We start from the raw sequence: 57,671 nt of genomic DNA, 5'->3' as shown, positions 1-57,671 counted from the left end.
CCATGAAGTCGTTTACCGACAGCAACATGCAGTCCACAGGAATGCCCTTTATGTGAAAGTGCACTCCTTCGATGTTTTTGGAAAGAGGCTTGTCAAAAATCACCGTCAGGTCGTAGTCGCCCGCTTTGCTCATGTCGCTGTAGCTTCTGCCACCGTATTCCACGATACCCACCATGTTTTCGTTTCGCTTGAGATGTGTGATGAATGCTTCAATGCTGTCAAATGCGTTCTTATCGATCATGATGATTACCTTCCTTTTATGTATTCAACCATCGTATCAAATGGAGCGATGGATATCAAATGATTTAGAGATGAATTTTCCAACAATTAGTATATTTATCCCTACAGTAGTTTGCTATACTTAACAGGGAAAGAGGTGGCACATGATTGTAATAAGCGATAAGCTAAGGCTTGTAAGGCCTACTGAGGATAGATATTTTGAAGCGCTTGCCTGGTACGGCGACCGCTACGTGCTTGACCATTCGGAAGGACTGGGATCTGAACCGTACGGCATGGATACCATCACTGCCATGTACGGGTATCTAAAGGAAAAAGGGGAACTGTTTTTTATCGAAGTGTTCGAAAACGGAACATGGACCGCGATCGGCGATGTGACGCTTAGTGAATCTACCATGCCGATTGTGATCGGTGTGTCCAAATACAGAGGTGTCGGTATCGCAAGCAAAGTAATAAAGGCGCTGCTTCAGCATGCGAAGCGGTCCGGTTATGAAAGGATCGAGCTCAAAGAGATCTACCGATACAATCAGCCGTCGATCAGCTTGTTTCAATCTTGCGGATTTAGGGCTTTTGAATCGAGTGATGAGACCGTCAGGATGTCGATCGACTTGAAAGACGTGAAAACCAATACGGAATGCTGGTTTGTCAGGCATGGCAAATCGGTGTATGTCAAAGGGGACGACCGCAACATGCCCCTTGATGAAAAGCATCTTGGTGATGTGGAACGGATCACCGAGTATTTTTCTGAAATTGAAATAGACCACGTGATTGCGAGCACCTTTAGGCGGGCGGTGGATACGGTTAGTGGCATTGCAAATGAAAAGCGGCTCGCCGTAGAAGAAATCGAGGACCTTAGGGAACGTGAAGTCGGTGAGTATGTCGAGGACTTCAAGGCCTTTGTTCAAAGGCAGTGGTCGGATTTCGAGTATGCGTCGACGGGTGGAGAATCGATCAATCAGGTGAAGGGACGGGGAGTGGAAGCCTTTGAAAAAGTCTTGAGCCGGCACGATGGAAAAAGGATCGTGATCGGGACTCACGGGACCATCCTCACTGCGCTTCTCAACCATTATGACCCGGGTGTAGGATATGAGTTCTGGTCACAACTAGAGATGCCGGACATGGTAAGGGTTGAGTTTTGTGAATCGTCTATTGCGAGTATCGATATAGGGGTATGGAAAGGAGCTTCTCGAAGGGGACAGGAGTCAGGGTCTTGAGATGATGAAGGTCGGGCTGGGTTGAGCAATGTGCTGATTAGAAGTGTGCTGAGGTGACAGGGTGGAGATAACGATTAACAATCTATTTTTAGGTGTGGCTGTCATCGTCTTAATGACGGTGATTTTCACAAAGTACTGGATGAGACTGATGAACGGACTTGGAAAACTACTGGGGATCCAGTGGATTCTAAAAAAACTATTTAAACTGCCGAACAAGAAAGACTAAGGAGCTGTCATGCATAATTTTCATAAGTCGATAACAGAAATGATCTTTATCAGCGATGAACTAGGACCTGCTGATGTGATACTTGTCGCTGGTGGGAGCAGGCCTGAACTTGCTTCGAAGGCCGCCGAGCTATACCATAGGGGGCTTTCCGAGTATGTTCTCGTGTCGGGTGGAGAGAACAGGAAGCTGAAAACCCATGCGACCGAATGTGACTATTTGACGGAGCTGCTCCTAAAGATGGATGTTCCTGAAACCGCGATCCTAAAAGAGGACAAGGCGGCTCACACCTTTGACAACGCCGTGTTCAGCCATGAGCTGCTCAAAGAAAAAGGCGTTGACCTGAAAAAAGCGATTCTCGTATGCAAGACTTTTCATGCCAAAAGGTGCAAACTGACCTATGAACTCAACTCGGGTCCGGATACGATCTTCATGGTCGCACCCGTTGTCGATGAAAGGAAGCTGACAGCAGAGAACTGGTATTTAAAAAAGGAACACGCGGCACTTGTGTTCGACGAAATTGAAAAGATTAGCAAGTATTTTAGGGATAAGCCGGTGTGACCAGAAAGGTGATGAGAGAAATGTTTGCCTTGCTTTTTAAGCGAAGCGCCTTGAAATATGCGGTAGGCGTGGTGGGATCAAATGTAGGATGAGATGCCACTTAGGTAAATGAAGATTTGCAAATGAATCCCCTTGGTGTGGTTTTCAAAATTGCCTTGCTCTTTCAGCCTTGATTGGAATAAGGACTTAAAACAGCTTTCAGGGAGGGTAGACATAAAGCCTATCCGTAGAGGACATAAGCTAGATCGTATAGGACAGAAATTTCTATGCATTTCATCTTTGAGTTTAAAAGGGCTGGCACAAGGCGCAGCGACTACGCGAGTATTTTTTGTGCGGGTATGTGGAGAGGGAACTAGGACGTAGTGGTAACAGGGAGGATTTATGGTTAAGGCGATTATTTTTGACTTATTTGAGACACTGGTGACGGAAGCGAACGTGAAGAAAATGAGCGGTGTTCAGATTGCTGAAAAACTTAAGTTGTCTGTGGGCGACTATTACGCCGAGGTAGGCAAGTACAGGGAGTGCAGGTACCGCGGAGCGTATCCGGATTTTCGAGAGGTGTTACGTGAAATCACGGACAAACTAGGCGTGCCCGTGGATGAAGCGGTGATCGAGGAGCTGAATGCGGATAGGATCAGCGGCAAGTCGGCCTGTTTCAAAGAGGTGCCTGGTAAGAGCATAGCCCTTTTGAAGTCGATTCGGTCAAAGGGAATAAAAACCGTACTGATCAGCAATGCGTCAGTGGAGGAAATCGATGGCTTCCATGCATCGGACCTTCCCGGTTATTTTGACGAGGTGCTCTTTTCATGTGATGTCGGTCTTATCAAACCTGAAAAGGAAATCTATCTGGAGGCCGCAGGGCGAATCGGAGTGTCTGCTAAGGAATGCATCTTCATCGGCGATGGAGGAAGCGACGAGTTAAACGGAGCTGCCAAGGTAGGGATGCTCCCTATACGGGCCGACTGGTTTACAAAAGCATATGGTCAATTGAAGCCGACTATCTATAGGACTTATTCGCAAGTGGAAGATCTGGTGAAGGAAATCGAGTCCGATAGTTTGGATGTTTAATTCTAGGTAATAAGTAGAGAGAAAGGTTTGCCTTGCAGTTGAAGCGAAGCGCCTTAAAATAGGGATTAGACGTGGTGGGATCTAGTGCGTGATAACATGCTAGTTGAGTAAATAAAGATTTGCTAATGAACCCCCTTAGTGTGGTTTTCAAAATTGCATTTCCCCTTTGTGTTGGAGAGGGCTGGCACAAGGCGCAGCTACTACGCGAGTTTTTGTATTCCAACTACGTGTAAAAAGCAACTTGCTATGTTATAAAGGCCTGGGAATTTTGGACATTGAGATCGTCTACGGCTAGTGAATCAGAAGAATCGCCAGCATGATCAAATAAGTATTAAGAGTGGCGAAATAAAATGTTCGATAGCTGCTTTGTTGCGGTATAATGGTGATAGACCGAACCAATTGAAGGGAGAACAGGATGACAGCAAGAGAATTTTTAAAGAAACTTCCAACGAGACTTGGCATGGGGTGTATGAGATTTCCTATGATGGCTGATGCAAAAGGTCAGACGGACGTGGATATCGCGGAAGCTATCAAGATGATCAGACACAGTATCGATGAAGGTGCTGTCTATGTGGATACCGCATACCCGTATCATGGTGGTGTGAGCGAAAACATCGTGGCAAAAGCGCTAAAGGACGGCTACCGTGAAAAAGCGGTTTTAGCAGACAAGCTTCCGAGCTGGTTGGTGAAGGAACCTGCTGATCTTGAAAAATATCTGAACGAGCAGCTTGAAAAACTTGAAACGGATCATATCGATTTTTATTTGTTACACGCACTGTCTGTCGACCACTGGGCCAACTACGACAAAGAAGCCTTGGTCGATTTCATCAAAAAGATCAAAGCTGACGGCCGTGTCAAGTATATCGGGTTCTCGTATCATGACGAGTTGCCTTTATTTAAGGAAATTGTCGATTTTTATGATTGGGACTTTGTTCAAATCCAGTACAACTATCTGGATATCGAGTATCAGGCCGGGCTTGAAGGGCTTGAATACCTGGATGAAAAGGGTATCGCCGTAGTCATCATGGAACCGCTTAGGGGTGGAAGCCTGTCGGGTGTCATGTCTGAAGATGTGCAAATGATGATCAGGAAACACTCACCAGAAAGCAGCAACACACGATTCGCATTCGACTATCTGCTTGCCGACAGCAGAGTGGATATGGTACTTAGTGGAATGTCCACAATGGAGCAACTCGATGAGAACTTAGCGACTTTTAAACGGAATGTGGCTCCTCATACTGAAGAAGATATAGTACACTATAGACAGGTAAGAAAAGCGATCAACGATAAGGTGAAGGTGCCTTGCACGGCGTGCGACTACTGCATGCCTTGTCCGCACGGGGTGAAAATACCACAGGCGTTCAGAGTGTTCAATCAAGGGCATATGTTCAACAAGGTTGAGGAAATGGGTAGGGAATACCTGAAGCATGCGCCGCTTGAAACACGTGCGTCAAAATGCATCGCGTGTGGAGAATGCGAACCGAAATGCCCTCAGCATATCGAAATCATCAAAGAACTTGCAGAGGTAGCAAGGGTGTTCGAAGGATAGGTTTACGAAAAGGAGAAAAATTATGTTTGCACATGAATCGGATAGAGAAGCGAAAGTCATCAACAGCGATACGGTTAAAAATGCTGCGATGAAAGTGCTCGTCGGTGCTGAAGAGGGTTGGGACAACCATGTGATGCGCATCATCGAGCTTGATGAAGAGGGCTATAGCCCGGAGCACAGCCATCCATGGCCGCATATCAACTACATGATCGAAGGCGAAGGCGTACTTATGATGGATGGAACTGATAATCCTGTGAAAGCTGGAAGTTTTGCTTATGTTCCTGCCGGAATGCACCACCAGTTTAAAAACGCTGGTAAGGGAAAATTCAGGTTCATCTGCATCGTCCCTTCAGAGGGGCATAAATAAGTGTGAATACCACTCAAGCGGACGAAGTCATTCGTCCGTTTTTATTTTTTTGAAAACCAGTTTAATGGCTCAATGATATACAAAATATGTTAAACTTAGTTATAAGATAGGTGTCAATACACAGGAGGAAGCTATGGGTAACTTTTACACACATGCGGAAATTTACGATAAAATCAGGTATCCGGGGATGCAAGATAGGTTGAAAGGCTTTTATAAGGACATCTTTGCAGGTAAAAACATATCTACCGTGCACGATGTCAGTTTTGGAACGGGTAATCTGACAGCCTGTCTTGACGAGCTTCAGATAAAAGTATCCGGATCGGATTTGAGCCTTGAGATGCTCGAGCGGGCAAAAGAAAAATATGGTAGTAAATATCCCCTCTATCAGGCGGATTTTAGATTGGTCAGCAAAACGGTGGCAGAAAAATTCGACTGCGTGATGTGCACGGGCAACTCGCTCGGGCATGTGCCCAATGATGATATCGCAAAGGTTGTATCCGAAATGGACGCCCTTGTTTCAGGAGACGGATATATTTTTATCGACTCAAGAAACTGGGATAAGATCAGACGTGACAGGCAGCGGTTTTACACCTATGCTCCTCTCTTTGTCGGCGAAGAGAGGATCAACCTTGTTCAGGTCTGGGACCACGACATCGAGACGATCACCTTCAACTTCTTGTTCACCTATGAGAAGGAGAATAAGATCACAGGGAAAGACATATTGCATGAGACCTATTTTCCGTTCGAAAGACAATTGCTTGAAAAGGAATTAGAGGCATGTGGATATTCGGTGATGGAATCCGGAGCCCAAATGAACATGCCTGTTGAAATAGAAGCGGCAGACTGGTACTACATTTTAGCGAAAAAAGGAAAGGTGTGACATGATCAAAAGAGTCTTAGCTGTTATCGGCATTGTCATCACACTAAGTGCATTTGCATGGCTGGTGGTTCAGGTGGCGACGCCGGATGCCGGTGCCGTAGGAATCATCGGTGGGGCGGACGGTCCAACCGCATTCTTCGTGGCATCACGAGTCAACTGGGTTGAAATAGGATTCCTTGTCGGTGCTGGTGCGCTGATCATCCATCTGATAGTCAAAAACAACAGGCAAAAAAAGAATAATAAAGAAGAAAATTAGGCATATTCTTCTTTATCCACCACTAGATTTACCATTAATTATCCATTAAATCCATTTAGTTCACTTTGTGAAAACTAAATGGATTTTTTGCATTTAAGTTTACGGTTAACACGCATAACAATCGATCATAATTGAATAATTAGGGCATGTTAGGGTAATACATGTCTAAGGGAGGTGAACTCGGTGAAGCAAAAGATTTTTGGCGTTTATATCACATTGATCGCTCTATTTACAATCATGCTTTTCATGGGGTTCGGATTCCTTGAAACCGCGATGTACGATACGTCGTCCAACGCATTGTTTATTCATGATTTCGAATACAATGGAGTTTTAAGTGATTTTTCAGAACGTAAGATAGATCCCAAAGACAGCGGTATATTCAACTACGAAAGAAGAATCACTGAAGCGGAGCTTGAGAATATCAGCGGAGATCTGATGCTACTGATCACACGGCTGAGAGGGAACTGGCATAAGATCTACTGGAACGGTACTCTAATCGCCGAGATCGGCTCCAGCGAACTGGTGAGCAACAATATCTGGCATGATAGCTATAAGTTCGCTATCGATAGAAAGCTGATCGATAAGGTAAACACCTTATCGTTTACCACGTATTCGGAGTATAAGATCGGATTTAGCACAGTTCCCATTATTATTGCAGGGGAATCAAATGCAAATAAGCTGTATGCCGCCCTTAAAATGGTGCATTCAAACTTTTATAGCGTAGTCATCAGTTCGATGGTGGCGCTGTCGAGTATGCAGCTGCTGTTATTTGGTATGACCAAGGCATATGATAAAAGATATAGCCTATTGCCGCTTAGTATTTTAGCGGTAGCCATCTATCTGCTTGATTACGTCGTTTTTCCATATGCTCCTTTGTCACCACTTCTATTTAAAAAGATAATCATCTTGGCCTTGTATATGTCCACAATGATCATGGGGCTTGCCCTATCCAGAATTTACGAGAAAAAGATACTGCTTTGGGCGAGCGGGGCACTCCTGGGTGCGGGTTTTCTTCTTTGTCTTATCTCGTCGAATAGTGTTATGTTATCCGATGGCTATAATATCATCAACCTCTTTCTTCTTGTGAATGTCCTTTTATGGTTTGTCACTTCGCTTAGGAGTTATATAAGGAAAACCAATCCTGAAGATGTCATGATAGCTATAGCTTCATTGCTGCTTCTTATTCCAGGAACCTATGACACGTTCATTCTGCTTTTGGATTTCGGCGAGAAGCTGAGGATGACCGTGTTCGGTGTGACATTTTATGCTGCGGCGGTTCTATTGATCGCAATGATCAACTATATCGATTATCAGAAAAAGATATATCTTGCAAGTGAAGAGCTGGCGACTGAAAAGGAACGAATGGCTGTGGCTTTGAACACGGATGAGTTGACCGGACTTTCGAACCATCGGAAATTTTTCGAGAAATTTCAAAATGAGATATTGAGTGATGGACACCACACGGAGATCCTTTTTATCGATATTGATCAGTTTAGAGCGGTCAACAACGCTTTCGGGCATACCGTCGGTGATGAGATTCTGAAAAGGATTGCTGAAATCATTGTCGAACATGCTGAATCGAGGGACCATGTGTTCCGATTCGGTGGAGAAGAGTTTGTAATGATGTGCAATATACTGTATTATCAAAACCCTAAGGAAGTTGCAGAAAAAATTAGGCAGGCAGTGATAAAAGATAAGCTATTGACTGATATGTGCAGCTTTTTCACCCTAACGGTTTCGATAGGGATAGCAGGTTATCCGATGGATTCTGTGGCACCGAAGATGGTAGTGAGAAAAGCGGAAAAAGCCAACGAATACGCAAAAGCCAGTGGAAGAAACCGGATATGCGTCTACGAAAGAAGCATAGAGGATAAGCTTGAATCGGCTGCGAACCAGCAACTTAAGAAGACGCTCTTGTCGGACTTTGTATTCACGCTTGCCGCTGCGATTGATATGAAAGACATCTATACCGGCAGGCATTCGGAAGAGGTCACCAGATATGCGATGATGATCGCAGATGAGATGCGCTTGAGCGACGATATGAAGTATGCCTTGAAGTTAGGAAGCATGTTGCATGATTTAGGAAAAATAGCCATACCTGATACGATCATTAAAAAAAAGGACCAGCTTAGTGAAGAAGAGTATGAAAAAATCAAGGAACATACCATCATAGGCTACAATCTGATTAAGGAACTGGTCGATGACAATCTGGTGGTCACTTGTGTCAGAAACCACCATGAGCGTGTGGATGGTAAAGGATACCCAGACGGTCAAAAAGGGGATGAGATACCGCTCCTCGCGCGTATCGTTTGCATTGCAGACGCCTATCATGCTATGATTTCAACAAGACCTTACAGAAAAGAACTGAGCCAAAAGATGGCATTGGAGCAGCTAGAGCTGTTTAGCAACAGGCAGTTTGATGCTCAGATTGTCGAAGTGTTTGTAAAAGTGATTACCGGAAACAACAACTAATCGTAAGGGAGGTGGTAGTCTGAGCGGATTACGTAGAATTTTAATATTAGGTGCAGCAGTGCTTGTGATTATGGGAATGTTCGGAACTGCCGCTTTTTTTGAACTTAGACGTTCTGAATCGAGCAACAGCGAGTTAATCACCAATGATCTTGTAACTTTACAGTCTTATATCGACAACACAGTCGTTCAGCGGATAAGGCAGATGGACGGTTTGAGTGCTTATTTGAAGTTTGTCAGAAGTACTGAACGTGAGATTCTCGATCCTTTTGTAGGGCAGCTGATCATGATAGACGATCCGATTATAAAGAATATTGCGGTAATCGAGGGGTCTACCATCAGGTATCAATATCCTCTAAATGGCAATGAGGCTTCTATCGGTGTGGATTTAACTGAAGTTGATGCTCAAAGGGGATCGATTCTAAAAGCGATGGAGACCTTGGCTCCAACTATCAACGGACCTATCAATCTTGTTCAAGGTGGTCGAGGTCTAGTGGTGAGAGTTCCCATCGCGCTTGAAGAGGGCAACCCGGATAGCTTTTGGGGGATGATCAGCCTGGTCATCGACTATGAGGAGCTGATCGATCAGCTGATTCCCATCGAGCTGTTAGAACGCTACAAACTAAAAATTGAGCTGATCGACAGGGCAGGTGTTGTTGAAGAGCTGGTATTTAGCACCGATGAGGTTGTCAACGCAGAAATGACCAGGGATGTGCCGGTTTACGGAAACTTCTGGAGGATATCAGCGGAAAGAGACGATCCCAATAAGTTTTCAGTTGCGATCTACTGGCTGATATCTCTAGGCGCGTTGATGGTGTTTGTGGTGACGTGGCTTATCAACAAATGGATGACTTATGACCATATCCTGAATGTCGAAGTTGCGGAGCGTACAAATGAACTTAAGGAGACGAATGAAATATTGGAGCAGTATGTCGCCGAGTTCGAAGAAAAGCAGGCAGAACTAACGATTGTAAATCAACAGCTGGAGGATTCCATCGAGGAGCTTGAAGCGACTCAGGAGCAACTGGTGCTGACCGAGAAGTTGGCTGCGCTTGGAGATCTTGTGGCAAGTCTTGCTCATGAGATCAACACTCCGCTCGGTGTCTGTGTGACACTCTATTCCTTTATTGAAGACAATATCAATAAGCTCTCAAAAAACTTGAGCAGTAAGAAACATGAACTCTTGATTGAGGAAGTTAAGGGTTTTGTCGAGGAAAACAATGAGGCGCTTCATCTGATGGGCGTGAACCTGAAAAGATCCTCAGAGCTGGTCTCGAGTTTCAAGATGGTTGCGATGGACCAGTACCTGGATGAGTACCGAATTATCAATCTGTCTGAATATGTTGAAGAAATCATCAACAGCATCAGACCGAAATATAAGAAAATCGATACGATGCTCACCCTGGACATCGACCCGGCAATCCGGCTATATACCTATCCGGGTGCTATTTCACAAATCGTGACCAATCTGATTACCAATTCTGTGATCCATGGCTTTGATGGAAACCAAGATGGTGAGATGTCCTTTACAGCCACCTATGTCGATGAGCGGCATGTCAGGATTGATTATCAGGATAATGGAAAAGGCATCGACGATGAGGTTCGCGAGAAAATATTCACTCCATTTTTCACCACTAAGAAGAACAAAGGAAGTACAGGACTTGGAATGCACATCTTATATAATGCCGCAGTCCAGACCCTTGAAGGAAAGGTGAATCTTTTGAGATCTTCCGAAGGTTTCAGGATTCAAATCGTCATACCTACAACTATAAATGATTCAAAAAATGCCTCCCTGTGATATAGGGAGGCATTTCTTATTTCTATTGATTAAGTGTGCTTATCAGTCGTGCACACCTTCATGATTGAAGCGAACATTGAATTTTACACGCCATTCGTCGAAAGTGGCATATACGACAGGTACAAGAACCAAAGTCAGCAAGGTCGATAAGAGGAGACCTGAAATTACAGCGGTTGCAAGCGGCGCTTGAGATTCGGCTCCCTCGCCGATTCCAAGGGCAAGCGGCATTAAGCCAAGAACCGTAGTAAGTGTCGTCATCAGAATCGGACGCAATCTGATCGGTCCGGCTTCTTCTATCGCCTGATCTCTCGATTCGCCAGCCATTCTTCTTGTGTTGATGTAATCCACCAACACAATGGCGTTGTTTACAACGATACCTGCAAGCATGATCATACCGATAAACGAAGGTGTACTTAGTGTGCGTCCTGTGATAAAGAGCCCAAAAAGCGCGCCTGAGAAGGATAGCGGCACTGTGAGTATGATGGTGAATGGATGGATGAGCGACTCGAACTGTGATGCAAGAACCATATAGACGATGATGATTGCAAGAATCAGAGCAAGCAACAGGTCTTTGAAAGCATCGATCATCTCTTCGTTTTCACCGCCGATTGTCACATAGTAATTGTCAGGTAGCTCGTACGTTTCAAGTACGGCCTCGATATCGGTCACGATCGATCCAAGATCTCGATTCAGAATTTGAGATGTGACAGAAACGAAGCGTGACTGGTTGTCCCTGTTGATTGAAGTCGGGCCTTCCTTGACTTCGATGATGGCGATCTCTGAAAGTGGAACCGTATAGCCGTATGGAGTATTGATCGGAAGACTTCCGAATCCTGTGATACTCTCTTTGTAAAGCGGGTCGCCAACAATCGTCACGTCGATCTCATCGCCATCAAGCTTGAGCGTGGTGGCTGTTTGACCGGCGATAGCTGTTTTGACAGCGTTGGCGATACCGGACGCGTTTAGGCCGTGATAGGCGGCCTTGTTCCTTGTCACATGTACTAGAATCTCCTCGATGCCTTCTCCGGTGCTGACTTCGACCTCTCTTGTTCCGTCGACTGTCTGGACTAAAGCCTTGATGTCTTCTCCGATAGAGGCGAGTACTTCTAAGTTGGTGCCCTTTATATTGATATTGACCGGAGCCTGGGACATGCCGCCGAATCCCATCGAAATGACATTGACCTTCGCATCGACTCCTGGAAGTGTGCGCAAGAACTTGCGTGTCTGATCGGCGAGGTCGGTGGTAGTCATCATGCGCTCTGTGAGCGGAATCAGTTTGATTCTGACGCTTGCCGTGTTTGTCGCGTTGGTTTGTAGAAACGCGTTGCCATCGGACCCTACCGTGCTGTAGACCGATTCGATATCGGGTTGTTCTTTAAGGTACTTCTCGATGGTAGTGACTACGGTGTTGGTCTCTTCAAGGTCGGATCCCAGCGCCAGATTGACGGAAATTGAGAACTCGCCCTGGTCCAGTGCCGGGAAAAACTCCTGGCCTATGCCGAAGATGGATACCATGCTTGTCACAAAGGTTAAAAACGCAATGAGTAGGCTGGTTTTCTTATGGTGGATAGCCCAGCGAAGGATTTTCTTGTAAAGGTGCTCGAGTCCGCTGAAAGCCTTATCGAAGGAGTTATAAAACCAATCGAATATCCTGCTTTTTCCGTGATGTTCACTACCCATCTGGGCATCGACCTTTAGGATTTTAGAACTCAACATAGGAATGACTGTCAATGAAACAATCAGTGAAGCTCCTAGCGAGAAGGCGACGGTGAGTGCGAGCTCCCTGAAAATTGTTGATGTAATTCCTTCCACAAAGGAGATGGGAAGAAAGACCGCGACTGTTGTTAGTGTGGAGGCGGTTACCGCCATCGCCACTTCCTTGGCGCCGTTTATCGCAGCATCCTTTTTAGAGTGACCCATCTGCCTGAACCGGTAAATGTTTTCAAGTACCACAATGGAATTGTCCACCAGCATGCCAATGCCAAGTGCCAGTCCACCCAGTGTCATGAGGTTGAGTGTGATATTCATATAGAACAGCAGTACAAAGGTAGCGATGATGGATACCGGTATGGAGATACCTATGATCACTGTAGTGCGGATATTTCTTAAAAAGAGATAGAGGACAAGAACGGCAAGAACCGCGCCGTATCCTGCGCTTGATACCACATTTGTGATGGAAGCCTTGATGAATCTGGATTGGTCAGTGACGACATCGAGCTCATACTGAGGAAAATCAGCTTGAATCTCACTAACTTCTGTAAGGATCCTTTCTGCGACCTGTACCGTGTTGACGCCGGACTCCTTTTGAATGGAGAGATTGATCGCCTCTTTTCCGTTGGTTTTGACAAGACTTGTTACGTCCTTATATCCAAATGTGATGTCGGCGACATCTCTGAGTTTAATGCTCTCACCGCTAGAAAGCGTCAGGTAGAGGTTGGCGATCTCGTCGATCGTACTGAACTCACCAAGGGTACGGACCGTTAAGGTCCTCTCTCCTTTTTTTACGGTCCCGCCGGGAAGGTTTAGGTTTTCGATACGCAGCATTTGAGCGATCTGATTGATATCCAGACCGTATCCATGCACATATTCGGACTTCAGTTCAATTTTGATTTCAGGCGTATATCCTCCTGAAAGGTTTACAGAGGCTACCCCCTCCAGGCGCTCAAGCCGTGGCTTTATCTCATCTTGTGCGACAGACTGGGTAAGTGCCAGGTCGTTGGCGTAAATCGATAGATCGACGATAGACTGGGCATTCGGATCGATTTTTAAAATCAAGGGATTTGTCGCGTCATCAGGTAAGAAAGGAGCGACAAAATCCACTTTTTCCCGGATGTCGAGAGCCGCAAAATTCATATCGGTTCCAAAGGCGAACTGTATGATGACCAGCGAGTTTCCCTCGGAGGAGATGGACTGGATGGTTTCAATATTTTGTACGGTTCCTACCGCTTCTTCGATTCTTGCCGTCACTAAATTCTCGACCTCTTGAGGTCCGGCGCCTTCATAATTTGTCGAAACGATCGCCACAGGAATCTCAAAATCAGGGTAAAGGTCGATTGGAAGTCTCGTGAGTGAGACAAATCCAAGAATGACGACGATCAGAGTGACCATGAGAATCGTAACAGGACGTCTTACTGAAAGTGTAGATATGTTCACTCCTCATCCCTCCTGATATACTTAGTCTCAATATCATCCCTAATGAACTGCTGTCCTTTTACAACGATTTCGTCGCCGGGCATCAGGCCGTCGATGACTTCGACAAAGTAGCCGTTGTCGAAGCCTAAGGATACGGGCTGCCTTACTGAAGCCTCTCCTGTCACTTTAAACACATAATATCCGCTATTATCCTTTAGGACGGCAAGCGAAGGAATGCGGGTAGTCGCGATGCCGCTTGATAGGTCGAAGACCACTTCGGAGTACATGCCCGATTTGACCGTTGAATCGCCTTCGAAATGAATGCTGATCGGGTAGAGCTTCGAGTTTAGGCCTGGAGTAGGCGAAATCTCTACGATCAATCCTGTATAGGTCGAGTCGATGACGGGAATGATGATAGTAGCCTCGTCGCCTAGGGCGAGATGCTGCACAACGTTCTCAGAAACCTTGAGTTCGAGTTTAAAGGTGCTGTCGTCGATAATTTTGCAAAGTATGCTACCAGCCTGAACCATATCCCCTGAGTTGATGCCCAGGTTGGTTATCGTCCCCGGCGCATCCGCTGTGATAGAGGAATCCTCGAGCGTTTCAGACAGATTTTCGTACTGCAGTCTAGTCTGCTCATATTGAAGCCTTGCGGAGGTGACGGGTGAGTTTGAAGCCGCAAGCTGTGCCTGTTCTAGCTGTTGTTTTGAAATGGCGCCCTGATCATAGAGCTGTTGGGTACGCTCAAGTGTTGCAAGCGCGTCCTTGTAGCGTTCAGAGGCGCTGTTGTAGCTTACGTAAGCAAGGTCGAGCGATTTTTTAGTCTGTTCCAGCTGCTTCTCGATGGCTTCCTGATCCAATTCGATGAGGATATCACCCTCTAGCACCACGTCGCCATTTTTGACATGGACAGCCAAGACCTCGGAAGTGGCAGGTGAGAAGACCAAGTTCTCCTGATTATGGGATACGGTTCCGTTTAGCGAATAGAAATCCTCGACGACTCCACTGGTCACAAGATCTGTCACTACGGTGATATAGGGAATATCCGATTCGGTAACTGCTTGCGGGGTACATGCTGCCATAAGCAGTGAAAATGCAAGAAAGATAGCTGATTTCAATGGTTTCATATTTTTCTCCTTCAGAACTGACCGGCTGGTTTATTAACATAATCATACGCCGATCGCATGTTGAAATCAAGTGAGGTTTAACGGGGTTTTACAGTGTGTTACAATAAGAGTACTTAAGTGAAAAGGGGACTCTCTGTGGAACAATATATCAATAACAATCTGATACTCAACAACCTGATAGATAGTGTCTATGATGCGATATGCGTCATCGACCAGTCGTATAAAGTTCTTCTTTGGAATGCTTCAGCTGAAAGGATCTATGGAATCAGCAAAAGCAAGATCATCGGTAGTGACTTGAGAGATGTGTTTCCTAATGCACTTTTACCCTCGGTGATCGATTCTGAAACGTCTTATATCAACCACTTTCACCAACCATCCGAGGGCAAGCGCATGGTCATCACTGCAAAGCCTGTCTATATGGATGGAAAGCTCATCGGTGCGATCAGCGCAGACAGGGATGTCTCCGAGCTTTCGGAACTAAGTGAGAAGCTGTCGCTTGTCACCGATAACCTGGATAAGTTAAAGGAAGAGATCGAGCACCTCTACGAGGACAAGTTCTCCTTTAGCGAAATCATAGGGGCGTCTCCCCTTATGCTTGAGGCTGTGGAAATGGCCAAAGCGGTCGCGAAGTCCACCTTGTCCGTGCTGCTTACAGGTGAGAGCGGAACAGGCAAGGAGCTGTTTGCCAGAGCGCTGCATGAACGAAGTGGCAGAAAAGGGTTGTTCGTTCCCATCAATTGCAGCGCGATTCCAAAAACCCTTTTGGAGTCCGAACTGTTCGGCTATATCGAAGGGGCCTTTACAGGGGCCATGCGAGGTGGCAAAGCCGGGCTGTTTGAAATCGCCAATGACGGCACCTTGTTCTTAGATGAGATCGGCGATATGCCCATGAGCATGCAGTCCAAACTGCTCAGGGTGCTTGAAGACGGCAAAGTCCAAAGAATCGGTTCGGTCAAGTTTATCGATACGGATGTGAGAATCATCGCGGCGACAAATCATAATTTGAGGGAACAGATTGACAAGAAGCGGTTTAGGAGCGATCTGTTCTATCGGTTGAACGCGGTACATATCAAACTTCCGGCGCTTCGTGAACGAAAAGAGGACATAGAACTGCTTGTCTATGAGTTCACCAGAAGGTACTGCAGTGAAAGAGCGATCGACATGATCGATTACGATGAACACGTTCTGAAAAAACTTATCGATTACAGATGGGACGGGAACGTAAGGGAACTGAAGAACATGATCGAGCGTTTTGTCATCATGTGCAATAATGAGCAGTCCAAGATGGTAGGTATCGAAATGCTTCCTGATGAGGTACTAGGGCAGTTGTCCAGTAATTCTGACAAGGTGGGGCTGATCAAAGCGATTGAGCAGTTTGAAAAGAGCATGATTGAAAGGACGCTGATTGCGTGTAACGGCAACCGGGCAAAATGCGCAAAACGACTTGGTATTCCAAGGAGTACGTTATACTTTAAACTAGATAAGTACCAGATACTAGATGGGATAGACGGAGTGTCAAGATCCTGACTATGTGTCTAAGAAATTGACACACTGTAAAAAGGTTCAAAACTAAGCCTTTCATATACAGTGTGTTTTTTATTGTGCAAGATTCTGACGCACCCATCAAAATGCAGTTGTTTGAATTTCGTTAATTTTCTGACTATTGGCTTTGAATGCTGTGTTTGGTGTGGATAAGGTAATGCGGATTTATGGCATGATACTTGCAATATGTTAAGTAACGAAGGAAATGTTAAAGGAATGTGAGTAAATCAAACCAGCGGAGGAAATATGAGACTTGAAGAACATCCAATATTGAAATTTGAACGAGGCCCGCAAATTGAGTTCTATTTTGAAGGAAAAGCCATGAAGGCGTATCTTGGTGAAACCATTGCGGCAGCACTCCATGCCAATGACGTCAAGATTTTGTCGCATAGTGCGAAAACCCATTCACCAAGGGGCTTGTACTGCGCAATCGGCAACTGCTCATCCTGTCTGATGACGGTAAACGGCATTCCTAATGTGAGGGTATGTGTCGAACTGATTGAAGCAGGCGATGACGTGCGTATTCAAAAGGGTAAGGGGGATTTGCTATGATCCATACAGATGTTCTGATTGTAGGAGGCGGTCCTGCAGGATTAGCGGCTGCCATTACCGCATCCCGATATGGCAAGGATGTGATTCTGATGGAGCGAGACCCGCATCTGGGTGGGCAGCTTATCAAACAGACCCACATGTTTTTTGGTTCAGAAAAGCAAAGAGCCTCAGTCAGAGGCTTCGATATAGCAAAAGAGATGTTCGACAAGCTGGATACCATCTCGAACATAAGAATTTTTAAAAAGACCACAGTGACGGCCATGTACGACGATGGTGTTGTGACAGCGTCCAATAAGGACGGATATATCAAACTCAAACCAAAGGTTGTCATCATCGCTACAGGGGCTTATGAGAAATCGCTGGCTTTTCCTGGTAACACTCTTCCTGGAGTATATGGAGCTGGAGCCGTGCAGACCCTGATGAACATGCAGGGTATTAAACCTGGGCAATCGGTCGTGATGGTCGGTGCCGGGAATATAGGTCTCATCGTCAGTTATCAGCTCTTGCAAGCAGGTGTCGACGTCAAAGCGATCGTGGATGCTGCTCCGAGTATCGGAGGATATGCTGTTCATGCCGCCAAAGTCAGACGCATGGGGGTTCCTATCCATACGCGCTATACCGTAAAAAAGGCCCATGGTGAGAAGGTATTGACTGGAGCGACGATCTGGGCGCTTGATGAACGTTGGCAGCCGGTTGAGGGAACTGAGATCGATTTGGAATGTGACATCATGTGTGTTTCCGTGGGCTTATCACCGCTCTCTGAACTCTTGTGGCAAAGGGGCTGCGAGATGGTCCATATCGGTGAGCTTGGGGGGTACGTACCGCGCACCGACCTACACCATGAAACGAACATACCTGGGGTTTTTGTCGCAGGGGATGTCGGAGGCATAGAGGAAGCTAGTTCTGCGATGGTCGAAGGCTACCTGACAGGACTTTATGTGAACAAGAGGCTCGGTGTGGAGGATCCTGAAATGACCGAGCTGATCGAGGATTACCACAAGCAGCTGATGGAACTGAGATCCGGTCCTGTCGGCGACAAAATAAGAGCGGGTCTTGACCGCGCCAAACTTTAGGAGGTTCCCATGTTGCTACAAACAGGTGTGCCGACACCAGAAGATATTGAGGGCGTGTTCCCAAGTGTAGCTAGGCTGCAAAAGGGACCTATAGCGATTTTTGAATGCTATCAGCATATTCCCTGCAATCCTTGCTTTACAGCGTGTAGACTTGGAGCGATCACGGAATTTGAGGATATCAACGATCTTCCAGTCCTTCTGGAGGAAAAATGCTCGGGTTGCGGCCTATGCATTGCAAAGTGTCCCGGGCTTGCGATTACGATCGTGGACTACAACTATTCCCCGACAAAGGCGCTGATGAAACTACCATATGAGTTTTTACCGCTTCCTGAAGAGGGTGAGCTCGTAGACGCGCTAAGCAGGGATGGAGAAGTGGTGTGCGAGGCTCAGATTGTGAAGGTGCTCAATCCGGTTTCCTTTGATAAGACACCGATCATATCCATCATTTTTGACAAAGAACTGATAAAAGTCGTGCGTCACTTTAGAAGACGTGCGTAGGGAGTGGAACATGTGCAAAGAAAAGAGAACGGTCGCATGCCGATGTGAAGATGTGACACTTGATGAGATAAGAGACTATATTGGAATGGGCTATACGGACCTTGAGGAACTCAAGAGGGTATTGAGGATATCGATGGGCAGATGCCAGGGGAAAACATGCCTGCCGATTGTTATGAGAGAGCTTTCGATCGCCACGGGGGTGCCGCTCAGTGAGATGAAACCGACGACGTTCAGACCACCTACTGTGGGGATATTGCTTGGCGACCTTGCCAAAGGAGGACTTGTCCATGAAGAGTAGAGCGGATGTTGTCATCGTCGGTGGCGGGATTTCGGGAGCGGCTATCGCATACAATCTGGCTAAAAAAGGTGTGAAGCATATCGTAGTGCTTGAAAAATCCTATCAAGGATCAGGATCGACAGGCAGATGCGGGGCGGGTATCAGGCAGCAGTGGGGCACGGAGATGAACTGTCGGCTGTCCAAGCTGTCGAACGAGTATTTTGAAAAGGCCAAAGAGGAGCTTGAGTACCACGGTGATCTTGAGTTTAAACAAGGCGGATACCTGATTTTGGCATCAACGGATTCGGAACTTGAACTTTTTAGGCGAAATGTGAGATTACAGAATAAATTAGGCATAAGGAGTCAGTTGATTTCGAATGAAGAAGCCAAGGAGATCGTACCTTTTTTAGTGACGGATGAAATCGTCGGTGCGACTTATCATGAAAAGGATGGACACTTGAATCCGTTTACAACGCTTGACGCTTTTGTAAGAGCTGCAAAGCGTATGGGCGTGACCTATCTCACCCATACGGAGGTTACGAAAATAAATGTACAAAAGGGAAGAGTTGTCGGTGTTGAAACGACAGCCGGGAACATCGCAACCGATACGGTGGTCAATGCTGCAGGAGGTTATTCGAAGGTCGTCGCCGATCTTGCGGGAGTTGCGATCCCCACCTATTCGGAAAGACACCAGATACTCGTAACGACTCCGATCAATCCCATTTTGAAACCCATGGTGATGTCATTTTCAAAGAATATCTATACTCAGCAGGTGCCACACGGTTCAATCATCATGGGAAGAAGTGACGCTTCAGAACCAAGGGATCTGAATAACAGGTCAAGCTGGCAGTTTTTAGATGAGATGGCTAAGACGGTCACATCGCTTCTTCCGCCCCTTGAACGCGTGAGGGTGGTAAGGGCTTGGGCGGGTCAGTACAATCTGACACCCGACAAACAGCCGATTCTTGGCGAGGTGCCGGATGTTAAGGGATTTTACCTGGCGGTCGGATTTAGCGGACATGGATTTATGTTCGCACCAGCCACAGGAATTCTATTGTCTGAAATGATCTTAAAGGAAAAGCTGACAATAGACGTCTCAGCACTGGGGCTGAACAGGTTTTCAAAGGGTGAGTTAATTATCGAACCATCCGTTGTGTAGCGTATCTAGTCAAGTATGAAGCTCATATATCAAACCAGCAATCGTTTTCAAATTACAAATACAAAGCGTAAAAAATACTTTCATTTCTTTTGAAAGTATTTTTTTAAATAATCAGAAAACGATTGACTTGCATTTGGCAATTGTGTACACTAGGTTCAAATCAAAGTTAGCTAAGACGGAGACAGATGTCTTACGTACGCAGTCAAAGAGAGCCGATGTCGCTGTGAATTCGGTACTGTAGTAAGCCGTATATCCCTCCCGAGCTGTCCGCTGAATTCAAGTAAGTGCGACCGAGTAGTTTCGTTATCGACTTAGGCTTAGTTGAGCTGAAGAGGTGCCTTTTACGGCACAATTAAGGTGGTACCGCGGGAATATACCCGTCCTTAAGCAAATGCTTAAGGACGGGTTTTTTGTATAATCAGGGACTTAACGCCTCCAGAAGAAATCTCCTGAAGCACTTGTTTAAGCTGAGTGTGTCATTATATTGAATTTATGCAATTTTAAAGGAGACCTTGTGATGGATCGATTATTATCGGAAGAAGTGGTAAAAGCCAGTGATGTATTAAGAGACTACGTGAAACATACCCCGCTTATTCATTCGCAGTCGCTCAGCAACAAGTGTGGAAACAAGGTTTTTTTAAAGAGCGAAAACCTGCAGCATACGGGGGCGTTTAAAGTCAGGGGGGCCATGTACAAAATGCTCTCGCTTGGTGAAGACGCGAGAACCCATGGAGTCGTTTGCGCGTCGGCTGGAAATCACGCTCAGGGAGTCGCTTACGCCTCAAGGTTACTGGGTGTGTCGGCGACGATTGTCATGCCTGAGCGCACTCCGAGCAATAAGATCCTTGCGACGAAGAACCTGGGGGCGGATGTGATCATCCATGGTGAGACTTTTGACGATGCCAATCGAAAAGCCCAGCAGCTAAGAGATAGCCATTCTTTAATAGAGGTTCATCCCTTTGATGATTTTCATGTGATGGCAGGGCAAGGAACGATCGGTACCGAGCTGCTGGAGCAACTTGATTCTGTAGATGTGATACTTGTTCCAATCGGTGGAGGTGGACTGATTGCGGGGGTACTTGCCGCTGTCAAAAAATCAAAGCCGGATGTTCAAGTGATCGGTGTCGAACCGATAGGAGCCTGTGCGATGTTCAGATCCTTTAAAGAAGGGAACATGGTGGAACTGACGCAGGTCTTAACAAGAGCGGAGGGAGCGGCTGTCAAAAGACCGGGTCTTAAAGCCTTTGATGTGGTGAGACGCTTGTGTGATGACATCGTAGTCGTTTCGGAAGAGTCGATAGAAGAAGCCGTATGGACCCTTATGAGAGACGAGAAATTAGTGGTTGAATACGCAGGCGCCTTAACGGTCGCGGCGCTTAAGATGTTGCCGAGCAGAAATAAAAATGTAATATGCCTTGTGACAGGGGGGAATATAGACGGAAGTCTGATCAGCGAAACCATTAGAGTATGCAGTGATAGGTTTGCTGTGGCAGGTGCTGTGGGTGTGTAAGAGTAGGGCGGTTTAACGATCATGAAAATACGCTAGGAGGAACTCATGAAGGAACTGGTAAAAGCAGAAGTGATGAACGGAGCTGAGAGTATGTTTAGGGCGCTGAGCCTATTGAGAAGGAAATCTTTTGATGTCATCAGCGTCGAAATGGTCAAAAGAAACGCTTCTGACATATCGGATTTAAAAATGACGGTGGAAAAAAGAGAGACGTCCAATCCTCACTCTGCCAAATTGCTTGTGGAAAAACTTATCGGTTTTGAAAATGTCTGTAGTGAAAACGCTTAGGAGGCACATATGAAGCAGTTAAAAGTCGCAGTACTCGGTTATGGTTCGCAAGGTCACGCTCACGCGCTTAATCTAAAAGACAGCGGGCACGATGTAGTGGTCGGTCTTTATGAAGGTTCTAAGTCATGGTCGAAAGCACAGGCGGCGGGGCTTGATGTCGCACTGGTCGAGGATGCCGTGAGACAGGCTGAAGTCGTAGCCTTTCTTCTGCCGGATGAGAGGCAGCCCAAGGTCTTTTCAGAAGCTGTAAAACCCAACCTGCGAGAAGGACAATGTCTTGTTTTCGCCCATGGATTCGGTGTTCATTACGGATATATCGACGCACCTTCCTTTGTAGATGTCGTACTTGTGGCACCTAAAGGACCAGGGCATCTGGTGAGACGGGTTTATGAAGAAGGAAAAGGTGTACCTGGTCTTGTCGCCGTCCATCAGGATTTTACAGGAACTGCTAAAGCTACTGCGATGCAGTATGCCCATGGCATAGGCTCAACAAGGGCTGGCGTTCTAGAAACCACTTTTAAGGAAGAAACAGAAACGGATCTGTTCGGTGAGCAGTCGGTTTTGTGCGGTGGCTTGACGGCACTGATACAAGCGGGTTTTGAAACGCTTGTAGAGGCGGGGTACCAGAAGGAAATCGCCTATTTTGAGTGTATGCATGAAATGAAGCTGATCGTCGATCTGCTTTATGAAGGCGGGTTTGAAAAAATGCGTGATTCCATCAGCAACACCGCCGAATATGGAGATTACTACGCGGGCGAGAAAGTTGTGGACGCCCGTGTCAAGGAAAATATGAAAGCGGTTCTCACCGACATTCAGTCAGGAAAGTTCGCAAGGGAATGGATGGCTGAAGTGGATGGTGGGATGAAAGGGTTGAATCAAAAAAGAAGAGAAGCTAGCGAGCATGCACTGGCAAGGACAGGGGCGAAACTACGGGGCGAGTTTGTCTGGGAGGCGTAAATGAAAAGCGATAGGTTGAAAAAGGGAGTTAAACGTGCTCCGCACAGGGCGTTATTGTATGCTTTAGGGCTTGATGAATCGGACTTTGACAAGCCTTTTATCGGAATTGTGAATCCGATCAACGACATGATTCCGGGGCATAAGCACTTAAATCAGATCGTTGAACAGGTGAAGGCAGGAATTCATGCAGCCGGAGGAGTGCCGTTTTCATTTGGCGCACCGGCCGTGTGTGACGGTCTTGCCATGGGCCACACTGGAATGTGCCATTCACTGCCGACAAGAAATCTATTGGCGGATGGCGTGGAGCACGTCGCCAAAGCGCATGCATTTGACGGACTTGTATTTGTTCCCAATTGCGACAAAAGCGTTCCGGGCATGATGATGGCGGCGATGAGGCTGAACATCCCATGCGTCTTTGTCAGTGGGGGCCCCATGCTGCAAGGGAAATTCAAAGGCCAGGCTGTGGATCTGACAACGGTGTTTGAAGCGGTTGGTAAAGTAGGTTCAGGTGAACTATCACTTGAAGAACTCAGTGTCCTTGAAAAAGAAGCTTGCCCGACTGTGGGCTCTTGTGCGGGGATGTTCACGGCGAACTCGATGAATTGTCTTGTTGAGGCGCTTGGACTCTCGCTTCCATATAACGGAACGGTTCCTGCGGTGTATGCGCATAGGGAGCGTCTTGCAAGAAAAAGTGGCGAGCTTGTCGTATCGCTTGTGAATCAGGATCTGAAACCGAGAGAAATTGCAACGAAAGCCGCATTTTACAACGCACTTGCAGTAGATATGGCACTTGGATGCTCGACGAACACGGTGCTTCACATGATGGCTGTCGCCAGAGAAGCAGGAGTGCCGCTTGCGCTGAAGGATTTTGACGCACAAAGTCAGATCACCCCCAACTTAAGCAAGCTCTCACCGGCAAGTACTGTCGGCATAGAAGAGTTTCACCGCGCAGGCGGGGTTCAGCAAGTCATGAAACAGCTTGACAGTATCGGGCTTATCGACAAATCAGTCAAGACGGTCGCTTATGAGAGTTTACATCTACAGCTTGGACTTGTGAGCTTAAATGCAAGTGAAGTGATCAGGTCGCCTGAGACCGCCTTTAGAAAAGAAGGGGGCATCAAAGTACTTTTCGGCAATCTCGCTCCAAGCGGTTCTGTTGTTAAAGTCGGAGCGATCGATGACAGTGTAAAAAACTTCGTCGGTCCAGCTCAAGTATTCGAAGGTGAGGAAGCGGCATTTGAAGCGTTTGAAAACAATGAAATAAGTGAAGGAAGCGTGATCGTCATTCGAGGAGAAGGACCAAAGGGTGGTCCTGGAATGCGCGAAATGCTGCAGATGACCGCCGCAATCAAGGGCAGTCCGTTAAACGGCAAGGTCGCACTCATTACAGACGGCAGGTTCTCCGGTGGGACAAACGGTCTGGCGGTCGGGCATATCAGCCCCGAAAGCTATAGCGGAGGACCCATTGCCAAACTATCAAATGGAGATCTTGTGCACATAGATTTGGAAAACGGAATATTAAGCGCTGTCTTTTCGGGTGAGAAGGCGGTTGTTTACGAAGGTGAAACAGAAGGCGCGCTTGGAAGATTTAAAGATGCGGTTTCTTGCTCAAGTGAGGGTGCCACTTATTAGGAGGTGAACGATGACAGGTGCGAAGCTCGTAATTGAGCAGTTGTTAGAAGAAAAAGTGACCCATGTTTTCGGGTATCCTGGAGGCGCTGTGATTCCTCTTTACGATGCGCTTTACGATGTCACTTCACTGAAACACATAAGAACGACCCATGAACAACACGCCGTGCATGCTGCTGACGGTTATGCGCGGGCATCTGGAAAGGTCGGTGTGGCAATCGTCACAAGCGGTCCTGGTGCGACGAATGCTGTCACGGGAATAGCGACGGCCTACATGGATTCCGTTCCGCTTGTCGTCATCAGCGGACAAGTGCCAAGAGCGCTGATCGGTAGGGATTCCTTTCAAGAAATAGACATCACAGGAGTGGTCACTCCGATTACAAAACACGCGATGGCGATCAGCAGCGCGGATGAGCTGGCAGGGGCTGTAAGTAGTGCGTTTAGGATTGCGACCGAGGGAAGAAAAGGACCTGTGCTGATCGATGTGCCAAAAGATGTTTTCACAGAGCTTACGACTCAAAAGGTGATCCGAAGAGAATCCCATGGCATGGAAATGCAGACGATCAACTATTATCAGCTGAATAAGGTGGCGGATGCGATCGCGAAGGCGAAACGCCCCTTGATCTATGCCGGAGGTGGAATCATACATGCGCAGGCATCCGAACTGCTGCTGAACTTGGCGGAAAAACTGGATTGTCCCGTTGTGAACTCGCTGATGGGTCTTGGCTCGATCGATAGGACCCATGAACTGTCTGTCGGACTTGTCGGCATGCATGGCTCGGTTGCTGCGAATCTTGCGATGACGCAGACAGACCTGATCATCGCAGCAGGTGTCAGATTCAGCGACAGGGTGATCGGAAAACCCAAAGAATTCGCACCGAGCGCGCAGGTGATCCATATCGACATCGACCCTACGGAGTTCGGTAAGAATATCGAAGAGGACTATAGTCTGAAGCTGGATATCAAGACGGCGTTCAAGTGTCTGCTTAAACGCTTCGATCAAATGGAACATAAAATCTGGCGACGCGAAATCAAGCGCTTGTCGCTTGTCGAATCCAGTAGTGACAAGTCGATCGAACAGTACATGAGGATCATCGCACGAAATATGGGAGACGCACCGGTTGCGACCGATGTGGGACAACACCAGATGTGGACGGCGCAGTACTATCCATTTAAAAGAAGCAGGCAGTGGCTGACTTCTGGCGGACTGGGTACGATGGGGTATGGAATGGGGGCGATCTTAGGCGCCGTAATTGCGTCAGACGGACCGGGAGTGCTGATCACAGGTGATGGAAGCTTTAGAATGAACATGCCTGAAATGATGACCATGAAGCAGCACAATCTGCCTGTCACCGTCATCATGTTCAACAACAAGACACTGGGGATGGTCAGACAGTGGCAAGCGCTCTTTCAAGAAAAGCGCTATTCAGAAACCAACCTCGACGACGGCATAGACATGTGCGCCGTCATCAGAAGCATGGGAGTGCAGAGCCACAGCGTAAGCACCCCTGAAGCGCTAGAAACCGCCCTGAAAAGCCCACCAACAGGTCCAAGGTTCATCGAAATCCACCTAGACCCCAACACAGGAGTCTACCCCATAGTCCCACCAGGCAAGGCGATCAATGAGATGTTAGTTTAAACCGACTACGTAATGTAGTCGGTTTAAACGGCCCCAACGGCAAGGGAGCTTGTATTTTAGGTACCGAAGAGTGGCTTCAATCTCATTTTTACCCCTCTATAAACTACCTCTAAAGCCCACATCCTCCAAATCCAATCACATCAAAACCCCAACCCCAAACACCTCCAAAAGGTGTTTTTTCTCACCCCAATCCCACCCCAACATTACAACAACCTTAAATTTCATTAGAATACCATTAAGTATCCCCTAAGCCTATTGACCCCTTCTTGTGCTGTTGTTACAGTGAGATAAACAAATATTAACTAGAAGAGGTGTAAAAATATGGCGAAGACAGGTAAAAAGAAAAAACCATGGTTATGGGTGGTGCTTGCTGTTGTAGTGGTGGTGGTGCTTTTTGGCGGAATCTCGGCTATTTCAGGAGGTTCTTCCGCAGGTCAGATGGTAAGCGGTGTGAAGGCGGCCGTAGAACCGATCGCCTACAAGATATTTGCAAACGGCGGCGTGGAATCCAAGCAGGATGTCGAGCTTATCGCAGAAGTAAGCGGACGGGTGCTTGAGGTCTATGTTCAAGAAGGCGATCTTGTAAAAATAGGCGACCCGATCTTAAAACTGGATGACCGGCAATTGACAGAGCAGCTGGAGGATTTGACGCTGGAGCTCGCAATCGCCAAGGAGACAAGAAAGCAGATGTCACCAGGAGGCAAACTGATCGAAGTGCAAAAGGAAACCGCGGCGCTTCATTATGAACAGGCGAAAGAGGACTATGAAAGAGCATTGAAACTTTTTGAATCAGGAGCCTACAGCCAGTCGCAAGTCGATCAGGCAAACGCTGCGATGCAGACCGCATACCAGTCCAAGGTGTCAAGCGTGGAGAGTTCAAATCAGTCGAAATCGAGTTCTGACCTTGTCATCCAGGACTTGAGGATCGAGTCGATCGAGTTAAGGATCGACCGATTGAAAGATACTATTGGAAAAGCGGTTGTCATCAGTCCGATAGAAGGAACTGTGGCTAAACTGAATGTCAAGCATCTGGATAATGTACAAGCAGGAACCTCGATCGTCAATATTCAAGATCTGGAGTCGTTAAAAGTGAAGACTTATATCAATCAATACGACATCGGTAAGATAAAGGTCGGGCAGCCGGTCGAAATCACTACGAATAGCGCCAAGGGTCAACAGATAAGCGGTCGGATCGCATCGATTTCAAAAGTCGCCACTGTGATTCAAATGGGGCAAGGTCAAGAAATTGTCGTACCGGTTGTGATAGATATCGATGAAAAGCAAGACTTGCTCAAAATCAACTACTCGGTAAGGGTGGAGGTTACGGTGGAGGCATCTGAAAACGCACTGGTCATTCCTTATGAAACGACTAGACAACTGCCTGATGGCTCGCGTGTCGCCTATGTCATCGAGAGTGGTGTTTTAAGAGAAGTTCCTCTTGCTATCGGTATTGAAAGCGACATTAAGCTTGAAGTGCTGGAAGGATTGATCAAGGAAGGTGAAACGCTGCTTGTGAATCCGGATGATTCAACAGTGGACGGAGCATCGGTTATTGTACTTGGAGAGGATATGTAATGATCAAAATTTCTTCATTAACGAAAGTTTACGATTCGGGCGCTGTAAAGGTGGAAGCGCTGAGGGGAATCGATCTGACAATCGAGAAGGGTGAATTTGTAGCGATCATGGGACCTTCAGGATCCGGAAAGTCCACCTTGATGAATATTCTAGGATGTCTTGATGTCGCCACAGATGGTGAGTATATCCTGGATGATGTCTCAATTACCGATCTGACCCAGGTGGAGCTTTCGGATATCAGAAACCAAAAGATAGGATTTGTCTTTCAGTCATTCAATCTACTTGCAAGGACTTCGGCGCTTAAAAATGTCGAACTACCGATGGTTTATGGAAAAGTCAAAAGCAGGGAGCGGGAAAGACGCGCGTTTGAAGCGCTAGAAAAAGTCGGACTCAGCGACAGGGTCGACCATAAGCCAAATGAACTTTCAGGCGGTCAGAAGCAGCGTGTGGCGATTGCAAGATCCTTAGTCAATCAGCCGTCCATCATTCTTGCTGATGAACCGACGGGGAACTTGGATTCGAAATCGTCTGAAGATATTATGACACTCTTTCGAAAATTGAATGACGAAGGTGTTACAGTAATCATTGTCACCCATGAACCGGATATAGCCGAAAAAACCGACCGTGTGGTGCTTTTTAAAGATGGAATCATCGTAGAAGACCGTTCTGTCAGTGTGGTCGAACAGACCAAAGAGCAAAGTGTCTAGGAGGGCTTATGAATATTCTTGAAAGCATAAAAATAGCCCTAAGTGCGATCTGGGTCAATAAAATGAGATCGCTTCTGACGATGCTTGGCATCATCATCGGGATCTCCTCTGTCATAACGATCGTATCCCTCGGTAACGGTATGGAAGAGGCGATGAACGAGGAGTTTGCCAAACTTGGCATCAATCGTGTGATGATCACGCATAACTGGGAAGAGTCAGTGGATTCAAGAGATTATATGACAACGGACGATGCAGAGGCCATCCAAAGGGTCTTCAGTGAAGAGTTCGCAACAATCCAACCTATGTTTTCTGGTAATGGATCGGTTGAAGTGGCAAGTGGAAAGAAAAAAACCGCAAGCGTGAACATCAACGGCGCAGGTGAGAACTTTAGGGAACTTCAGGCCGTGGAAATAATCAAAGGAAGATTCATCAACGAGGATGACATCGCGAGCGATCGTATGGTGATCGTGATTGACGACGCACTTGCGATGAAGGTGTTTGGCACGACAGATGTACTCGGTGAAACGATGGAGATCGACATCTATGGTCTGTCGAATCAGTTCAGCATCGTCGGTATCGCTAAACCTCAAACCGGTTTTATGGGTATGGGCAATGAAATGTCAGAAACTTATATCCCTTTATACACAGCTCAAAAGATTTTAGGTTACGGCGATTATATCTGGTCGATTGAAGGTGCCGCGAAGCTTTCTGGAGACACCGATAAGATGCTTGAGAAAGTAATCGATTTTTTAGAACGCAGACACAACAGCGTGGGATCCGACAAATATCGTGCCTATAATATGGAAAATGAGATGTCGATGATCACTGGCGTCTTAACGGGGGTAACGGCTGTGATCAGTGCGATTGCTGCGGTTTCCTTACTCGTTGGCGGAATCGGTGTAATGAACATCATGCTTGTTTCTGTTACGGAAAGAACCAGGGAAATCGGAATTAGAAAAGCACTTGGTGCCAAATACAAGGAAATCATGTATCAGTTCTTGATTGAAGCCGTCATCATTTCGAGTATCGGAGGAATGATAGGGACCCTGATCGGGATCGGCCTATCAAAGCTGATCGCAGCGGTCGTTCCGTTTTTACCAGGTGCGAACGCGAGCTTGACGTCCATTCTGGTCGCTTGGGCGTTTTCTGCTGGTGTAGGTGTGATCTTCGGTATTTTCCCGGCTAGTAAGGCTGCGAAACTCAATCCGATCGATGCCCTCAGGTATGAATAGAGAGAAGTCGTCAATAAAAAACAACCGCCAATCCGTAAGAAAGTTTGGCGGTTGTTTTCATGTCGCGGTTCATCAGATCGACATCATCATCTCTTTGTTGAAGTTGGGATTCTTCCATTCCATATACTTATGCTCATCGGTGATGCGCTTGAATCCAAAGGGTTCATAAAATCCCTGGGCATCTTCTGTTTTGAGCTTGATTCTGAATAGGTCATGGATGAAGGTTTGTTCAAGCAGTGAGGAGATCAGCAGTTTTCCGATGCCTTCTCCTCGTCTTTCAGGATCGATGATCACATCGCAAAGATAACCGTAGAAGACATAGTCGGTGATCAGGCGCAAAAATCCGACCATTCTGCCGTTCTCATATAGACTGAGGCAAAAGGCTTCTTCCATGCTCTTAATGATATCCGAAGTTTTCCTGTCGTTTGCCCAGTAGGTCTCTTTCAACCATTTTACCGCTAAGTCCTTATCGATATTCTCACTGCCTGTTCTAACTTGTAACATCGCTAATCCTCCACAAAACCAGTTCCTGTTATTGCTATAGTTACAGTATAGAAGAACGTGTTATAATACAGATAATAAAATTTAAGCGGTGTGCTAGTACAGAGGGTGAAGCGATGGAAAAATTTAGACAGATTCAAGCGACGATCATGAGTGAGATTGCTGCTGGAAAGCTTAAAAAGGGAGATAAGCTTCTTTCTATCAGAGAAGGGGCAAAGGTCTTCGGTGCAAGTCCGGCGACTGTTCTGAAAGCCTATGAGTCGTTGATTTCGGAGCATGTGGTTTACAATCAGCCTCGAAAGGGGTATTTTGTGATCGATGAGCCGCTTGTGACCTACAAACGACAGGTGATCGACTTCAGATCGCCCAATCCGACAGATGAGCTCTTGCCCTTCAAGGACTTCAAACAGTGTGTAAGCGCTGCGATGAATACCTATGAAGACATGGTGTTTCAGTATGCGAACGCACTTGGAATCGATCCATTAAGAAAAATCATCGCTCATCAGCTTGTCGACAATCAGGTCTTTGTCACTGAGGAGGAAGTAGCGATCACCTCGGGATCGCAGCAAGCGATAGACATCCTTTTCAAAATGACCTACCCCAACGGGGGCAAGGTGATCCTACTTGAGCAACCGACTTATCCGGGAGCTTTGAGAGCGGCTGAAAACAATAGGCAGGAGGTTATCTTCGTCGAACGGGGGATGAACGGACTCGACCTCGAACGCGTGGAAAAGATCTTCAGAACAAAAGATGTCAAATGCTTTTATGTGATGCCGAGATACCACAACCCTACAGGACACACCATGGATGTGGCTGCCAGAGAAAAACTTTACGAACTGGCCTGCAGGTACAATGTCTACCTGATCGAAGACGATTATCTTGTGGATCTCGACAACTGTGTGAAAACTCCCCCTATCAAGCATTTTGATACGGAGGGGAGGGTCATCTATGTCAAGACGTTCTCAAAAGTCTTCATGCCAGGTCTTAGAATCGGCGCCGTGGTGCTTCCTAAAAGGATCAAGGAGGCCTTCAAGGTCTATAAGCAGTGGAGCGACATCAGTACAAATGCGCTCAGCCAGGGTGCGCTCGAAGTGTATCTGCGGTCGGGGATGTTTCTTGAACACATCACAAAAGCGAAAAAAGCCTACACAGAACGTGGTCAACTTGTGCGCGAACTCGTCCATGCCCACAATGATCCGAGAATGACGCTCACACACTGTGAGGGTTCCATCTTAGGGAGTCTGACACTCAGCCATGCCATTCATTTCGATCAGCTTCTTAGACAGCTTGAGGCCCAAGGAATCATGATGAGCGACACAAGGTATGGTTTTCATCCTTATTATCAGCAGAACAATCTGATAAGGCTGACTTGGATCCGCGTGAACACGGAGCAAATCAAGGAATATCTGCCGATTGTGCTTGCTGCCATTTCAAAAGCGCTTGACAAGGGATATGACATCAGACGTGTTTCCGATTATATCTGATTAATTCCTACTATTTTTGTAAAGATTCAAAAATGATATTGATTATCAAGGAAATTTGGGTATAGTATAGATAAAGGTAATGTGCGATATGCGTTAATGAGGTGTACTTATCGCACCGATAATAGTATATAAGAGGTGGATCAATGACTATACAGACTAACACGGAAAGCATCAAACAGCTTGTAGCTGTAATTGAAAAAAAGGAAAACAGACCAAAATCGATTCGAATCTTTGTCGCAGGTTATGCTTGTTCAGGACCTAAGTTCGGCCTTGTGATAGATCCTGCTAAAGAAGATGACAAGATCTATGAGGAAGAAGGATTGCAGTTCGTTTTAAATGAAGCGATCTATGATCAGTTCGGCGATTTCAAGGTAGAGTTTCAAGATGGCGGCTTTGTGGTGATGCCGGTAAATTACGATAGTGGATCCGGTTGCTCATCCTGCGCGGGCTCTTGTGGCTGATACCCTATGAAAGCCTACTAAAAAAAGGGGTGATTTGATGAAACATCAAAATGAACTAAGAAGAGCGCCAAGATTGACTCAAACAGATCATTACTCCACTCGTTACACGGTGGTTAAAAACAATGTAATGATTGAGAAGTTTGTGAATTTTGAAATGTTGGACTTAAGTTTTCAAGGTATGGGTGTGCTCACCAATGAACCATTACCAGTAGGCGCACTGATCAACTTCGACATCAACTTCGACGGGGTAAGGTACAACGTCACGGCAAGAGTGGAATGGACCAAACGTTCAGAAGACAAATACCGATCCGGCCTAATCTTCGAAGCCGTAGACCTGGAACTCATAGAAAGAGTAAAAGCCTACCTGGCAGAATTTGCGGATAGGAGATATCATAATTAAAAGTGAACGTATTCTGTTCACGCCGCCCCTCCGGCCAGTCGAACGTCTTTTGTTCGACGAAGAGGAGAAGTGCGAAGCACTTGAAGAACGTATTCTGTTCACGCCGCCCCTCCGGCCAGTCGAACGTCTTTTGTTCGACGAAGAGGAGAAGTGCGAAGCACTTGAAGAACGTATTCTGTTCACGCCGCCCCTCCGGCTCCAATGGTCGTATTCTGACCATAAAGGTTCGAACGTCTTTTGTTCGACGAAGAGGAGAAGTGCGAAGCACTTGAAGAACGTATTCTGTTCACGCCGCCCCTCCGGCTCCAATGGTCGTATTCTGACCATAAAGGTTCGAACGTAGTGTGTTCGACGAAGAGGAGAAGTGCGAAGCACTTGAAAAACTCTACAACACTCAAGGATGCCCCCTATGGCATCCTTATTTTATTTCTCTTCCAAATCCCACCCATTTACTCTAGAATAACAGTAACGGATTAAAAATATGACGAAGGAGACCAGTAATGAAAAAACTACAAAATGCGGTTTTCAACCTAGGCGTAATTCTCTGTCTCGCGGTCGGTCTAGGATCGCTACTTGACGCGTTGCCTGAACCGCTCAAGATAACAGGTTCCATTTTGGGGCTTGTCATGGTGGGTGTAGGCTATGCGATGAAACGACAAGGAGGAAAAGCTTAAGGATGTCCGAACATTATAAGAAGTTTACAAATGAAGCGTGTGAGTATTTCCCGTGCCATGAATCCATTGATAAAGAGGAATTCAACTGTCTTTTCTGCTACTGTCCGCTTTACGCGCTTAAAGACGAGTGCGGAGGTAATTTCTCCTATACGGAATCAGGCATCAAGAACTGCATGAACTGCACGGTGCCTCATACGGACGGTGCTTATGACCATGTGATGGGCAAAATGGACAAGGTCATGGAACTAGGTAAAAAAAGATGACATTAACGAAATAAATGCTTGATTACAAGCGCTTTTGTGTATAAATGACATGTGAACAACTCTAGTTTATGCAAAAGGTGAGTGATTGGGATGAAGACAATCTTAGTGAACATATATGGACGGGTTCAAGGTGTAGGGTTTAGATATTTTGTAATGAAGAAAGCAGTCGTTTATCATATAAAAGGGTATGTCAAAAATGAGACAGACGGTTCTGTGACATTGATGGCAAATGGCTCTCAGGAACAGCTGGATGATTTTTTGACAAGCGTTGAAGAAGGGAACGGATTTTCACATATCGACTGCCTGAGTATCGAAGAGGTTCATGAAGACGGATTTGACGATTTCAGAGTGGTTTATTGACGGTGTGCACCTTCGTGCCCGCATGCGTACTCGGTGAAAACTCGACGACCGATCGACACAAACTTGCTTGCAAGGCGAATTTCGGTTATAATAACAAATGACATTTTAGAAAAACTGATGAAGTAGGCAACTGGCCTACTTCTGGTTGACTGATTGAAGTAAACAGTACTGTTTACTTTTTAGTCGTTTAGGAGGAAGAGTATGAGCGTTAGAGTGCGTTTTGCACCAAGCCCGACAGGATATGTACATATCGGTAGTTTAAGAACTGCTCTTTATGATTACTTACTTGCAAAAAAAATGGGTGGAAAATATGTCATCCGTGTAGAAGATACAGATCAAAACAGACTGGTTGACGATGCGATCGACAATCTGGTATCGGTTATGTCAGAATTAGGCGTAGTCCATGATGAAGGTCCTTTCTTCAATGAAGAAGGTAAACTTTATGAAGTAGGCGACTACGGTCCTTACATTCAATCGGATAGGCTTGATATTTACAAACCCTATATTGAGGAGTTGCTCGAGTCCGGTCATGCATATTATTGCTTCTGTTCTAAAGAACGCCTTGATAGCGTTAGGGAAGAGCAAAGAAGTAGCGGTCAAACACCGAAATATGACGGACTTTGTCGCGATATCGATAGAGAAGAAGCAGAAAAAAGAATCGCTAACGGCGAGTCTTATGTCGTCAGACTGAAGTTGCCAAAGGATAGAAACATCACCTTCAAAGATCATGTTCGTGGTGAAGTCACATTCAATACGAACGATCTTGATGATCAGGTCTTATTGAAGCAAGATGGCTTCCCGACCTATCATTTCGCCGTGGTTGTAGATGATCACCTGATGGAAATCACACATATCATCAGAGGCGAGGAATGGGTATCGTCAACACCTAAGCATGTCTTCCTCTATGAGGCGTTCGGTTGGAAACAACCTGAATATGTTCACTTGCCGCTGATTCTCAACAGTGAAAAGAAAAAGCTATCCAAGCGTCACGACGATGCGGCTGTTGAAGATTTCTTAAGAAAAGGCTATTTGAAGGAAGCACTGATCAACTTTGTAGCGCTTTTGGGCTGGAGCCCGGAGGATTCTGAAGAAATCATGAGCCTTGATGAGATCGTTGAGAAGTTTTCTATTGATCGTCTTTCAAAATCGGGTGCTGTGTTTGATAAAGACAAACTGAAATGGATGAACGGCCAATACATTAGAAAATATGAGTTGGATGCGCTTGTGGACCTTGCGGTACCTTTCTTTGTCGAAGCGGGTACAGTAACGATGGATGCGGTTGAATCCCATAGGCAGTGGTTGACCTTGGCTGTCAAATCACTACAGGAACGAGTGGAGACCCTGGCTGATTTCCCGGAAATGGCAAAACAGTTCATCGGCAATACGGTGACACCTGAAGACGACGAAGTGAGCGCGCTGCTTAAAGAAGAGCACGTGCCGATTGTCGTCAAGGCCTTCATCGAAGAAGTTGAAAAACTGGAAGCTGTCACCTTTGAAAATACAAAACCATGCTTTAAGGCTGTACAACAAGGTACCGGCTACAAAGGCAAGCAGCTGTTCATGCCTGTACGTGCGGCGATTTCTGGTCAGATGCACGGTGTTGACATGAACGATTTATTGGTTATACTAGGTAAAAAGACTATTATCGAACGATTGAACTACACGCTTGAGCATTTAGTCTAAAAGCGTGTGGACATAAATAAAACGATGATCGAGAAGAGTAGGATGGATTTGTAATCAAAGAGAGAGCTTGGTTGGTGTGAAAGCTCATTATAGTCCATGTGAATGCCCTCGTGAGTGCGCTGCCGAATCAAGTAGGCTGCGCCGGGAAATCCCGTTATAGATAATTGAGTTCAAAACAAAGTGGAACCGCGATGAACCTCGCCTTTGTAACAAAAGGCGGGGATTTATTTTTTGTACCGCGATGTCAATTAGGCGTTGGGCCGGATAGACTTAACGCGTAATTTCAACAATAAAGGGTAAAGAAGAACTGATTGGAGGTAAACCATGAAACTCTATAATTCATTATCAAGAAGCATTGAAGCCTTTGAACCGTATCAAAAGGATAAGGTGTCGATGTACACCTGTGGCCCCACTGTCTATAATTACGCCCATATCGGAAATTTAAGAACGTATATTCATGAGGATATTCTTGAAAAAACCCTAAGTTTCTTAGGATATGATGTGGATCGAGTGATGAATATCACCGATGTCGGTCATCTCGAATCCGATGCGGATGACGGTGAAGACAAGATGCTAAAAGGTGCGGAGCGTGAAAATAAGACGGTTTGGGAAGTAGCCCAGTATTATACGGATGCATTTTTCACCGATTGCGATGCGCTTAACATTCAAAAGCCGAACACGATAGCGAAAGCTACAGATTATATAGAAGAGTACATTCATTTTATCAAAGGGCTCGAAAGCAAGGGGTACACTTACTTCACCAACGGAAATGTTTATTTTGACATATCCAAGGTGGCGGATTATACTGTGCTGTCGAGACTTAATCTCGAAGATTTGAAAGTGGCCCATAGGGACGATGTCGAAATCGACCTTCACAAGAAGAATCCTCAGGATTTCGTGCTGTGGTTCACAAAATCAAAATTTGATAATCAGGCGATGAAATGGGAATCTCCATGGGGGGTCGGATATCCGGGTTGGCACATCGAGTGTTCTGTGATCGCACTTGAAAATCTTGGCGAATCCCTAGACATACACTGTGGCGGTATCGACCATATTCCAGTCCACCATACGAATGAAATCGCTCAGACGGAAAGCTACACCGGGAAACCATGGACGAAATACTGGTGGCATAGTGAGTTCCTGATCGACACAAGCGGTAAGATGAGTAAGTCCTCAGGAGAGTTCCTGACGATCGACCTCTTAAGAAGAAAAGGGTTCGATCCGCTTGCTTACAGGTATTACGTGTTAAACTCCCACTATAGAAAACAGCTTGTGTTCAATTTTGAGAGTCTTGAAATGGCTCAGTCAGCCTATAAGAAGCTTGTCAGAAGAGTGAACGCCCTAGGTGATAAGTCTGCTGCGACGCCGCTTGTATCGGATAAGGCGCATGCCTTACTTGAAGAGTTCAACAAACATTTGAGCGATGACCTGAATACGGCCAATGCCATCACCGTGCTATACGATGTACTGAAAGCCGAACTTGAGGTCGGAGAAAAAATAGAACTGATCAAGCGATACGACACGGTTCTGTCTCTGGGACTTTTCACTTCGATGAAGATGGAAGAATCAGGGGAGGATGTCGAGTGGGTCGATGAACTTCTGCTGAAGAGGGCTCAGGCAAAGTTGGAGAAGAACTGGGCGCTTGCGGATGAGATCAGGGACTCGCTTAAGGTAAAAGGAATCACGATCATCGATAAGCCTGAAGGCGCAACTTGGACAAGAGAAAGCTAGGAGATTGATTTGTTAGAGAGTATAGGACTAGATCCGCTTGACTTGAATACGGTAAGGCAGACACCTGCTGCATCGCTCGCATTTGTCGGTGACGCGGTCTTTGATTTATATATAAGAACGGTTCTTTTGAAAAAGAGGCCGCGCGTCGGGAGCAATGTGCTCAATCAAGAAAAAATAAAATACGTAAAGGCCTCGATGCAGGCGAACATAGCCCTGACGATTTTGCCGATGCTGACAGAGGAAGAGGAAGCGGTTCTCAAAAGAGGACGCAACACCAAGTCCAACACGGTGCCCAAAAACGCAAAACTGTCCGACTATAAGTATGCGACAGGATTCGAGGCGCTTCTGGGTTATCTGATGCTGCTTGGAAGAGATGACAGGGTACGTGAAATTCTTGAACATTCGCTGAACATCTGCTTAGGTAAGGAAATCGAGGTTAAGAATGACAATGAATGAAAAACGACTGGTCGTCATTACGGCGCTGCTTCTTGTATTGTTGATCGTAAAAAGTGTCGTATTCGATCCTAACCTCGGAAAACTTTCAGTGGAGCAAAATGAGTTTGTCGAGGCGGTCAGAACGACCATGGATGAAATGTATGATGACAAGCTCATGTATAAGTCGACACTCGTGACCGCGCGTATTGTAAAAATTCAGGATCTGAACGCGGATGAAGTGGTCAAGTTTGAGGTAGAAGAGTCGATAGAACTTAATTACCACTACAAGGCGAAAGTAAGAAAGTATTTTTTATGGGTGATTCCTATCGGTGAAATCACATTGATGAAATGAGGTAATCTATGAATTCGAATGATAACAATCGGGAAAGTGGCGGCAATTCATTTAAAGACTATAAGGATAGAAAAGCAAAATATCAGGACAGGGATAAGAAAAGCGATTTTAAGGGTGGAAAAAAAGGCGGATATAGAAACGATAGGGATAAGGCTCCTCTAGAAGACTATATCGTCGGAATCAACCCGGTGCTTGAAGCGATTGAAGGAAACAGAACGATCAACAAGATCATGATCTCCAAGGAGAAGCGTACAAAACAGATTCACGAGATCGTTGTCAAAGCTAAGGAACACAGGATTGTCATTCAAGAGGTGGATAAAGGAAAAATCGAAAGTGTGGCGGGTGGAACAAACCATCAAGGCGTCGCTGCTTATGTGTCGCCATATCCTTATTACGAGCTGGATGACGAGATTGAAAACTTCACCGAGAATACGATTGTCGTCGCACTTGACAACTTGACCGACGTGCATAATTTCGGGTCCATCTTGAGAACCTGCGATGCGGTTGGTGCGGACTATGTCATCATACCGAACAGAAGAAGCGTTCAAGTCAACGCCACTGTGGGAAAAACATCGGCTGGCGCTGTGGAACATGTGAAAGTCATCAAAACAAACAGTCTTGGCAATGCGATCCAAAAGCTGAAGGACAACGGCTTTTGGGTAATCGGTGCGGATATGGACGGCGAGCAAACCTATTACGAGGCGACCTACAAAGGGAAAACTGTTCTCGTGGCAGGTTCCGAAGGCGAAGGAATGAGCAAGCACATCAAGCGCTTATGCGACTTTGTCGTAAGCATTCCGATGGTAGGCAAGGTGAACTCACTTAATGTTTCTGTTGCAACATCCCTACTTTTATATGAATGGAGACGTCAGCAGGATGTTCAGAATAAATAAGAAGTATATCATCATCGATGGGTATAACTTCATTAATTATGACGCCGGCTTGAGAAAAAGAATGGCGACGAGCTTAGAAAGCGCTAGGGTCCACCTTAACGACATGCTAAGCGAGTTCGTCGCCTACTCAGGCGAAATAGGTATCGTCGTTTACGATGCCATGGGGTCTGACGGACTCAAGAGTAAAGTGGAGAAATACCATAATATCGATGTGGTCTATACGAAACAGAAGGAAACAGCCGATGCCTATATCGAACGTCTTGTCGATAAACTAGCTGTCGACAAAACCAATTTTATTCGAGTGGTGACACTTGATTGGGCGCAGCAGCAGCTTGTTCTTGGTAGAGGTGCTGTGCGAGTGTCAGGCAGCGAATGGTCCAGGGAAATTGCTAAGATGAGAACAGGACTGAGTGAATTCAACGATCGCGAGGTAAAAAAACACGATCGCCAGCTTGGAAGCTCGCTCGATAGTGAAACACTTTATAAGCTGGAGTCTTTGTTAAAAAACAATGACAAATAGGAAAAGCTAAATGACAGATGCACTTTCTGTGTGTATGCTGGTAATAGACTTAAGTTAACAAGTCGAAATGACTTGACGGTCGTTTTTACTATACGTTATAATAGACGTAGGTTTTTGGACCTAAGGCTTAGGCAAGGAGGCGTAAATGCCAGCTGACATGACAACAGGCGATAAAGTGAATTATGAACTATTGCCAGAAGAAACCGTTGTCGAAGAAGCGGCAGGCGGTAATTTACGCGCACAGGAGTTCTTGATTAGAAGATATAAGAACTTCGTACGCGCAAAGGCGAAGTCCTACTTTTTGATTGGTGCCGATAAGGAAGATATCATTCAGGAAGGTATGATTGGATTGTTTAAGGCGATTAGGGACTACAGAACGGATAGGACTGCTTCTTTTAGGGTGTTTGCAGAGCTTTGTATCACAAGGCAGATGATCACAGCCATCAAGATGGCGACCCGCCAGAAGCACGCGCCGTTAAATTCGTATGTTTCACTAAATCGGCCAATCTACGATGACGAGTCAGAGCAAACGCTTATGGATACCATGTCTGCCAGTATCAACTCAAATCCCGAACAGCTCTTGATTTCGAGAGAGGAAGTGGCGAGAATCGAATACAAGATCACCGAAGTGCTCAGTGATTTTGAACAGAAGGTGCTCGGATACTACCTTGATGGAAGAAGCTATCAGGAAATTGCAAAGGATTTGGATAGGCATGTCAAGTCAATTGACAATGCCTTGCAAAGAGTCAAGCGAAAACTAGAGCGTTTCTTAAACATGGAGAGCGCATAACTGCCCACGTAGCTCAGCAGGTTAGAGTGTCACCTTGGTAAGGTGGAGGTCGGCGGTTCGAATCCGCTCGTGGGCTCCAAACCAATTTGCCAGACGGCGAGTTTGCCTAATGGGCGATGCAGTTAATTACATTTAAGGGAGGAACTTAAATAATGGCTAAGCAAAAATTTGAAAGAAATAAGCCGCACGTTAATATTGGAACAATCGGTCACGTAGACCACGGTAAAACAACATTAACAGCTGCTATCACTACAACTTTATGGGACAAATACGGTCTAGGCGCTAAAGTAGATTTCGCTAACATCGATAAAGCTCCAGAAGAAAGAGAACGTGGTATCACAATCTCTACAGCTCACGTTGAGTATGAGACTCCAGCTAGACACTACGCTCACGTAGACTGCCCAGGTCACGCCGATTACGTTAAAAACATGATCACTGGTGCTGCTCAGATGGACGGTTCTATCCTAGTAGTTTCTGCAACAGACGGTCCAATGCCACAAACAAGAGAACACATCCTTCTTGCTCGTCAAGTTGGTGTTCCATACATCGTTGTATTCCTAAACAAATGCGACATGGTTGATGACGAAGAGTTACTTGAGCTTGTAGAAATGGAAATCAGAGAATTACTTTCTGAGTACGATTTCCCAGGTGATGACACTCCAATCTTCAGAGGTTCTGCTTTACTTGCTCTTGAAGGTCAAGCTGAATGGCAAGAAAAGATCGTTGAAATGTTTGACACGATCGACACTTACATTCCAACTCCAGAGCGTGACACAGACAAACCTTTCTTGATGCCAGTTGAGGACGTATTCTCGATCACAGGTCGTGGTACAGTTGCAACAGGTAGAATCGAAAGAGGTATCGTGAGAGTTCAAGAAGAAGTAGAAATCGTAGGTCTTCATGAAGAAACACGTAAAGTTGTATGTACTGGTGTAGAGATGTTCAGAAAACTTCTTGATGAAGGTAGAGCAGGCGACAACATCGGAGCGTTACTACGTGGTGTTCAAAGAACAGACATCGAAAGAGGTCAAGTACTTTCTAAACCAGGTTCAGTAAACCCACATACAAAATTCAAAGCTCAAGTATACGTACTTAAAAAAGAAGAGGGTGGAAGACACACTCCATTCTTTAACGGTTACAGACCACAGTTCTTCTTCAGAACAACTGACGTAACTGGTTCAATCGCTCTTCCAGAAGGCGTTGAAATGTGTATGCCTGGCGACAACATCGAGATGGAAATCGAGCTTATCGCACCAATCGCGATCGAGCAAGGTCTTAACTTCTCAATCCGTGAAGGCGGACGTACAGTAGGCGCTGGTGCTGTTGCATCAATCGTTGAATAATACGGATACTGAATAAAACAATGAAAGCAGAGCTTAGGCTCTGCTTTTTTTAAAATATGACTTTACATTAAAGCGACTGTCATATATAATACCTCTATCGGCAAAAACCCCTCGCGAGCATGGCGAAGGGTTTTTATTCGCGCGTGAAGTTGTTGACAGTACAGCTCATTCGTGATAAATTATATTAGTGACAAATAAACTGGATATAATGTGCCCACAGTGGGTGCATTTATATACACTGTTGTAGGAGGTGTCAAGCTAATGCGAGTAAAAATTACTTTAGCGTGTACTGAATGCAAGCAAAGAAACTACAATACGACTAAAAACAAAAAGAAGACTCCTGACAGAATTGAAATGAAGAAATATTGCAGATTCTGTAAAACGCACACTGCGCACAAAGAGACTAAATAATTGTTTAAGGGTGGTAAACTATGAACTCACAAACTCAAGCTGTACAACAAAAAACTGGCAAAAAGTATTTCAAAGGCGTTATCTCAGAAACAAAAAAAGTGATTTGGCCAACGCGCAAAGAGTTAGTCAAATACGTAGCAGTTGTTGTAACGTTTTCAGCAATGGCGTCATTCGGAATTTGGGTGGCTGACATCGCGTTCAGAAACATCGTTACATCATTGATTCAACTGTAAGAGTAAGGAGGGAAGCTGCCTGAACGGGTAGCTATTCATTATGTCTGAACCGAAATGGTATGTCGTCCACACGTACTCTGGACACGAAAACAAAGTAAAAGCAAATATTGAAAAAATTGTTGAGAACAGAGGGATGCAAGACATAATCCTCGAAGTGGCCGTACCAACGGAAGAAGTCACTGAGATCAAGAATGGTAAGAAAAAGGTAAAATCAAGAAAGATATACCCAGGGTATACAATCGTTAAAATGTACATGACGGATGAGTCATGGTATGTTGTACGAAATACCAGGGGTGTAACCGGATTTGTTGGACCGGCTTCAAAACCTGTTCCTTTAACTGAATTCGAAGTTTACTCGATGGGACTTGAGAAAAAAGTCTTTGAGATGGATATCGAAATCGGACAAAGTGTCAAAGTGACGTCTGGACCGTTTGAGAGCTTTATGGGTGAAGTGTTCGATATCGATACACATAGCTCTACGCTCAAAGTTAAAATTAACATGTTCGGTCGCGAAACTCCTGTTGAACTCGAGTATCATCAAGTAGAAAAGCTATAATTTGAGCTTTGCATCATAAAAACTATAAGGAGGTGCACAGATGGCTAAAAAAGTAACTGGTATGATTAAAATCCAATTGCCAGCAGGTAAAGCGACACCAGCTCCACCAGTTGGTCCAGCTCTTGGTCAACACGGTGTTAACATCATGCAATTCTGTAAAGAATTCAACGCAAGAACTGCTGAGAAAGCGGGATACATTATTCCTGTAGTAATCACGGTTTACCAAGATAGATCTTTTACTTTCATCACTAAAACGCCACCAGCTGCAGTATTACTGAAAAAAGCTGTTGGTATCGAAAGTGGATCAGGAGAACCAAACAAGAAAAAAGTTGCGACTATCACTAGTGCGCAATTAAAAGAAATTGCCGAAATGAAAAAGCCAGATTTGAATGCGGCAAGTATTGAAGCTGCGATGTCTATGATCGCAGGTACAGCTAGAAGTATGGGTATCGTAGTAGAAGACTAAGGCAAGAATTATTTGCTTAGTATTGTAGTGGGAGGCTCGCCACCGGATTAACCACAAGGAGGAAGTAAATGGCTAAATTAGGTAAGAGACAATCGGATAACCTTAAAGCTTTCAATAAGTCAGAACAGCATGATCTTGCTGCTGGCATTAAAGTTTTAAAAGGTTTTAAAACTGCTAAGTTTGACGAAACTGTAGAACTACACATTAAACTTGGTGTAGACAGCCGTCATGCTGATCAACAAGTACGTGGTGCGATCGTATTACCGCACGGTACTGGTAATACTAAAAAAGTGCTTGTTATCGCTAAAGGCGATAAAGCAGTAGAAGCACAAAACGCAGGCGCAGACTTTGTTGGTGCTGAAGATATGATTGACAAGATCCAAAAAGAAAACTGGTTTGAGTTCGATGTAATCGTAGCTACTCCAGACATGATGGGTCTAGTCGGTCGATTAGGTAGAGTACTTGGACCTAAAGGGTTAATGCCAAACCCTAAATCAGGTACCGTTTCATTTGATGTTGAAAAAGCTGTCAATGAAATCAAAGCTGGTAAAGTCGAGTACAGACTTGACAAGCAAAATATCGTACATTGTCCGGTAGGTAAGCTTTCTTTTGAAGATGAAAAACTTGAAGAGAACATTAAAGCGCTTATCGATGCAATCGTAAAAGCTAAACCAGCTGCAGCAAAAGGCACATACCTAAGAAGCGTAACGCTTGCTAGTACTATGAGCCCAGGCATCAAGTTAAGCGCAGCTAAGTTTTAATTAATATATATATACGGGGAGGGTGTTGACAAAACATTTCTCCTCTGATATACTTCACTAGTGAAAAACCAGCCAGAGACAGTAGGAGCGCAAGCTTAATTTCCTACCGAGGATGAGTTCAATTATAATGATTGATTCTGCCTCTTTGTCAAAGCAAAGGGGTTTTTTACTGAATAGATTTAAGGAGGTGGACAAATGTCTAAGAACTTCGAACTAAAAAAAGGTGTTGTTGCTGAGATTCGTGAGAAGCTCGATCGCGCTCAATCATTAGTTCTCGTAGAGTACAAAGGTTTGAACGTTGAAGAAGCAACTGACCTTAGAAACGCGTGTCGTGACGCTGGCGTTGAATACAAAGTTTATAAGAATAACCTTGTAAAACGTGCTGCAGAAGGTACACAATTCGAAAGTCTTGCTAATGATTTGACTGGCCCTAACGCTTTCGCGTTTGGTTATGATGATCCTGTGACTCCTGCTAAAGTCCTAAAAGAAATGAGTGCGAAAGCAAAATCGCTTCAGCTTAAAGCTGGTGTGGTTGAAGGTACTTACTTCAATGAAGACGGCATTAGGGAAATCGCAGAAATTCCAAGTAGAGAAGTACTTATCGCTAAGTTACTTGGTAGCTTCAATGCTCCAATTTCAAACTTCGCATACTTACTTTCAAACATTGCAGAGAAAAAAGAGCAAGAAGCATAATTAGTTGTTTTATTAAAATTAACGGAGGTATTTATCATGACTAAAGATCAAATCATTGAATCAATCAAAGAGATGACAGTTTTAGAACTTAACGAGCTTGTTAAAGCTTGTGAAGAAGAATTCGGCGTATCTGCTGCTGCTCCTGTAGCTGCTGCTGGTGCTGTTGCTGGTGGCGCTGCTGCTGAAGAGCAAACTGAGTTCGACGTAATCCTTGCTAGCGCTGGTGAAAAGAAAATCAACGTTATCAAAGTTGTTCGTGAACTTACAGGTCTTGGCCTTAAAGAAGCGAAAGCTCTTGTTGACGGCGCTCCAAGTGCTGTTAAAGAAGGCGTTGACAAAGACGAAGCTGAAGCAATCAAAGCTAAACTTGAAGAAGCTGGCGCTAACGTAGAAATGAAGTAATAAAAATCACCGTCCACATCGTGGGCGGTTTTTTTTATGCTTTACTTCATTTCTACGTTAGCGCAGCGCCACTGCGAATTCATTTCATTCGCAGCGCCCCCGCGGCAAGGGACTTTGCATTCCAAGTGCCCGAAGAGCGGCTTCAACCTCTTCACCGACCCCTTCTAACAAACCTCGCAAAACAAACCTCGCAAAACAAACCTCTCAACCCACAACCTCAAAACCCAAAACCCCCGCTCAAAAAAATCAACCCCGAAATCCTCAAAATACCCCCTTGACACCCTCAAAAGCCTGTGATATGATATCACAATGCCATAAGTATGGACTAGTATGGAAAAATAGCGCCTGATACATGACGCTATTTGTGTGTAAAGGGCTGTATCCCTGTAATACCAACGCTAGTAGCCATTATTACAAATGTATTAAAGATTCATTAAGTTTCTTTAACATAACTACCTTTCCCAGAATGGCTTCTGGGTCGATCAAGACAAGGGGTGAACATTAATGCCGCAACCAGTTAAATTGGGCAGAAGAGAAAGAATGAGCTTCTCCAATGTGGAACAGCTATTAGAGACGCCAAATCTAATAGAAATCCAAAAGAAGTCGTATCAATGGTTCTTAGAGCAAGGTCTAATGGAAGCTTTCCAAGATATCTCGCCTATACAGGACTACACTGGCAACTTGATTTTAGAATTCTGCGACTACAATTTGGAAATGACTCCAAAGTACGAAGTGGAAGAATGTAAAGAACGTGATGTTAACTATGCTGTTCCTTTAAAAGTTCAACTTAGATTCATCAACAAAGAAACTGGAGAAGTAAAAGAACAAAAAGTATTTATGGGTGATTTTCCTCTGATGACAGAGAAAGGTACATTCATCATCAACGGTGCTGAGCGTGTTATCGTATCTCAGCTAGTTCGTTCACCAGGTCCTTACTATTCTCAAACAATTGACAAAGTGGGTACAAAACTTTATGCGACAACTGTTATTCCTAACAGGGGTGCATGGCTTGAGTATGAGACGGATTCCAACGATATCGTATCGGTTAGAATCGACCGTACTCGTAAGTTGCCTGTTACCGTTCTTGCTAGAGCGCTTGGTTACGGATCGGATCAGGAAATCTTAGAGCTGTTCGGTGAAGATGAGCGTCTGTTGAAGACACTTGATAAAGATAGTTCTTCGACTCAAGAAGAGGGTCTTATCGAAGTATACAAGAAACTTCGTCCAGGTGAGCCACCGACAGTCGACAGTGCAAACAATCTGCTTAATTCCTTATTCTTTGATGCGAAACGTTATGACTTAGCTAAAGTGGGTCGTTACAAGTTCACTAAAAAGCTGTCTCTTTCGAACCGTATAGATGGTAGAGTCGCTGCTGAACGTATCGTTTCCCCTATGACCGGTGAAGTTTTGGTTGAAGAGGGCGAATTGATCACACGCGCAAAAGCGTACACCATTGATGATTCAGGTTGCAAGACCGCGCTTGTTTATGGCGATGACGACAAAGTCGTAAAGATCATCGGTAACCATTTTGTGGATATCACAAAGTACATTGACATAAAAGATCCACACATGGAGAAAAAAGTTTACTTCCCTGTGTTAAAAGAAATTCTTGAAGCGACTGACGATGAAGATGAGCGAATCGAACTTGTTAAAGAACGTAAAAACGAACTGGTTCCTAAACACATTCTCATTGACGATATTATCGCGTCGATCAGTTATATTCTAAACATGCCTCATAACATCGGTAACACGGATGATATCGATCACCTTGGTAATAGACGTATCCGTTCAGTCGGTGAACTTTTACAAAATCAATTTAGAATCGGTCTGTCACGTATGGAACGTGTTGTACGTGAGCGTATGACGATTCAGGATATGGAATCGATCACTCCTCAGGCGCTGATCAATATTCGTCCTGTGGCAGCGGCTATCAAAGAATTCTTCGGTAGTTCGCAGTTATCTCAGTTCATGGACCAGACAAACCCTCTGGCTGAACTTACGAACAAAAGACGTCTATCGGCTCTTGGACCAGGTGGTCTTTCGAGAGAACGTGCAGGCTTTGAAGTCCGTGACGTTCACTACTCGCATTACGGCCGTATGTGTCCAATTGAAACACCTGAGGGACCAAACATCGGTCTTATCGGTAACTTAAGTATCTTTGCCCGAGTGAACGAATATGGATTTGTTGAAACTCCATACCGCGTGGTCGACAAAGAGACTGGCATTGTAACAAAAGACATCGTGTTCATCACTGCGGATATCGAGGAAAAATCGATCGTTGTTCCTGCGACTGAACCTATCGGTGAAGACGGACGATTCGTTCATGAACGTATTGTCGGTCGTAGAAGACATGAAATCGCTGAATACCCATCGAAAGATGTCGATTATATGGAGATCGCCGCTCAGCAGATGGTATCTGTAGCGACTTCCATGATTCCATTCCTTGAGAATGACGATGCCAACCGTGCCCTGATGGGTTCGAACATGCAACGTCAGGCAGTACCTCTTGTCAAGGCGCAAGCGCCAATCATCGGTACGGGTATGGAATACCTTGCAGGTCTTGATTCAGGTGCGGTTGTTCGTGCAAAGAACGACGGTGTCATTGAATATGTTTCTGCAGATGAAATTGTGGTTAAAACAGACAATAAATCGAAAGATCGATTCAAATTACTCAAGTTCAAACGATCCAACCAAGGAACCTGCATTACTCAAAGACCACTAGTAAGCAAAGGGGACAGGGTAGTCGCAGGCGAAGTGATCGCTGACGGTCCTTCTACTGAAAACGGTGAAATCGCACTTGGTGCAAACCTACTTGTCGGTTTCATGACGTGGGAAGGTTACAACTATGAGGATGCGATTCTCTTAAGTGAAGAGCTTGTTAAAGATGATGTGCTTTCATCCATCCATATCGAAGAGTACGAGTCAGAAGCAAGAGACACAAAGCTCGGACCTGAAGAGATTACAAGAGATATTCCAAATGTCGGTGACGACGCGCTTAAGAATCTTGATGATCGCGGTATCATCAGAATCGGTGCTGAAGTCAACCCTGCTGATATCATGGTAGGTAAGGTAACGCCTAAAGGCGAGACTGAGCTGACTGCTGAAGAACGTCTCTTAAGGGCGATCTTCGGAGAGAAAGCTAGAGAAGTAAGAGATACTTCATTAAGAGTTCCACATGGTGAGAACGGTATCATCGTCGATGTGAAGATCTTCACGCGTGAAAACGGTGATGAACTGCCACCAGGTGTAAACGTACTTGTACGTGTCTATATCGCTAAAAAACGTAAGATCAACGTCGGTGACAAGATGGCCGGACGTCATGGTAACAAGGGTGTAATTTCAAGGATTCTTCCTATAGAAGACATGCCTTTCCTAGATGACGGAACGCCGATCCAAATCATGCTTAACCCACTGGGCGTACCTTCGCGTATGAACATCGGTCAGGTACTTGAGATTCACCTTGGTCTTGCGGCTAAGAAGTTCGGATGGCATGTAGCCACTCCGGTATTCGATGGGGCGAAAGAGTCACAAATCATGGATCTTCTTGCAGAAGCGGGATATCCACGTGACGGTAAACTTGTAATCAGAGACGGTCGTACTGGTGAATCGCTTGATAACCGTGTTACTGTCGGTTACATGTACATGCTTAAACTGCATCACTTAGTTGATGATAAACTTCATGCTAGATCTACTGGACCTTACTCGCTGGTTACGCAGCAGCCACTTGGTGGTAAAGCGCAATTCGGTGGTCAGCGTTTTGGTGAGATGGAGGTATGGGCACTTGAAGCATACGGTGCAGCTCATACGCTTCAAGAAATCTTAACAGTTAAATCAGATGACGTTGTGGGACGTGTTAAAGCGTACGAAGCAATCGTCAAAGGAGAAAACATTCCTGAACCAGGTGTACCTGAATCGTTCAAAGTTCTTATCAAAGAGCTTCAGTCTATCGGACTTGATGTAAAAGTCCTTAGAGACGATGAAGGTGAGCTTCAAATCGAAGAAGATTTAGAAGATGTTCAAGAATACGATGAACTCGTTCTCGAAGAAACCGGCCACTTTGTCGATGATACTGAAAAGGATCCGATCGACGATGTGATCGAAGAAGACGAGGAAGACGACTTTATCGATGAAGATAGCGACGAAGATTTCTTATTGTAATGTAAGGGGTGGGACTTATAACAAGTCTCACCAGTAATCTAATATGATATTGAAGGGAGCGAAACACCCTTGAGCACAACTAACAATTTTGAATTTAACAATTTTGATTCGATCAAAATAGGTTTAGCTTCGCCGGATAAGATCAGAAACTGGTCTAAAGGTGAAGTAAAAAAACCAGAAACAATCAACTACAGAACGTTAAAACCTGAAAAAGAAGGTTTGTTCTGCGAAAAAATATTCGGACCTACAAAAGACTGGGAATGTCACTGTGGAAAATATAAACGCGTAAGATACAAAGGTGTCATTTGTGACCGTTGCGGCGTTGAAGTGACAAAAGCGAAAGTTAGACGTGAACGTATGGGTCATATCGAACTAGCTGCTCCTGTATCACACATCTGGTACTTTAGAGGAATTCCGTCGAAGATGGGTATTCTTCTGGACATGTCTCCAAGAGCACTTGAGAAAGTACTTTATTTCGCATCTTACATCGTTATCGATGGCGGAGATACGTCACTTAGCCGTAAGCAAATCTTAACTGAGCAGGAATACAGCGACTACCGCGAAAAATACGGAAACGCGTTTAAAGCGGGTATGGGTGCTGAATCTGTCAAAGAAGTTCTTGCTGCGATCGACTTGGAGGCTTTGTCCACAGACCTTCGTTCGAAACTGAAAGACAGTACCGGTCAAAAACGAGTAAAAGCACTTCGAAGACTTGAAGTGGTAGAGTCGTTCATTCAATCGGGCAACAACCCAACTTGGATGATCATGGACACGATTCCAGTAATTCCACCGGATTTAAGACCAATGGTTCAGCTGGATGGTGGCCGTTTTGCGACTTCTGACCTAAATGACCTTTATCGTCGTGTCATCAACAGAAACAACAGACTTAAGCGTCTCTTGGAACTGGGTGCGCCTGACATCATCTGTCGTAATGAAAAGCGTATGCTTCAGGAAGCTGTGGATGCGCTTATCGATAACGGTAGACGTGGCAGACCTGTTACAGGTCCTGGTAACCGTCCGCTTAAATCGCTTTCTGACATGCTTAAAGGTAAGCAAGGTCGTTTCAGACAGAACTTACTTGGTAAACGTGTCGACTATTCAGGTCGTTCGGTTATCGTTGTAGGTCCTGAGCTTAAGTTCTATCAATGTGGTCTTCCTAAGACAATGGCGCTAGAGCTATTTAAACCATTCGTCATGAAACGCCTTGTAATGGACGGTTATGTTCATAACATCAAGAGCGCCAAGCGTATGGTCGAACGTGTTCGTCCAGAGGTTTGGGACATCGTTGAGGATGTCATCAAAGAGCATCCGGTTCTTCTGAACCGTGCCCCAACGCTACACAGATTAGGTATCCAGGCATTTGAGCCGATCCTAGTTGAAGGTAAGGCGATCAAGCTGCACCCACTTGTGTGTACAGCATACAACGCCGACTTCGATGGTGACCAGATGGCTGTTCACGTACCGCTTTCTGTTGAAGCTCAAGCAGAAGCGAGATTCCTGATGCTTTCTGTGAACAACATCCTTGCTCCAAAAGACGGTTCGCCGATCACTACTCCTACACAGGATATGGTACTTGGCGCTTACTATCTTACAATGGATGGCTATGAGGACAAGCTTGACGAAAACGGAAACGTGATCGAGAAGGGTGAACTGGGTAACGGTACTGTCTTCAAAGATTACGACGAATTGCTGCTAGCTTACTTCAATAGAGTGGTCAGCCTACATGCGAAAGTAAGAATTCGTGTGAAGCTTACTGCGGATGATCCAGGTAGACTTGTTGAAAGTACAGTCGGTAGAATCATCTTTAATGAAAACATTCCACAAGACTTAGGTTTTGTTAATAGAAAACTTGACGCGTATGCGATGGAAGTCGACTTCGAGTGTACTAAAAAGGCGCTTGAGAAGATCATCTCCAAATGTTTCCACAGAAAAGGGAATACAGCAACCGCGCACATGCTTGACCACATCAAGCGTATGGGCTTCAAATATTCAACTCAAGGAGCAGTTTCGGTTTCGGTTTCAGACATGATCATTCCTGACGAAAAGCCAGCACTGATTGAAGAAGCTAGACTTGAAGTTGCCAAATATCAGAAAGCGTTCCGACGCGGTCTTATTTCAGATGAAGAAAGACACGATAAGGTTATCGCGACTTGGACCCAAACTACAGAAGATGTGACAAACGCCTTGATGGCAAACCTTAAAAAGCGTAACAACATCAATATCATGGCTTACTCAGGCGCAAGGGGTTCTAAGAACCAGATCCGTCAGCTTGCCGGTATGCGTGGACTGATGGCGAATGCTCTTGGTGAAACCGTTGAGATTCCGATCACATCAAACTTCCGTGAAGGTCTGTCTGTTCTTGAGTACTTCATCTCGACAACTGGTGCCCGTAAAGGTCTTGCCGATACAGCGCTACGTACAGCCGATTCCGGTTACCTTACAAGACGTCTTGTCGATGTATCTCAGGATATCATCGTTAGAGAAGTCGATTGTGAAACTGAGCGTTCTATAGAAGTAAGCTCATTTAAAGACGGTAACGAAATCATTGAAGGCGTCGAAGAAAGACTTACTGGAAGATACTTGTCAGAAGATTTGACTGATCCTGAATCAGGTGAGACGATCGCTTACAGAAATCAACTTGTTAGTGAAGAACTTGCAGAAGCAATCGTAGCTGCAGGTCATCATAGCGTGAGAGTTCGTTCTGTCATGACTTGTGATGCCGCCCAAGGTGTTTGTGCAAGATGTTACGGAATCAACCTTGCTAACGGACGTTCTGTAAACGTCGGTGAGGCTGTAGGTATCATCGCGGCCCAATCGATCGGAGAACCAGGTACTCAGCTTACGATGAGAACGTTCCATACAGGTGGTGTAGCCGGTGGCGATATCACGCAAGGTCTACCCCGTGTAGAGGAACTCTTTGAAGCAAGAAAACCAAAAGGTCTTGCTCTTATCGCTGAGATATCAGGTACGGTATCCTTTAAAGAAACTAAGAAAAAGCGTGAGCTTGTCATTACGGACAGTAGCGGAGAACAATCGATTCAACAAGTCGTATTCGGTTCGAGACTTAAAGTAAAAGACGGTGATTTTGTAGAAGCGGGTACAATCCTTACAGGTGGTTCTGTCAATCCACATGACATTCTAAGAATTGTCGGCGTCAAAGGCGTTCAGGATTACATCACTCAAGAAGTACAACGTGTATACCGTCTACAAGGTGTTGACATCGATGATAAACATATCGAAATCATTATCAAGCAGATGCTTGGTAAGATCAAAGTAGATGAAGCCGGAAGCACTGATCTGATACCTGGAGCACTGGTAAATGTTGCTGATTATGAAAGAGCAAACGCACTAGCCAGCGAAGAAGGAAGAGATCTTGCAGAGGGTACTAGGGTTCTTCTTGGAATAACAAAAGCGTCACTTGCGACAGAGTCATTCCTTTCTGCCGCATCGTTCCAGGAGACTACTAGAGTTCTTACGGAAGCAGCTATCAAAGGTAAAGAGGACCGTCTAGTCGGTCTTAAGGAAAATGTTATTATCGGTAAGCTGATTCCAGCTGGTACAGGAATGAGACGCTACAAAGATATCGGCATCGATACAGTGGAAGATGTTGAATCTCAAAGTGCTTCAGACGTGTTCTAGAAGGATTGATGATTGTAGTGCAGGGGATTTGGGTATAACCTATTTGCCCCTGTGCTATCATGAAAAAATACTTAAATAATTTGTTGACACACATCCTATCTGGTGCTAAACTTGATAAGTGTGCTAATTGCGCTCTTTCATTTTGCGCTAAAAGCGTTTGATGGAGGTGACTAAATGTTTGAGATTGCAGACTTTAATAAACTGAGGGTTGGTGTAAAGCAAACTTCTCGTGCCTTAAAGGAACATCAAGTGGCTGTGTTGATCATAGCTAGTGATGCTGAACAACATGTCACAAGACGCATAGTCGAACTTGCAACAAACGATGCCGTTAAAATCGAGTACGTCGAAACGATGAAAGAACTCGGTAGGCTATGTCAAATTGACGTCGGTGCTGCAGTAGCAGTCATTATAAAGTAAACCGCCTAGTGCGGAATTTAGAAAAAGGAGGTAAAATGAATGCCAACTATTAATCAATTAGTTCGTAAAGGTAGAGAACTACAAAAGGACAAATCTACGTCGCCTGCATTACAAAGAACTTTCAATACACTTAAAAGGGTTCCTGTAAAGCAGTCTTCTCCTCAAAAGAGAGGCGTATGTACTTCTGTAAAAACAATGACACCTAAAAAACCTAACTCGGCCCTTAGAAAAGTTGCTAGAGTACGTTTAACGAATGGTATGGAAGTTACTGCATACATCCCTGGTGAAGGCCACAACCTTCAAGAGCACAGTGTTGTTCTAATCAGAGGTGGTAGAGTAAAAGACTTACCAGGTGTAAGATATCACGTAGTTCGTGGTGTCCTTGATACACAAGGTGTAGCTAACAAAAGTCAAGCAAGATCTAAGTACGGTGCTAAGAGACCTAAAGCTGTTAAAGCAAAGAAATAACAACCTCCTCGTCTTTAAAGACGAGGAATGTTTCTTAAATTAGTCTGTTAAACCGACACTACGCAATTTTAAGAGGGTGTTCCTCTTAAAAGTTGAGTACCGATGAGTAAATGAAATTATCTAGGAGGGAAGAGTTGTGTCTAGAAAAGGTAGAGCTCCAAAACGCATCGTTTTACCAGATCCGGTTTACGGTTCAAAAGTTTTAACTAAACTTATAAACCAAATCATGGTCGACGGTAAAAAAGGTGTATCACAAAAAATCGTTTACGGCGCGATGGAAACAATTGCCGAAAAAACTGGTCGCGATGCTCTTGAAGTATTCAATCAGGCGATGGAAAACATCATGCCTGTACTTGAAGTCCGTTCAAGACGTATGGGTGGCGCTAACTATCAAGTACCTGTTGAGGTTCGTCCTGAAAGACGTAAAACACTTGGTATCAGATGGTTGGTTATCCAAACACGTAAACGTGGCGAAAGAACTATGCACGAAAAACTTGCTAAAGAACTTATGGATGCAGCTAACAATACGGGTGGTTCTGTTAAGAAGAAAGAAGACACTCATAAAATGGCAGAAGCAAACAAAGCGTTCGCTAGCTACAGATGGTAAAATGACTCTTAGCATAACCCGCGGTCTACGTGCGTTATGCTAAAAGCATACTTATAACTTATTTTAGTCTGAATAATTGAAAGGAGGAAATCTTGTGAGTAGAGAATTTCCTTTAGAGAGAACCAGAAACATCGGTATCATGGCTCATATCGATGCTGGTAAAACTACTACAACAGAACGTATCCTATATTACACTGGTATCACACATAAAATCGGTGAAGTTCACGATGGTGGCGCGACTATGGACTGGATGGAGCAGGAACAGGAACGTGGTATCACTATCACTTCTGCTGCGACTACTTGTCAATGGGACAATCACAGAATCAACATTATCGATACACCAGGCCACGTTGACTTTACAGTTGAAGTTCAAAGATCACTTCGTGTTCTTGACGGATCTGTAGCTGTTTTCTGTGCAAAAGGTGGCGTTGAGCCTCAATCTGAAACAGTTTGGAGACAGGCGAACAAATATAAAGTACCTCGTATGGCTTTTGTTAACAAAATGGATATCACAGGCGCAGACTTCAAAAGAGTTGTGCAAATGATGAGAGACCGTTTGAAAGCCAACGCTGTTCCAGCTCAATTACCGATTGGCGCTGAAAACGACTTCACAGGCATCATCGACCTTATCAAGTTCGATGCACGTATCTTTGAAGGCGAACTTGGTCAAGACGTAAAAACAATCGAAATTCCAGCTGATATGATAGAAGAAGCTAAAGAAGCTAGACAAGCTTTGGTTGAAGCGATTTCTGAAACTGATGAAGAACTTCTAATGAAGTATCTTGAAGGTGAAGAGCCTACAATCGAAGAGTTGCAAGCGGCTCTTAGAAAAGCTACTATCGACAATATCGTAGTTCCAGTATTTTGTGGTTCAGCATACAAAAACAAGGGCGTTCAAATGCTTCTTGATGCTGTAGTCGCTTACATGCCTGCTCCTACTGATGTTGAAGCGATCAAAGGAACTATCGATGGTGAAGACGCTGAGAGACATGCTTCTGATGACGAACCTTTCTCATCACTTGCTTTCAAAATCATGACTGACCCGTTTGTAGGTCGTCTATCATTCTTCCGTGTTTACTCTGGTACACTTGAAGCTGGATCACACGTTTATAACTCTACAAAGGGTAAAAAAGAACGTATCGGTCGTATCCTTCAAATGCACGCCAACAAGCGTGAAGAAATTACTAAAGTATACTCAGGCGACATCGCTGCAGCTGTAGGTTTAAAATATACTACTACTGGAGATACACTTTGTGATCAAGACCATGAAATCATCCTTGAGTCTATGGATTTCCCAGATCCAGTAATCAGAGTAGCAATCGAGCCAAAAACAAAAGCTGGTCAAGAAAAAATGGGTATCGCTCTTGCTAAACTTGCTGAAGAGGATCCAACATTCAAAACTTGGACAGACGAAGAAACTGCACAAGTAATCATCGCTGGTATGGGTGAGCTTCACCTAGAGATCATCGTTGACCGTCTTTTAAGAGAGTTTAAAGTAGAAGCGAATGTTGGTGCGCCACAAGTTGCTTACAAAGAAACGATCAAAAAAGATGTCGATGTCGATCACAAATACTCTAAGCAATCTGGTGGTCGTGGTCAATACGGTCACGTTAAGATCAGAGTTGCTCCAGCAGAACCTGGTGCAGGTTACAGCTTTAAAAACTCAGTTACCGGTGGTTCGATTCCTAAAGAATACATTGGTAAAATTGATGAGGGTATTCAAGAAGCACTTGCTTCAGGTCCACTTGGCGGCTACGAAGTAGTTGACCTTGCAGTTGACCTTTACGATGGTTCTTACCACGAAGTCGATTCATCTGAGATGGCATTCAAAATCGCTGCATCTATGGCTCTTAAAGAAGCTGTTAGAAAAGGCGGCGGAGTACTACTTGAGCCATACATGAAAGTGGAAGTTGTTGTTCCTGAAGATTACATCGGTGACGTAGTTGGTGATATCAACTCTCGTCGTGGTAAACTTGAAGGTATGGATGCTGATTACGGCGTTCAAACAATCAGAGCTTTCGTGCCACTTGCTCAAATGTTCGGTTACTCTACAGACCTACGTTCTAAAACGCAGGGCCGTGGTAACTACACAATGGTATTTGACCACTACGAAGCAGTTCCAAACAACATTGCTGAAGAACTTCTTGGTAAAAACAAATAGGCTAATGTCTAAACAGTTCGGGGCGCTCTCCGGCGTCTCGAAACTTAACTATATTATGGGAGGAATTTCAAAATGGCTAAGCAAAAATTTGAAAGAAATAAGCCGCACGTTAATATTGGAACAATCGGTCACGTAGACCACGGTAAAACAACATTAACAGCTGCTATCACTACAACTTTATGGGACAAATACGGTCTAGGCGCTAAAGTAGATTTCGCTAACATCGATAAAGCTCCAGAAGAAAGAGAACGTGGTATCACAATCTCTACAGCTCACGTTGAGTATGAGACTCCAGCTAGACACTACGCTCACGTAGACTGCCCAGGTCACGCCGATTACGTTAAAAACATGATCACTGGTGCTGCTCAGATGGACGGTTCTATCCTAGTAGTTTCTGCAACAGACGGTCCAATGCCACAAACAAGAGAGCACATCCTTCTTGCACGTCAAGTTGGTGTTCCATACATCGTTGTATTCCTAAACAAATGCGACATGGTTGATGACGAAGAGTTACTTGAGCTTGTAGAAATGGAAATCAGAGAATTACTTTCTGAGTACGATTTCCCAGGTGATGACACTCCAATCTTCAGAGGTTCTGCTTTACTTGCTCTTGAAGGTCAAGCTGAATGGCAAGAAAAGATCGTTGAAATGTTTGACACGATCGACACTTACATTCCAACTCCAGAGCGTGACACAGACAAACCTTTCTTGATGCCAGTTGAGGACGTATTCTCGATCACAGGTCGTGGTACAGTTGCAACAGGTAGAATCGAAAGAGGTATCGTGAGAGTTCAAGAAGAAGTAGAAATCGTAGGTCTTCATGAAGAAACACGTAAAGTTGTATGTACTGGTGTAGAGATGTTCAGAAAACTTCTTGATGAAGGTAGAGCAGGCGACAACATCGGAGCGTTACTACGTGGTGTTCAAAGAACAGACATCGAAAGAGGTCAAGTACTTTCTAAACCAGGTTCAGTAAACCCACATACAAAATTCAAAGCTCAAGTATACGTACTTAAAAAAGAAGAGGGTGGAAGACACACTCCATTCTTTAACGGTTACAGACCACAGTTCTTCTTCAGAACAACTGACGTAACTGGTTCAATCGCTCTTCCAGAAGGCGTTGAAATGTGTATGCCTGGCGACAACATCGAGATGGAAATCGAGCTTATCGCACCAATCGCGATCGAGCAAGGTCTTAACTTCTCAATCCGTGAAGGCGGACGTACAGTAGGCGCTGGTGCTGTTGCATCAATCGTTGAATAATACGGATACTGAATAAAACAATGAAAGCAG

General features: G+C 45.1%; 56 protein-coding genes, 1 tRNA gene and 3 other annotated features (1 of these 60 running past the window's edge). Of the genes, 53 read left to right on the top strand and 4 right to left on the bottom strand.

From position 1 onward, the window contains the following. Positions 1-241 carry the start of a hypothetical protein gene (locus DWB64_RS06075; protein ID WP_129487319.1) on the bottom strand. The gene continues 542 nt to the left of window position 1, outside the view, so the window shows 241 of its 783 coding nt (coding positions 1-241); it begins with the start codon at positions 239-241; the stop codon falls past the left edge of the window. 142 nt (positions 242-383) lie between these two features. On the opposite strand from DWB64_RS06075, the gene DWB64_RS06070 reads away from it, so the two are divergent. From DWB64_RS06070 to DWB64_RS06030, 10 genes are all read left to right on the top strand, one after another. Further along, complete coding sequence (locus DWB64_RS06070; RefSeq protein ID WP_129487318.1) at positions 384-1,451, top strand: GNAT family N-acetyltransferase; 1,068 nt, start codon at positions 384-386, stop codon at positions 1,449-1,451. Positions 1,452-1,512: 61 nt separating this feature from the next. Continuing rightward, positions 1,513-1,677, top strand: a complete 165-nt coding sequence (locus DWB64_RS19215; RefSeq protein WP_164980263.1) for a hypothetical protein — start codon at positions 1,513-1,515, stop codon at positions 1,675-1,677. Between the two features lie 9 nt (positions 1,678-1,686). Continuing rightward, positions 1,687-2,235, top strand: a complete 549-nt coding sequence (locus DWB64_RS06065; protein WP_129487317.1) for a YdcF family protein — start codon at positions 1,687-1,689, stop codon at positions 2,233-2,235. A 381-nt stretch (positions 2,236-2,616) separates the two neighbouring features. After that, positions 2,617-3,303, top strand: a complete 687-nt coding sequence (locus DWB64_RS06060; protein WP_129487316.1) for an HAD family hydrolase — start codon at positions 2,617-2,619, stop codon at positions 3,301-3,303. 415 nt (positions 3,304-3,718) lie between these two features. Further along, positions 3,719-4,852, top strand: coding sequence for an aldo/keto reductase (locus DWB64_RS06055; protein ID WP_129487315.1), 1,134 nt, complete (start codon positions 3,719-3,721; stop codon positions 4,850-4,852). A 22-nt stretch (positions 4,853-4,874) separates the two neighbouring features. Then, a complete protein-coding gene (locus tag DWB64_RS06050) occupies positions 4,875-5,219 on the top strand; it encodes a cupin domain-containing protein (RefSeq protein ID WP_129487314.1) in 345 nt (114 codons plus the stop codon). 133 nt (positions 5,220-5,352) lie between these two features. Then, positions 5,353-6,099, top strand: coding sequence for a class I SAM-dependent methyltransferase (locus tag DWB64_RS06045; RefSeq protein ID WP_129487313.1), 747 nt, complete (start codon positions 5,353-5,355; stop codon positions 6,097-6,099). A gap of 1 nt (position 6,100) precedes the next feature. Further along, positions 6,101-6,355 (top strand): sodium ion-translocating decarboxylase subunit beta, encoded by a 255-nt coding sequence (locus DWB64_RS06040; RefSeq protein WP_129487312.1) that lies wholly within the window; start codon positions 6,101-6,103, stop codon positions 6,353-6,355. Positions 6,356-6,538: 183 nt separating this feature from the next. Continuing rightward, complete coding sequence (locus DWB64_RS06035; RefSeq protein WP_129487311.1) at positions 6,539-8,827, top strand: diguanylate cyclase; 2,289 nt, start codon at positions 6,539-6,541, stop codon at positions 8,825-8,827. A gap of 58 nt (positions 8,828-8,885) precedes the next feature. Further along, on the top strand, positions 8,886-10,622 hold the full coding sequence (locus DWB64_RS06030) for an ATP-binding protein (RefSeq protein WP_129487310.1): 1,737 nt from the start codon (positions 8,886-8,888) through the stop codon (positions 10,620-10,622). Between the two features lie 42 nt (positions 10,623-10,664). Here DWB64_RS06030 and DWB64_RS06025 read toward each other — a convergent pair whose 3' ends face one another. Next, positions 10,665-13,775 (bottom strand): efflux RND transporter permease subunit, encoded by a 3,111-nt coding sequence (locus DWB64_RS06025; protein ID WP_129487309.1) that lies wholly within the window; start codon positions 13,773-13,775, stop codon positions 10,665-10,667. Beyond that, on the bottom strand, positions 13,772-14,881 hold the full coding sequence (locus tag DWB64_RS06020) for an efflux RND transporter periplasmic adaptor subunit (RefSeq protein WP_129487308.1): 1,110 nt from the start codon (positions 14,879-14,881) through the stop codon (positions 13,772-13,774). The genes DWB64_RS06025 and DWB64_RS06020 overlap by 4 nt, the downstream gene beginning before the upstream one ends. 135 nt (positions 14,882-15,016) lie before the next feature. On the opposite strand from DWB64_RS06020, the gene DWB64_RS06015 reads away from it, so the two are divergent. From DWB64_RS06015 to DWB64_RS05950, 14 genes are all read left to right on the top strand, one after another. Continuing rightward, complete coding sequence (locus tag DWB64_RS06015) at positions 15,017-16,408, top strand: sigma-54-dependent Fis family transcriptional regulator (protein WP_164980262.1); 1,392 nt, start codon at positions 15,017-15,019, stop codon at positions 16,406-16,408. Between the two features lie 261 nt (positions 16,409-16,669). Beyond that, positions 16,670-16,975 (top strand): (2Fe-2S)-binding protein, encoded by a 306-nt coding sequence (locus tag DWB64_RS06010; RefSeq protein WP_129487306.1) that lies wholly within the window; start codon positions 16,670-16,672, stop codon positions 16,973-16,975. Beyond that, positions 16,972-18,048: an NAD(P)/FAD-dependent oxidoreductase gene (locus DWB64_RS06005; RefSeq protein WP_129487305.1), complete on the top strand. Its 1,077-nt coding sequence runs from the start codon at positions 16,972-16,974 to the stop codon at positions 18,046-18,048. The genes DWB64_RS06010 and DWB64_RS06005 overlap by 4 nt, the downstream gene beginning before the upstream one ends. A gap of 9 nt (positions 18,049-18,057) precedes the next feature. Beyond that, complete coding sequence (locus tag DWB64_RS06000; protein ID WP_129487304.1) at positions 18,058-18,546, top strand: 4Fe-4S binding protein; 489 nt, start codon at positions 18,058-18,060, stop codon at positions 18,544-18,546. A gap of 10 nt (positions 18,547-18,556) precedes the next feature. After that, positions 18,557-18,844, top strand: a complete 288-nt coding sequence (locus DWB64_RS05995) for a (2Fe-2S)-binding protein (protein ID WP_129487303.1) — start codon at positions 18,557-18,559, stop codon at positions 18,842-18,844. Beyond that, a complete protein-coding gene (locus DWB64_RS05990) occupies positions 18,834-19,982 on the top strand; it encodes an FAD-binding oxidoreductase (protein ID WP_129487302.1) in 1,149 nt (382 codons plus the stop codon). Before DWB64_RS05995 ends, DWB64_RS05990 begins: the two co-directional genes overlap by 11 nt. A 163-nt stretch (positions 19,983-20,145) precedes the next feature. Next, positions 20,146-20,370: a binding site (T-box leader), on the top strand. A 129-nt stretch (positions 20,371-20,499) separates the two neighbouring features. Beyond that, a complete protein-coding gene (locus DWB64_RS05985) occupies positions 20,500-21,492 on the top strand; it encodes a threonine/serine dehydratase (RefSeq protein ID WP_129487301.1) in 993 nt (330 codons plus the stop codon). 45 nt (positions 21,493-21,537) lie between these two features. Next, positions 21,538-21,777, top strand: coding sequence for a hypothetical protein (locus DWB64_RS05980; RefSeq protein WP_129487300.1), 240 nt, complete (start codon positions 21,538-21,540; stop codon positions 21,775-21,777). A gap of 9 nt (positions 21,778-21,786) precedes the next feature. Next, positions 21,787-22,734, top strand: coding sequence for a ketol-acid reductoisomerase (gene ilvC / locus DWB64_RS05975; protein ID WP_129487299.1), 948 nt, complete (start codon positions 21,787-21,789; stop codon positions 22,732-22,734). Continuing rightward, positions 22,735-24,366, top strand: coding sequence for a dihydroxy-acid dehydratase (gene ilvD / locus DWB64_RS05970; RefSeq protein ID WP_129487298.1), 1,632 nt, complete (start codon positions 22,735-22,737; stop codon positions 24,364-24,366). A gap of 10 nt (positions 24,367-24,376) precedes the next feature. Beyond that, complete coding sequence (gene ilvB / locus DWB64_RS05965; RefSeq protein WP_129487297.1) at positions 24,377-26,002, top strand: biosynthetic-type acetolactate synthase large subunit; 1,626 nt, start codon at positions 24,377-24,379, stop codon at positions 26,000-26,002. Positions 26,003-26,323: 321 nt separating this feature from the next. Further along, the gene (locus DWB64_RS05960; RefSeq protein ID WP_129487296.1) at positions 26,324-27,577 is read left to right on the top strand and encodes an efflux RND transporter periplasmic adaptor subunit; all 1,254 of its coding nucleotides are present in this window, start codon (positions 26,324-26,326) and stop codon (positions 27,575-27,577) included. After that, complete coding sequence (locus DWB64_RS05955; RefSeq protein WP_129487295.1) at positions 27,577-28,284, top strand: ABC transporter ATP-binding protein; 708 nt, start codon at positions 27,577-27,579, stop codon at positions 28,282-28,284. Before DWB64_RS05960 ends, DWB64_RS05955 begins: the two co-directional genes overlap by 1 nt. An 8-nt stretch (positions 28,285-28,292) precedes the next feature. Then, positions 28,293-29,516 carry an ABC transporter permease gene (locus DWB64_RS05950; RefSeq protein ID WP_129487294.1) on the top strand — a complete coding sequence of 408 codons (1,224 nt, stop codon included), beginning with the start codon at positions 28,293-28,295 and terminating at the stop codon, positions 29,514-29,516. Between the two features lie 72 nt (positions 29,517-29,588). On the opposite strand, the gene DWB64_RS05945 is transcribed toward DWB64_RS05950, so the two are convergent. Continuing rightward, positions 29,589-30,020: a GNAT family N-acetyltransferase gene (locus tag DWB64_RS05945; RefSeq protein WP_129487293.1), complete on the bottom strand. Its 432-nt coding sequence runs from the start codon at positions 30,018-30,020 to the stop codon at positions 29,589-29,591. Between the two features lie 113 nt (positions 30,021-30,133). Here DWB64_RS05945 and DWB64_RS05940 point away from each other — a divergent pair, with 113 nt between their 5' ends. From DWB64_RS05940 to tuf (DWB64_RS05805), 29 genes are all read left to right on the top strand, one after another. After that, positions 30,134-31,501 (top strand): PLP-dependent aminotransferase family protein, encoded by a 1,368-nt coding sequence (locus tag DWB64_RS05940; RefSeq protein ID WP_129487292.1) that lies wholly within the window; start codon positions 30,134-30,136, stop codon positions 31,499-31,501. A gap of 143 nt (positions 31,502-31,644) precedes the next feature. Next, positions 31,645-31,962, top strand: a complete 318-nt coding sequence (locus DWB64_RS05935; RefSeq protein WP_129487291.1) for a Fe-S cluster assembly protein HesB — start codon at positions 31,645-31,647, stop codon at positions 31,960-31,962. A gap of 37 nt (positions 31,963-31,999) precedes the next feature. After that, the gene (locus tag DWB64_RS05930; protein WP_129487290.1) at positions 32,000-32,362 is read left to right on the top strand and encodes a PilZ domain-containing protein; all 363 of its coding nucleotides are present in this window, start codon (positions 32,000-32,002) and stop codon (positions 32,360-32,362) included. Between the two features lie 500 nt (positions 32,363-32,862). Continuing rightward, positions 32,863-33,036: a hypothetical protein gene (locus tag DWB64_RS19210; protein ID WP_164980261.1), complete on the top strand. Its 174-nt coding sequence runs from the start codon at positions 32,863-32,865 to the stop codon at positions 33,034-33,036. A 2-nt stretch (positions 33,037-33,038) separates the two neighbouring features. Further along, a complete protein-coding gene (locus tag DWB64_RS05925) occupies positions 33,039-33,299 on the top strand; it encodes a cysteine-rich small domain-containing protein (RefSeq protein ID WP_129487289.1) in 261 nt (86 codons plus the stop codon). Positions 33,300-33,389: 90 nt separating this feature from the next. Further along, positions 33,390-33,659, top strand: a complete 270-nt coding sequence (locus DWB64_RS05920; protein ID WP_129487288.1) for an acylphosphatase — start codon at positions 33,390-33,392, stop codon at positions 33,657-33,659. A 201-nt stretch (positions 33,660-33,860) separates the two neighbouring features. Continuing rightward, on the top strand, positions 33,861-35,342 hold the full coding sequence (gene gltX / locus DWB64_RS05915; RefSeq protein WP_129487287.1) for a glutamate--tRNA ligase: 1,482 nt from the start codon (positions 33,861-33,863) through the stop codon (positions 35,340-35,342). 15 nt (positions 35,343-35,357) lie between these two features. Further along, positions 35,358-35,551, top strand: a binding site (T-box leader). Positions 35,552-35,666: 115 nt separating this feature from the next. After that, the gene (cysS, locus tag DWB64_RS05910) at positions 35,667-37,073 is read left to right on the top strand and encodes a cysteine--tRNA ligase (protein ID WP_129487286.1); all 1,407 of its coding nucleotides are present in this window, start codon (positions 35,667-35,669) and stop codon (positions 37,071-37,073) included. Between the two features lie 9 nt (positions 37,074-37,082). Next, on the top strand, positions 37,083-37,529 hold the full coding sequence (locus DWB64_RS05905; protein WP_206736650.1) for a Mini-ribonuclease 3: 447 nt from the start codon (positions 37,083-37,085) through the stop codon (positions 37,527-37,529). Further along, positions 37,516-37,860, top strand: a complete 345-nt coding sequence (locus tag DWB64_RS05900; RefSeq protein ID WP_129487284.1) for a hypothetical protein — start codon at positions 37,516-37,518, stop codon at positions 37,858-37,860. Before DWB64_RS05905 ends, DWB64_RS05900 begins: the two co-directional genes overlap by 14 nt. An 8-nt stretch (positions 37,861-37,868) precedes the next feature. Further along, entirely contained in the window at positions 37,869-38,753 is an 885-nt protein-coding gene (gene rlmB, locus DWB64_RS05895) for a 23S rRNA (guanosine(2251)-2'-O)-methyltransferase RlmB (RefSeq protein WP_129487283.1), read from the top strand. Beyond that, positions 38,737-39,273 (top strand): NYN domain-containing protein, encoded by a 537-nt coding sequence (locus tag DWB64_RS05890; RefSeq protein ID WP_164980260.1) that lies wholly within the window; start codon positions 38,737-38,739, stop codon positions 39,271-39,273. Before rlmB ends, DWB64_RS05890 begins: the two co-directional genes overlap by 17 nt. A 145-nt stretch (positions 39,274-39,418) precedes the next feature. Beyond that, positions 39,419-40,063: an RNA polymerase sporulation sigma factor SigH gene (gene sigH / locus DWB64_RS05885; protein WP_129487281.1), complete on the top strand. Its 645-nt coding sequence runs from the start codon at positions 39,419-39,421 to the stop codon at positions 40,061-40,063. 2 nt (positions 40,064-40,065) lie between these two features. Next, positions 40,066-40,142: transfer RNA gene (locus DWB64_RS05880), tRNA-Thr, on the top strand. Positions 40,143-40,215: 73 nt separating this feature from the next. Continuing rightward, positions 40,216-41,406 (top strand): elongation factor Tu, encoded by a 1,191-nt coding sequence (tuf, locus tag DWB64_RS05875; protein ID WP_129487267.1) that lies wholly within the window; start codon positions 40,216-40,218, stop codon positions 41,404-41,406. A gap of 261 nt (positions 41,407-41,667) precedes the next feature. After that, entirely contained in the window at positions 41,668-41,817 is a 150-nt protein-coding gene (rpmG, locus tag DWB64_RS05870) for a 50S ribosomal protein L33 (protein WP_129487280.1), read from the top strand. 20 nt (positions 41,818-41,837) lie between these two features. Continuing rightward, positions 41,838-42,050 carry a preprotein translocase subunit SecE gene (gene secE, locus DWB64_RS05865; RefSeq protein ID WP_129487279.1) on the top strand — a complete coding sequence of 71 codons (213 nt, stop codon included), beginning with the start codon at positions 41,838-41,840 and terminating at the stop codon, positions 42,048-42,050. Positions 42,051-42,087: 37 nt separating this feature from the next. Further along, positions 42,088-42,606: a transcription termination/antitermination protein NusG gene (nusG, locus tag DWB64_RS05860; RefSeq protein WP_129487278.1), complete on the top strand. Its 519-nt coding sequence runs from the start codon at positions 42,088-42,090 to the stop codon at positions 42,604-42,606. 40 nt (positions 42,607-42,646) lie between these two features. Further along, positions 42,647-43,072: a 50S ribosomal protein L11 gene (gene rplK / locus DWB64_RS05855; protein ID WP_129487277.1), complete on the top strand. Its 426-nt coding sequence runs from the start codon at positions 42,647-42,649 to the stop codon at positions 43,070-43,072. Between the two features lie 68 nt (positions 43,073-43,140). Beyond that, a complete protein-coding gene (gene rplA, locus DWB64_RS05850; protein ID WP_129487276.1) occupies positions 43,141-43,833 on the top strand; it encodes a 50S ribosomal protein L1 in 693 nt (230 codons plus the stop codon). 54 nt (positions 43,834-43,887) lie between these two features. Further along, positions 43,888-44,011, top strand: a sequence feature (ribosomal protein L10 leader region). A gap of 17 nt (positions 44,012-44,028) precedes the next feature. Next, positions 44,029-44,526: a 50S ribosomal protein L10 gene (gene rplJ / locus DWB64_RS05845; protein ID WP_129487275.1), complete on the top strand. Its 498-nt coding sequence runs from the start codon at positions 44,029-44,031 to the stop codon at positions 44,524-44,526. Positions 44,527-44,562: 36 nt separating this feature from the next. Continuing rightward, positions 44,563-44,928: a 50S ribosomal protein L7/L12 gene (gene rplL / locus DWB64_RS05840; RefSeq protein WP_129487274.1), complete on the top strand. Its 366-nt coding sequence runs from the start codon at positions 44,563-44,565 to the stop codon at positions 44,926-44,928. A gap of 504 nt (positions 44,929-45,432) precedes the next feature. Continuing rightward, a complete protein-coding gene (rpoB, locus tag DWB64_RS05835; protein WP_129487273.1) occupies positions 45,433-49,086 on the top strand; it encodes a DNA-directed RNA polymerase subunit beta in 3,654 nt (1,217 codons plus the stop codon). Between the two features lie 69 nt (positions 49,087-49,155). Further along, complete coding sequence (gene rpoC, locus DWB64_RS05830; RefSeq protein WP_129487272.1) at positions 49,156-52,725, top strand: DNA-directed RNA polymerase subunit beta'; 3,570 nt, start codon at positions 49,156-49,158, stop codon at positions 52,723-52,725. Between the two features lie 174 nt (positions 52,726-52,899). Further along, complete coding sequence (locus tag DWB64_RS05825) at positions 52,900-53,142, top strand: ribosomal L7Ae/L30e/S12e/Gadd45 family protein (protein ID WP_129487271.1); 243 nt, start codon at positions 52,900-52,902, stop codon at positions 53,140-53,142. A gap of 39 nt (positions 53,143-53,181) precedes the next feature. Next, complete coding sequence (rpsL, locus tag DWB64_RS05820) at positions 53,182-53,610, top strand: 30S ribosomal protein S12 (protein ID WP_129487270.1); 429 nt, start codon at positions 53,182-53,184, stop codon at positions 53,608-53,610. Positions 53,611-53,746: 136 nt separating this feature from the next. Next, positions 53,747-54,217 (top strand): 30S ribosomal protein S7, encoded by a 471-nt coding sequence (rpsG, locus tag DWB64_RS05815; protein ID WP_129487269.1) that lies wholly within the window; start codon positions 53,747-53,749, stop codon positions 54,215-54,217. Between the two features lie 94 nt (positions 54,218-54,311). Beyond that, complete coding sequence (gene fusA, locus DWB64_RS05810; RefSeq protein WP_129487268.1) at positions 54,312-56,378, top strand: elongation factor G; 2,067 nt, start codon at positions 54,312-54,314, stop codon at positions 56,376-56,378. Positions 56,379-56,450: 72 nt separating this feature from the next. After that, complete coding sequence (tuf, locus tag DWB64_RS05805) at positions 56,451-57,641, top strand: elongation factor Tu (protein ID WP_129487267.1); 1,191 nt, start codon at positions 56,451-56,453, stop codon at positions 57,639-57,641. Positions 57,642-57,671: the final 30 nt, after the last annotated feature.

This window comes from Fusibacter sp. A1 (assembly GCF_004125825.1).
Lineage (GTDB): Bacteria > Bacillota > Clostridia > Peptostreptococcales > Acidaminobacteraceae > QQWI01.
This window is presented reverse-complemented; position numbering and strand designations above follow the sequence as displayed.

Excerpts from the sequence above, each read along its gene's own strand:
- DWB64_RS05980 (WP_129487300.1), top strand. The coding sequence starts at position 21,538 with ATGAAGGAACTGGTAAAAGCAGAAGTGATGAACGGAGCTGAGAGTATG.
- DWB64_RS06060 (WP_129487316.1), top strand. The coding sequence starts at position 2,617 with ATGGTTAAGGCGATTATTTTTGACTTATTTGAGACACTGGTGACGGAA.
- ilvC (WP_129487299.1), top strand. The coding sequence starts at position 21,787 with ATGAAGCAGTTAAAAGTCGCAGTACTCGGTTATGGTTCGCAAGGTCAC.
- rplA (WP_129487276.1), top strand. The coding sequence starts at position 43,141 with ATGGCTAAATTAGGTAAGAGACAATCGGATAACCTTAAAGCTTTCAAT.
- DWB64_RS06040 (WP_129487312.1), top strand. The coding sequence starts at position 6,101 with ATGATCAAAAGAGTCTTAGCTGTTATCGGCATTGTCATCACACTAAGT.
- tuf (WP_129487267.1), top strand. The coding sequence starts at position 56,451 with ATGGCTAAGCAAAAATTTGAAAGAAATAAGCCGCACGTTAATATTGGA.
- DWB64_RS19210 (WP_164980261.1), top strand. The coding sequence starts at position 32,863 with ATGAAAAAACTACAAAATGCGGTTTTCAACCTAGGCGTAATTCTCTGT.
- DWB64_RS05990 (WP_129487302.1), top strand. The coding sequence starts at position 18,834 with ATGAAGAGTAGAGCGGATGTTGTCATCGTCGGTGGCGGGATTTCGGGA.
- rpsL (WP_129487270.1), top strand. The coding sequence starts at position 53,182 with ATGCCAACTATTAATCAATTAGTTCGTAAAGGTAGAGAACTACAAAAG.
- sigH (WP_129487281.1), top strand. The coding sequence starts at position 39,419 with ATGCCAGCTGACATGACAACAGGCGATAAAGTGAATTATGAACTATTG.
- DWB64_RS06020 (WP_129487308.1), bottom strand. The coding sequence starts at position 14,881 with ATGAAACCATTGAAATCAGCTATCTTTCTTGCATTTTCACTGCTTATG.
- DWB64_RS06005 (WP_129487305.1), top strand. The coding sequence starts at position 16,972 with ATGATCCATACAGATGTTCTGATTGTAGGAGGCGGTCCTGCAGGATTA.
- DWB64_RS06045 (WP_129487313.1), top strand. The coding sequence starts at position 5,353 with ATGGGTAACTTTTACACACATGCGGAAATTTACGATAAAATCAGGTAT.
- tuf (WP_129487267.1), top strand. The coding sequence starts at position 40,216 with ATGGCTAAGCAAAAATTTGAAAGAAATAAGCCGCACGTTAATATTGGA.
- DWB64_RS06010 (WP_129487306.1), top strand. The coding sequence starts at position 16,670 with ATGAGACTTGAAGAACATCCAATATTGAAATTTGAACGAGGCCCGCAA.
- DWB64_RS05985 (WP_129487301.1), top strand. The coding sequence starts at position 20,500 with ATGGATCGATTATTATCGGAAGAAGTGGTAAAAGCCAGTGATGTATTA.
- DWB64_RS05825 (WP_129487271.1), top strand. The coding sequence starts at position 52,900 with ATGTTTGAGATTGCAGACTTTAATAAACTGAGGGTTGGTGTAAAGCAA.
- rplK (WP_129487277.1), top strand. The coding sequence starts at position 42,647 with ATGGCTAAAAAAGTAACTGGTATGATTAAAATCCAATTGCCAGCAGGT.
- DWB64_RS05945 (WP_129487293.1), bottom strand. The coding sequence starts at position 30,020 with ATGTTACAAGTTAGAACAGGCAGTGAGAATATCGATAAGGACTTAGCG.
- ilvD (WP_129487298.1), top strand. The coding sequence starts at position 22,735 with ATGAAAAGCGATAGGTTGAAAAAGGGAGTTAAACGTGCTCCGCACAGG.
- DWB64_RS05955 (WP_129487295.1), top strand. The coding sequence starts at position 27,577 with ATGATCAAAATTTCTTCATTAACGAAAGTTTACGATTCGGGCGCTGTA.
- DWB64_RS05920 (WP_129487288.1), top strand. The coding sequence starts at position 33,390 with ATGAAGACAATCTTAGTGAACATATATGGACGGGTTCAAGGTGTAGGG.
- rlmB (WP_129487283.1), top strand. The coding sequence starts at position 37,869 with ATGAATTCGAATGATAACAATCGGGAAAGTGGCGGCAATTCATTTAAA.
- DWB64_RS05960 (WP_129487296.1), top strand. The coding sequence starts at position 26,324 with ATGGCGAAGACAGGTAAAAAGAAAAAACCATGGTTATGGGTGGTGCTT.
- gltX (WP_129487287.1), top strand. The coding sequence starts at position 33,861 with ATGAGCGTTAGAGTGCGTTTTGCACCAAGCCCGACAGGATATGTACAT.
- DWB64_RS05925 (WP_129487289.1), top strand. The coding sequence starts at position 33,039 with ATGTCCGAACATTATAAGAAGTTTACAAATGAAGCGTGTGAGTATTTC.
- DWB64_RS06070 (WP_129487318.1), top strand. The coding sequence starts at position 384 with ATGATTGTAATAAGCGATAAGCTAAGGCTTGTAAGGCCTACTGAGGAT.
- DWB64_RS05995 (WP_129487303.1), top strand. The coding sequence starts at position 18,557 with ATGTGCAAAGAAAAGAGAACGGTCGCATGCCGATGTGAAGATGTGACA.
- rpoB (WP_129487273.1), top strand. The coding sequence starts at position 45,433 with ATGCCGCAACCAGTTAAATTGGGCAGAAGAGAAAGAATGAGCTTCTCC.
- DWB64_RS05930 (WP_129487290.1), top strand. The coding sequence starts at position 32,000 with ATGAAACATCAAAATGAACTAAGAAGAGCGCCAAGATTGACTCAAACA.
- DWB64_RS06050 (WP_129487314.1), top strand. The coding sequence starts at position 4,875 with ATGTTTGCACATGAATCGGATAGAGAAGCGAAAGTCATCAACAGCGAT.
- rplL (WP_129487274.1), top strand. The coding sequence starts at position 44,563 with ATGACTAAAGATCAAATCATTGAATCAATCAAAGAGATGACAGTTTTA.
- secE (WP_129487279.1), top strand. The coding sequence starts at position 41,838 with ATGAACTCACAAACTCAAGCTGTACAACAAAAAACTGGCAAAAAGTAT.
- DWB64_RS06000 (WP_129487304.1), top strand. The coding sequence starts at position 18,058 with ATGTTGCTACAAACAGGTGTGCCGACACCAGAAGATATTGAGGGCGTG.
- DWB64_RS05890 (WP_164980260.1), top strand. The coding sequence starts at position 38,737 with ATGTTCAGAATAAATAAGAAGTATATCATCATCGATGGGTATAACTTC.
- DWB64_RS05900 (WP_129487284.1), top strand. The coding sequence starts at position 37,516 with ATGACAATGAATGAAAAACGACTGGTCGTCATTACGGCGCTGCTTCTT.
- DWB64_RS06065 (WP_129487317.1), top strand. The coding sequence starts at position 1,687 with ATGCATAATTTTCATAAGTCGATAACAGAAATGATCTTTATCAGCGAT.
- rplJ (WP_129487275.1), top strand. The coding sequence starts at position 44,029 with ATGTCTAAGAACTTCGAACTAAAAAAAGGTGTTGTTGCTGAGATTCGT.
- DWB64_RS05935 (WP_129487291.1), top strand. The coding sequence starts at position 31,645 with ATGACTATACAGACTAACACGGAAAGCATCAAACAGCTTGTAGCTGTA.
- ilvB (WP_129487297.1), top strand. The coding sequence starts at position 24,377 with ATGACAGGTGCGAAGCTCGTAATTGAGCAGTTGTTAGAAGAAAAAGTG.
- DWB64_RS05950 (WP_129487294.1), top strand. The coding sequence starts at position 28,293 with ATGAATATTCTTGAAAGCATAAAAATAGCCCTAAGTGCGATCTGGGTC.
- rpmG (WP_129487280.1), top strand. The coding sequence starts at position 41,668 with ATGCGAGTAAAAATTACTTTAGCGTGTACTGAATGCAAGCAAAGAAAC.
- DWB64_RS05940 (WP_129487292.1), top strand. The coding sequence starts at position 30,134 with ATGGAAAAATTTAGACAGATTCAAGCGACGATCATGAGTGAGATTGCT.
- cysS (WP_129487286.1), top strand. The coding sequence starts at position 35,667 with ATGAAACTCTATAATTCATTATCAAGAAGCATTGAAGCCTTTGAACCG.
- DWB64_RS06055 (WP_129487315.1), top strand. The coding sequence starts at position 3,719 with ATGACAGCAAGAGAATTTTTAAAGAAACTTCCAACGAGACTTGGCATG.